Consider the following 47,555-nt stretch of genomic DNA (forward strand, 5'->3'; position numbering starts at 1 on the left):
AATCAATGAGAAAAAAAATTAAAAATAAACGTTAACTTCAGCACCAAAATGAGTCGATCTCGTGCACTTGATTTGCACTGCTCACTTTCATCCGCCGCAGGTGGTATACATTGACCGCCCTATCCAATATACGTAAAGCATATAAAAAATTACAGTACATTGTATTTGATGATAAGTCGATCCTTAAAAAAGAAATAGCAGGATGGGAGGCCATATATGGTTTGTTAGAAATTTTTGTTAAAGCCTCCAAAAGTGATTCTTTTATTGCGTCTGGAAACAATTTGGAATCTAGGTTGTATAAAATAATTTCTACCAGCCATAGAAAAGTATTCGAGGACATTGAAAAATATAAAAATGATGAGTATAAAACTTTGCAATTAATCGTCGACTTTATTAGCGGAATGACCGATAGATATGCAATTAGGTTGTTTCAAGAACTCAAAGGCATTAAAATTTAATTTTGGATTATAAGCACCTTAAATTACAATTTAAAAAGCATTTTGGTACGGAGTTAAATAATAACCCGAGACTGAAATTCCTTCTTTATGAAATTTTCGTTTATGGAAGCGCATATATTGTAGGGGGGTATTTGAGAGATTTTTTAAACTCTAAAAAGTCAAGAGATTTAGATATTATTATAGATTTAAATGATGAAAAATTAATTGAGATTATAGATAAATCTAATTGTCAGTATTCAATAAATAGGCACAAAGGGATTAAATTACAATTTGACAATATTGTAGTAGATATGTGGAGTATTGAAAATAATTGGGCTTTTAAGAATGAATTGGTCAAATTGAACGAAAAAGATAAATTAAACAGTATTGCCAAAGGCTGTTTCTACAATTACGATTCTTTGGTCATTAACCTTCATACCTTTAATCTAAACATACAGCATTATAGGTCATATGTGAAAAATAAAAGATTGGATATTTTACTGAAATCCCCTATATATAAAAATTTGAATCCGACCACTGAAGCCAATATCATTAGGGCGTTTTATCTAAAAAAGAAAGAACAAATACAATTTTCTAGTAACACAAAGAAATATTTGATTGATAAAATTGGTCAACTTAAGGACAATGGTTTTAATCCAATTGATATTCTGGAGGAAACAATAACGAAGTACCCCAAATATCAAAATCTACTAAACAAAAATGATTTGGATAAAATGATAAATGACTTGTATTCCGCTAACCAATTTGACAATCAAATTTATATTGATATTTAAGAGTTTGATTAGTTAACAATAACCGGAGAGGCACAGAATTTAATGTTAAAAATTTTAGAAAGCTTCTATTAATCGCCTTGTTGTCCTAGTCTTCTAACTTGTCACTTCATAGGATTGTGGTGTGGTTCCCATAAAACTTTCCTTTGGGTGATTCTATTTTCATCAAAATAAATGTACGAAATGTCAAGGTTTTTGGTTTCCATGGGTTCATGGCAAAGATATTGCTTGACTTGATCCAATAAAAAATGGCAATCCGGTAAAAGGATTAAAAATTTAGCGTGCATGCGTTGGCCATTCTTTTCCCTTTCCATGGAAATCCCCTGCTGTTGTTTCCTCCGTTTTTGGTTTTCCCCTTCTGAAAAGACCCTCCAATGATTTACCGTACATAAGGCCATGTACGGCAAAGCCCTTGTAATCAATCCATAGACTATAGGTTTGTGATATAGTTGATCGGAGGTCACGAAGCAAGTTGTGTTTTTGCTAACAAAAACCCTGCGCACCTTGTTTGCAGTTTGCCTTGTGATCCGTTAAATCATTTGAAATGGGAAGGCCAAAAAAAGAACTTGGGTTATTAAAAACAATACAGGTCAATGTCAGGATGACTGCTGCTGATCATTCCAAAGTTTCCGTTAATGCAGAAACCATCGGGCTGTCCGTTGCCGAATATATCCGAAGAAAATGTACGGGAAAATCCTTGCCGAATAAAAAGATAACCCCATTGGACAGGAAACTCTTTGTCGAGTTGAGCCGGGTGGGAAACAACCTGAACCAACTTGCCAGGGTCTCAAACTCAGGTATCCGTGACCCGTTCAATATCATTAAACAATTGGAGGAGGTAAAAATGCTGTTGCAACAGCTCAAATCAAATATAGCGAACAATGATAGGTAAGATAACAATAGGAAAGGATTTTTACGGTGTTCTTGCCTACAATGAGAAAAAGGTAGGCGAAGGTGTAGGGTATGTGATCGATTCCAATATAGAGTATTCCACAGCGGTAAACATGACACAGGAATTCAATTTGATCAGGCAATTGCGTCCGGGACTTGGGAATGCGGTCCTTCATGTTTCCTTGAACCTGCCGTACTCTGACCAATTGGACGATAATGAATTTGCTTCATTGGGATGCGACTATCTAATGAAGATGGGTTTCGATAACAACCAGTTCATTATGTACCGTCATACGGACACGGAACACGAACACATCCATATAGTGGGCAATAGGGTCAGGTATTCGGGTAGGATAACGAGTGACAGTAACATTAAAAGAAGAAGCCGGGAAGTGCTCAATGATTTGGAGAGGAAATATGGGTTGACTCAAATTTCAACAAAAATTGGTGGAAAAAAATCACTTGATCAAAAGGAAATAGAGAAAACCCTGAGAACAGGCGATGTACCTATCAAACTTGTCCTACAGGAGCGAATTGGTTCGGCAATCTCAAAAGCAATGGACACAACAGAATTTATCAAGTTGCTACAAGAGCAAAATATCTTGCCAAGATTCAACGTAAGCGAAACCACAGGCAGGGTTTCGGGGATATCTTTCAAATATCAAAATGTGGTATATAAAGGCAGTACCCTTGGTAAAATTTTTTCATGGAACAGTATTGTAAAACAAATCGATTATGAGCAAACAAGAGACCGTTCAATTATATTATCGGCTAATGGAAAAGAACGAGGAACTGATCAAGCTGACGAAGGAAACGTTGAAGGAACAGTCAAGGTTGAACCAAGAAATAATGGGACTGCAAAAGGCACTCGAAATTCTGCTCAACAATCAAAAAGTCATGTGGGAGAAATTAAGGAAAATGGAATAGTCGAGTCTTTAATGGATGAATCGGAATGGAATCCTTTTAAGCTGGAACTTACTGACCATGGTGCCAGAAAAAAGTCTAAAAGAAAGAAGAAAAGAAAGGGATTGAACAAATAAATCGAATCAGAGTGTCGTAAAATTCAATGGGCAATCAAGTAAACATACAACCCCTTAATCTGACCGGTAAGGCGTTTTGCGAAAAGCTTGGTGTATCGTACAATGGACAGATCATGCAGGCTTTACGGGATCTAGGATTAGTCAGTTTTTTCAAAGTTGGCAAAAAATACCTGTATGCTTATGAAGACATTTATTCGGTCAATCAAAAACTCAGAAAGGGGGAAATATCCATAAGAGTGGACAAAGGGTATTATATCACTATTAATGAAGTAGTTTAAGTATTGCATGAAAAGCACTTCAACCGAACAATCGATTCATTTCTTCTGCTTCTTCCTTATGGTAAAAATCTTTTAAATAATGCTGTGTGGTGGACAATTTGGTATGCCCCAATAGTTTGGAGATCATTAACAACCCAGTATCTTTTTTTACCGCAAAGTCGGCGAAGGAATGTTTTGCCATATGCATATTTACCCATTTTCCTATTTCTGCTTTTTCACAAGCATTACGCAATGACCGGTTTATAGCATTATTGGCAATATATAATTTGTGTTCTATTTCTTCTGCATTTTTATTGTCCATTCCATAAAGGGGAGGAAAGATAAAAGTATTGTTTCTACCTTTATAATTTTCTAGTATAGCCACAGCCTTAGGAGTCAAAGGCAAAGTTCTTTTTGCACCGGCTCTAGTTCTGGATTTGCCCATAGTATATACGATTTCATTTCCGGCAATATTTTCCCATTTAAGCTTGCATATATCAGAAAATCTCATACCAGCTGTATAGAAGGAAAATAGGAACATGTCCCTGGCTTTGATCATCCCTTTGAATCTTACAGGGATTTCCAATTCTGAAAGTTTGGTGATTTCTTCAAAAGTCAATGAGTCTTTTTCAACATTCTCAGTTACTATTGTATAGCCTCTTATGGGATTTTCCTTTATAACACCCATTTTCATTGCTTTATTTAGAACTGCATACATTGACTTGAAATTCGAGGCGACGGTATTAATTTTATTCCCTTTTTCAAGCATCCATTTTTCATAATCCTTGGCGAATTGTACGGAAAGATCGGAGAATGAAACGTAGCTCGAGAATTTTTTTAGTTTTTGGATGTACTTCTGTTGTGTGTTGGCAGTGCGGATTTTACCTTTTAACCTAGCTTCATCGACTATTTGTTGATAGAAGTCCAAAAAAGAACTAGTATCATACTTCTTGTTATTCTTATAAAGAAGGAGCAAGCGTTTGGCCGAAATCCCTTTATTATTGTAATAGATTTGTTGAACAGAGATCAATAAGGATTGGAGATTGGCGTTCAGTTTTTCTTCAAGTGGATGCCTTTTTATTTTTTTCTTTTTGTCGTCCCACTGGTTTTTTAGTACGGATATTCCAGAGTCAATATACTGGACATCCTTTTTAGAAGTCTCAATTTTAAGTCTGATTAATTGGGTTCCGTTCTTTTTTAAATAAGAGGAAAGATAATAGTTGAAATTCATTAGTTCGGTATTAGTTCGGAATATGCATAAATATAATGAAATATAAACGATTATAAACAATAAAAGCCTCTATTGATATAGAGGCTTTTACGTGTATTTAAAGGGTGTGAGCGTATTTATTCCTGCATGGTGTGGTACACGTTCTGCACGTCATCATCTTCTTCAATTTTTTCCAATAGTTTTTCTACGTCCGCCATCTCTTCTTCGGAGAGTGCCTTGGTCACTTGGGGGATGCGTTCAAACCCGGAAGAAATGATTTCTATCTCCCGCGATTCCAATTCTTTTTGTAAAGATCCAAAATTTTCAAAAGGGGCATAAATGTGGATGCCGTCCTCGTCCACAAAAACTTCTTCGGCACCAAAATCGATCAATTCCAATTCCAGTTCCTCGGGATCCAAACCTTCTCCCTTAATGGTAAAGTTACAGGTGTGGTCGAACATGAATTCCACGGATCCAGAAGTGCCTAAACTCCCATTACATTTGTTGAAATAGCTTCGGATATTGGCCACGGTACGGGTATTGTTGTCCGTGGCGGTCTCGATCAGAATGGCAATTCCATGGGGAGCATAGCCTTCAAAAAGGACTTCTTTATAGTCTCCTTGGTTTTTATCGGAAGCACGTTTAATGGCCCTTTCAATATTTTCTTTGGGCATGTTCACCGCTTTGGCATTTTGGATCACGGCACGCAACTTGGAGTTGGCATCGGGATCAGGTCCACCTTCTTTAACGGCAATTACGATATCCTTACCAATACGAGTGAAGGCTTTGGACATGGCCGCCCAACGCTTCATTTTCCGTGCTTTCCTAAATTCAAATGCTCTTCCCATGTAATATTGATGTTATGGATGGCAAATTTAGCAAAAAAAGCACCCTTGTCAAGCTAAAACATCACACTGGAATATGATGGTCTATCACTTCTTGGCAACTGACCAATAAATTTTTGGGGAGCTTGTTATCCTTTGGTAAAGCGGCGAGGTAGCGATCTTCGTTTGTAGTATAAACCCTTTTGAAAACGGGATGGTAATTTCCCATACGTTGGATTACTTCCTTGATGAATTCCTCATGTTGAATAAGGTCACTACTGCCCAAATGATAGATACCTGTCTTGTTCCGATTGATGAGATAATGGATCTGTTGCGTAAGCTTGTCATCGTTGGTCACGTTGATGATCAGATTGGGAAACACTTCAATAGGTTCGTTGATCTCCAAATTTGCCTTGATATCCCTGATGCGTGGCGATGCGTTTCCAAAAACCATGGGGATTCTTAAGATTCCGGTCTTTTCCGCAGGTATCCGCATCATCATGTTCTCTATTTTGATTTTCAAACGGCCATAGACACTTTCAGACAAGGTCTTGTCGTACTCATAGGATGGAAATTTGCTATACGCATCAAAAACATTGGCAGAGGAAATAAAGTAGAGTTTTGCCTTGGACCGCATCAAATATTCCATCATATGCTGATGGGCTTGTATTTGGGCCGCAAAATCTCCCCGGAGCGATGAAATAATTACATCGGGATGTACTTTTTCCAAAATATGGAAAACATCATCCTCTTCCAGGTCATACCTGAAAAATTGTTGGTTGGAAGAGAAGGAACGGTTGGTAAAATACGTGCCGTACGTGTCGAAATAGGAGCAGAGTTCTTTATAGATGGCATTACCCACAAATCCACTCGCGCCCAATATCAATATCTTCTTTTTGTTCAAACGCTATCAGCTGTTTTTATAAAAGGGCAATTTTACAACGGTTGCAGGTACTTTATTGATCCTGATCTTGATGTAGATAGTGGAACCCAGTTCGGAATGCTCAGTAGGTACATAACCCAGTCCGATCCCTTGTGATAGGGAAGGGGACATAGTTCCTGAAGTAACGATGCCTATTTCGTTGCCATCCTTGTCCAAAATAGGATAGTCGTGTCTTGGAATACCCCTTTCTTCCATTTGGAAAGCCACCAATTTTCTTTTGGGACCTGCTTCCTTTTCCTTGGCCAGGGCTTCGCTGTTCACAAAATCCTTGGAGAATTTGGTGATCCATCCCAAGCCGGCCTCAAAAGGAGAGGTGGTATCATCAATATCATTTCCGTAAAGGCAATAGCCCATTTCCAAACGAAGGGTGTCCCTGGCCGCTAATCCGATGGGTTTGATACCGTATGCTGCACCGGCTTCCATCACCTTGTCCCAAACTTGTTTTACTTCAGAATTCTTGCAATAGATCTCAAATCCGCCCGATCCCGTATACCCCGTGGCCGAAATGATGACATAATCGATTCCCGCAAAATCGCCTACCACAAAATTGTAGAAGTTGATAGCTGACAAATCCACAGAGGTCAAGGATTGCATGGCCTCCACAGCCTTTGGACCTTGGATGGCCAATAGGGAATAATCATCTGAAAGGTTCCTCATATCGGCTCCAATGCCTTCGTTGTATTTAGAGATATGGTTCCAGTCCTTATCAATATTGGAAGCGTTTACTACCAACAAATAGGTTTCTTCCTTAACGCGATATACGATTAGGTCATCCACAATACCGCCAGTTTCGTTAGGTAAACAACTGTATTGTGCCTTTCCGATGGTTAATTTGGATGCATCGTTGGTCGTCACTTTTTGAATAAGCTCCAAGGCCTTGGGTCCTTCGATCAAAAACTCGCCCATGTGCGAAACATCGAAGACCCCAACGCCCTTACGCACGGTTTCATGTTCAGCATTCACGCCCTCATAGGAAACTGGCATGTTGTAGCCTGCAAAAGGAACCATTTTGGCGCCAAGAGCCTTATGGGTTTCAAAAAGTGCTGTGTTTTTCATTTCTTACATTTTTAAGCTTGGCAAATTTATAGAAATAATTAAGGATACAGGCCTTCAAAGTTCTTATGATTTCCATAAAAATAGGTAGCCATTTTTAACAAATGGCTTCGCAGTAAAATTTGTATTTTGACCCAAATATCGTTTTTGATGAAAAATGTCATTTTCAGCACATTTGTAATGCTATCCATCGTATCCGTGGGTTTTTCCCAAGGTACCCCAACCGATTATCTATCTGCCGATTTTCATAAACAGAGAAGGGATGAAGTCAGAAAACTGCTACCTCCCAACACTGCCGTGGTGTTATTTGCCAATGCGGAACGAAACCGGGCCAACGATGTGGATTTCGTATACCATCAAGATCCTAACTTTTATTATTTGACAGGGTACAAGGAACCGAACGCAGTACTCGTACTTTTTTCGGAACCCCAAACGGATGCCTCGGGCAAAAAGTTTGATGAGATCATTTATGTACAAGAAAGAAATGCCAGGGCAGAGCAATGGACCGGTAAGCGATTGGGTGTGGAAGGGGTAAAGGAAAAACTGGGTTTTGATATGGTCTATAACGGAAAGGAATTTGAGCATTTTCCTATAGATTTTGCCTCGTTTGATATCGTTTCCTTTGTGGATTTTCAAAATGATTACCGTGATCAATCGGGCAATGCGGACCTTTTTGACCTGATCAAGACTTTTAAGGAAAAAGCAAACTATCCCTCGGATTACAATCCTATCAAAAATGATTTATACAGTATGATTTCCGCTGATGACGGGTCCAAAACCGATGAGTTGGTGGAGACTGTAGAGAAGTACATGAACCGTTATCCCAATCTACAGGATGATGAATTTCTCAATGATTTTGTGAATGCGTCAAACGATGACATCAGAAAGGAAATCAAGAACAAAGTGTTGGTCATTCAACAGTCTTCCAATCTCGATTCCAAGGTGTTGCCCATGGCCATGGCCAAATTGAGGGAAACCAAAACTGCTGAAGAAATCAAACTTTTAAAGAAAGCCGTAGAAATTTCCGCCGTAGGGCAAATAGAAGTGATGAAGGCCATGCATCCCAATATGTCGGAATCGGAAATACAGGGCGTTCACGAATACGTCTATAAAAAATATGGTGCCGAGTATGAAGGGTATCCATCCATTGTAGGCGGCGGTAATAATGGTTGCATCCTTCATTACATAGAGAACAGCAAGACTACCGTTGGCAATGATTTGGTGCTGATGGATCTTGGCGCAGAATATCATGGTTACACGGCCGATGTGACAAGAACCATTCCTGCCAATGGGAAATTTACATCTGAGCAGAAAGCCATTTATGACATCGTGTACAATGCCCAAGAAGCTGGAATAAAGGCCAGTATCGTAGGGGCACCCTTTCAGGCACCGGGCAAGGCAGCGTATCAGGTGGTTGCCGATGGCTTGTTGAAATTGGGTATCATAAAGGAAGAAAAGGAAACCCGCATTTATTTTCCACACGGCACTTCCCACTATTTGGGATTGGATGTGCATGATGATGGCACCTACGGACCCTTCAAGCCCAATACGGTGATTACGGTAGAACCGGGTATCTATATCCCGGAAGGGAGTAACTGCGATAAAAAATGGTGGGGCATTGCCGTCCGTATCGAAGATGATGTGCTGATCACCAACGATGGTCCGGTTGTGCTATCGGCGATGGCACCCAGGACTACCGAGGCCATTGAAGCTATGATGAAACAACCCAGCCCGTTGGATAATTTCAAATTGCCCAAATTGGATTAAGCTGTTGCCAGTAAGAAGGCTTTCAGGTCTTCGTATGTTTTGATCAGATGTGATTTCTTCTCCCTGCCCATCACTTTTTGGATTTGGGGTGGAATTTCGGGACTCAATCCCAAGGTATGTTCCACTACATCCAAAAACTTGACGGGATGGGCCGTTTCCAAGAAAATGCCATAGGTATCGGGATAATCTTTTTGATATTCCTTCAAACCCAGATAACCCACTGCCCCGTGGGGATCCATCACATAACCGGATTGGGCATGGATTTTCTTCATAGCCTCTCTTGTCTCTTCATCCGAAAAGGAATAGGAGGATAGATTTTCCCGAAGGGTTTCCAAGTTGCCTTGGTACAAATGCTGAATACGTATAAAGTTGCTAGGATCACCTACGTCCATGGCGTTGGAAATGGTGGCTTTGGATGGAACAGGTTCGTAAATTCCATTTTCCATAAACTTGGGAACCACATCGTTCACATTGGTAGAGGCCACAAAATGTTTTACGGGCATGCCCAACTTCTGGGCAACCATTCCCGCACAAATGTTTCCGAAATTGCCCGAAGGTACCGAAAACACGATCTCTTTTCCATTTGATTTTGCTTGTTTGTACGCGAACAAAAAGTAGAACAATTGGGGTAGCCATCTCGCCACATTGATGCTATTGGCAGAGGTGAGTTTTTTGTGATCGGTGATTTCCTTATCTAAAAAAGCAGACTTGACCATACGTTGGCAGTCATCAAAAGTGCCGTCCACTTCCATGGCCTCAATATTCTGGCCCAAAGTGGTCAATTGTTTTTCCTGGATATCGCTTACTTTCCCACTTGGATAGAGGATAACCACTTTTACGCCTTCCACACCCAAAAATCCATTCGCAACGGCTCCACCCGTATCTCCAGAAGTGGCCACCAGAACGGTAACATCCTGTTTTTCACCTTGGGAAAAGTAACCCAGGCAATTGGCCATAAACCGTGCTCCGACATCCTTAAAGGCCATGGTAGGGCCATGGAACAACTCCAAAGTGGCCACATTTTCTTCCATAGGAACCACAGGAAAATCAAAATCCAAGGTATTGGCGATGATTTCTTTCAAAACCGCATTGGGAATATCTTCGTTCACAAATTGATGTATGGCCTTGAAGGCTATCTCATGGTTGGACAACTGTTCTATATTTTTGAAAAAATCCGCTGGTAATGGAGTGATGCTATCAGGGAAATACAACCCTTTATCAGGAGCGATTCCTGCAATAACGGCCTCTTTGAAGGAAGCTTGTAAATCGGGATTGTTTAGACTGTAAAATTTCATGGGACTAGGCAATTTTTTTAACCCCTTGGGTATTGATTTTGGAAATGTGGATGTCAAAAGGAATCCCGAATTTCGAATAGGTTTCTTTCATGGATTCGGCCACCGATTGAGCGGTTTCCATACCTTTGCTCAATGCAAAAATGGAAGGCCCGGAGCCTGAAATTCCACATCCCAATGCTCCGGAAGCCAATGCGTTGGCCTTGATTTCGTCAAACCCGGGAATCAAAATGGAACGGATGGGCTCCACGATATGGTCCTGTAGTGAACGGCCAATCAGGTCGTAATCGTTTTGAAAAAGCCCTGCGATAAGTCCGCCCACATTGCCCCATTGTTTGATCCCTTTTTCCAGTGAAATGGTGGTCTTCAAAATTTTCCGGGAATCCGAAGTTTTAATCTCGATTTGTGGATGGATCACCGTTGCCACTAGCTCAGAAGGTGTGGGAATCGGGATGATATCCAGCGGGTCGTAGCTTCTCACTAAAGTGAAACCACCGTAAATGGCAGGGGCCACGTTATCGGCATGGGCCACATCACTGGCCAATTTTTCTCCTTGCATGGCAAATTTTACCAATTGCAAATGGGAGAAGGGCCTACCCAGTAATTCGTTCATGGCCCAAACGGCTCCTGCGGAACTTGCCGCGCTGCTACCGATACCACTCCCAGGTTTGATGCGTTTGTCGATTTCGATTTCAAAACCGCCGTCAAAATTACTTTCGTGTAAAAGGGCCAAACCGGCCACTCCAGAAACATTTTTTTCCGTTTCCAAAGGAAGATCCTGACCTAAAATCTTTGTAATACGGATTCCTTTTGCAGAGGTCTTTCTAACGATCATTTCATCCCCGACGGAATCCAAGGCGAGTCCGAGCACATCGAACCCACAGGAAACGTTGGCAATGGTGGCGGGGCAGAATACTTTGATTTCTTCCATGGTCAAAAGTTTCCGATTCGGATTATATCGGCAAAGATACCTGATGCGGTTACATCCGCACCGGCTCCTGCTCCTTTTATGATCAACGGCTGGTTGGGATAGCGTTCGGTAAAGAAAAGCACAATGTTGTCGCTTCCTTCAAGATTGTAAAAGTCGTGTCCTCTAGGAATTTTTTGCAATCCCACCTTCGCCTTACCGTCTTCAAATTGGGCCACATATTTCAATTTGCTGTCCGCATCGGCAGCGTCCTTGTACAGTTTCTGGAAATCACTTTCGTATTTTTTCAAGGACTCAAAAAAAGCGTCATTGGAGTTGGTCTCCAAGCTTTCCTTGGGCAAAAAGGATATGTTTTCAATGTCCTCGATGTTCAATTGGTGTCCACTTTCACGGGCCAAGATCAATATCTTCCGCATCACGTCCACACCGCTCAAGTCTATGGTCGGGTCGGGCTCGGTATAGCCTTGTTCCTGTGCTTGTTTCACCACATCGTGGAAGGTGACACTATCATTAAAGGTGTTGAATACAAAGTTGAGGCTCCCGGATAACACGGCTTGAATTTTCCTGACCTTGTCACCCGATGCAATGAGGTGTTTCAAGGTATCGATAATAGGTAAACCGGCTCCCACGTTCGTTTCGAAAAGGAACGGAGCATTGTACTGCTTCGCCAGTTGTTTCAATTCCTTGTAAAAATCATAATCCGAAGAGCAGGCAATTTTATTGCAGGTCACCACGGAAATGCTGTTTCGCAGGTAATCCGCATACGATTTGGCAACGTCGGAACTAGCGGTATTGTCCACAAAAACGCTGTTTCTAAAGTTGAGCGATTTTACCTGATTAAAAAATGCATTTCTGTCCGCGGGTTGACCTTCTGCCAAAACACTTTCCCAATCTTTTAAGGCAATACCGTTTTCATCGAAGGCCATAGTGCGTGAGTTACTGATCCCGACAACCCTCACATTGAGTTTCAACTCGTCCTTTAGATATTTTTTCTGTTGACGGATTTGATCCAAAAATTTGGCTCCCACATTACCAACCCCCATCACGAAGAGGTTCAACTGTTTGGTGTTTTCTTCGAAAAAGGTCTCGTGCAAGGAATTGAGGGCTTTTTTAACATCGTCTTTTTTGATGACGGCGGAAATGTTCCTTTCCGAAGCGCCTTGTGCAATGGCCCTGATGTTCACGTTGTTCTTACCCAATGTGCTGAACATTTTTCCACTCAACCCTTGATGGCTCTTCATGTTATCGCCCACAAGGGCGATAATGGTCAGGTCTTTTTCTACCAAAATCGGCTTGATCTTTTTGCTCGAAATCTCGTAGGCAAAAGTTTCGTTTACAGCATAGGCGGCAGCATCGGCATCATCATCGGCAATCCCCACACAAATGGAGTGCTCGGATGATGCTTGGGTAATGAGCACAATACTGATATTTTTTAACGAAAGGGTTTCAAAGAAGCGTTTCGAGATGCCGGGAATCCCGACCATACCTGGACCTTCCAAAGAAAGTAGGCTAATGTTCCCCACATGACTGATGCCCCGAACCGTTTTACCGTTCCCATTATGGTTTTTGGTTATTAATGTACCTGGATTTTCAGGGTCGAAAGTATTTTTGATGGCAATCGGGATCTCTTTGCTCAACACCGGTTGAATGGTAGGCGGGTACAAAACCTTCGCGCCAAAATGGGAGAGCTCCATCGCTTCCTCATAACTGATGTGGGATACGCATTTGGCCTGTTTCACCAATCGTGGATTGGCGGTGTACATCCCGCTGACATCGGTCCAGATTTCCAGTATTTCTGCCTGTTGGGCTGCCGCGATGATGGCGGCGGTATAATCCGATCCACCTCTGCCCAAAGTAGTGGAATTGCCCATTCTACTGGAGGAAACGAATCCAGGCAACACGGTAATCCGATGATTGATGGACGAAAAATAGGCTTGACATTTGGCGTTGGTCTTATCAAAATCAACGTTTGCCTTTCCGTATTGTTCATCAGTGATGATCAGTTCCCTGCTATCCTTGAATTGGGCATCCAAACCTTGGAATCTAAAGAACTCACTGATGATGAATGAGGAAAGTAATTCCCCGTAGCTAACAATTTTGTCGGATAGTTTTGGGGTCAATTCCCCGATCAGATAACAACCTTCCAAAAGAGTTTCCAAAACATTCAGGTCGCTTTTTACTTGGCTCAATACACTGCTCTGTGATTGTACCGGAAGCAATTCCTTGATAGCGGATAAATGTCTTGCCTCGATTTCTTCAAGACCTTTTTTATAGGATTGATCTTGTTTGGAAGCCAGTTGTGAAGTTTGCAATAGGAGGTCGGTTAACCCGCCAAAAGCGGATACAACAACAGCTACTTTTGGGTCATTGAGACTGGCAACAATGGACTTGACCTTGTTTATGTTTTCTGGATTGGCAACAGAAGTGCCGCCAAATTTTAAGACTTTCATGATGAAATATTATTGAAAATAAAATTGTAATAGGGACAAAAAAACGGACGGATGATATATAGCAGAATTACCCCAAAGGGGTTGTGGTGGTAATAGTGAAGATAGATGAAGAAGCATTCATCCAGCTTGTTTTGATATCCGTTTGTTTTACTTGCATTATTCAATAATGAGGTGATAAAAGTAGTACATTTGAATACTTCATCAAATCAATGATGAGATTTTTTGCGAAATCTTTACGAATCATCCATATTTTTTAATGAATGAAAATTTTTTCCGCTTCCCAAATCCAAGATGCTGATAAATCTACAATACAAAAACAACAAATTTCCAGTGAGGAGCTTATGGAAAGGGCTGCCACCAAGCTATTTGAGTGGATCCATGCTAGGTTGAGAGGCACTCGAGTAACCCTTAAGCTGTTTTGTGGAATCGGTAACAATGGCGGTGATGGCTTGGTATTGGCCCGGCTTTTACATGAACATGGGTATACCATTCAAGTATATGTGGTCAACTTTAGTGAAAAACGTTCCAAGGATTTCTTATTGAACCTTGAAAGATTGAAGAGCGCAAAACTTTGGCCTGACTTTCTGAACAATGAAAGCGAACTCCCGCCCATCTCACCGGATGATATTGTTATTGATGCCATATTTGGCATTGGATTGAACCGGGCCCCAAACACCTGGGTGGGCAATTTGATCATGCACATTAATAACTCCAGAGCTTTTGTACTTTCTGTGGATATCCCATCCGGTTTGCCTACGGATAAATGCCCATGGAATCCGGATTATGCCATTAGGGCCAGTTATGTGCTTACTTTTCAAGTACCCAAATTAGTCTTCTTTTTGCCAGAAACAGGGGTTTTTGTGAATCAATGGGAGCTATTGGACATTGGTTTGGACCCGGAATATCTACAAACAACCGAAACCGAATTTGAGCTGATTGGTAGGCCAGAAGTGTTACCCTTATATCGCCCACGGCTTAAATTTTCGCATAAGGGAAACTATGGACATGCCATTATCGTTGGTGGAAGTTATGGGAAAATTGGTGCTGTTCAATTGGCGAGTGACGCCTGTTTGAGTTCAGGTAGTGGTTTGGTCACCGCATTTGTGCCACTTTGTGGATATCAAGCTATACAAACCGCATTGCCAGAAGTTATGGTTTTGACCGATGGTGGAGAAAAAATTATTTCCAAGATTTCCTTTCCTTTTGAGCCAACTGTGGTTGGAATTGGAATGGGAATCGGGGTGGATAAAATTACCGCGAACGCTTTTGGTGCTTTGCTGAAATCAATGGAAAAGCCTATGGTCATTGATGCCGATGGATTGAACATTTTGGCCAAACATCCAAAGATGTTGAAAGATATACCCGAATTATCAGTGTTAACGCCTCATCCCAAAGAACTGGAACGATTGGTTGGAAATTGGAGCGACGACTTTGAAAAACTTTCTAAAGTGAAAGCTTTTTCAACCCATTATAATGTAGTTGTCGTGATCAAAGGCGCCCATACCATAACGGTTTATAAGGATAAGGGCTTTGTGAACACTACGGGTAATCCTGGGATGGCTACCGCCGGTAGTGGCGATGTGCTGACGGGTATGATAACGGGCTTAATGGCACAAGGATATACTAGCTTACATGCCGCCATTTTTGGTGTGTACCTGCATGGCTTGGCCGGAGACATAGGAGTTTCCGAAATGGGGTATGAGGCTTTAAAGGCCTCGACAATTATTTCAAATATTGGGAATGCGTTTATGGAGTTGCTCAGACAGCCCGAAGCGGAACCGCAAGAAGAGAACTAATCCTTGGATTTTCCTTTACTGTTCTTCAATCTTTTTTTTACCCAGGCCAAAGCGTTGTCAAACTCAATAAAAAATTCCATGCTCTTTTTGTAGAACAATTTTTCAATCTTGAAGTTATGCATGTCTATTTCCTTCTTGGAAACGATGGCGAAGGCCTTAAGGTTGTCCAATCCTCTTACATAGTTGTAAATGGTAGGATCTACGGCATAGGAATTTTTACGAAGGCTTATATAGCCAAAATCCTTGTCCCTAAAGTGAATTTCCGATATGCCGATGATTTGATAGGCTCTTTCCAGAGTTATGGTGCTGCCTTCATCAAAAGAGGAGACCATGTAGTCATCATAAACCTGTACAGTGCCAATATCCAAGCGGTACTCGCGTACAACAACGGTCTTCTTCGTAGAAGTAAATTTCATTCCCAAGTGTCATTATAGTGTCTCGCTAACGAAAGTAGATGTAAAGGGGAGTGAAGGGAAAAAATCTAGATTAAAAGCGTAAATATCGTTTAAATGGTAATTTAGGTCAAAAAAAAGCTGGCCCATGGGCCAGCTCTATTATGTTGAGGTCATTTTAATTTTCGGTTTCGGTGGATTTTTCGGCCTTTTTTATCCTGATGGTAAGCTCGTCTTTTTGCTCGTCCAGGTCCATAAAGATGCTGTCACCTTCCTCCAGTTTGGAGTTCACGATTTCCTCTGCCAATGTATCCTCTATATATTTCTGGATAGCTCTTTTTAGAGGGCGTGCCCCATACTGCTTGTCGAATCCTTTTTCAGCTATATAATCCTTGGCTTTATCGGAAAGTCTAAGGTCATAACCAATGTCTTTGATCCTTCCATAGAGTTTGTTCAACTCAATATCAATGATCTTGTGGATGTCTTCCCTTTCCAAGGGATTGAACACGACCACATCGTCTATCCTATTTAGGAATTCGGGAGCAAAGGCCTTTTTCAAGGCACTTTCGATCACACTTTTCTGATGGGTATCGGCTTGGGCCTGTTTGGCAGCTGTACCGAATCCGACACCTTGTCCAAAATCCTTCAATTGGCGTGCACCAATGTTGGAGGTCATGATGATAATGGTGTTCCTGAAATCGATCTTGCGACCAAGACTGTCGGTAAGGAAACCGTCATCAAGCACTTGTAGCAACATGTTGAATACGTCTGGGTGGGCTTTCTCGACTTCGTCCAAGAGTATCACAGAATACGGTTTGCGACGTACTTTTTCCGTCAATTGTCCGCCTTCTTCATACCCCACATATCCTGGAGGTGCTCCAACTAATCGGGAGATGGCGAATTTTTCCATGTATTCGCTCATGTCGATGCGGATAAGGGCATCCTCAGAATCAAAAAGTTCCTTGGCCAAAATTTTGGCCAACTGGGTTTTTCCAACCCCGGTCTGACCCAAAAAGATGAATGAACCAATGGGTTTGTTGGGGTCTTTTAAACCGGCCCTGTTTCTTTGGATGGCCTTGGCCACTTTGGCCACTGCTTCATCCTGACCAATCACGAAACCTTTGATCAAATCGGGCAACTTGGCCAATTTGTTGCTTTCGGTCTGGGCTATCCTGTTTACAGGGATGCCGCTCATCATGGAAACCACATCGGCCACGTTGTCCTCGGTTACGGTTTCCCTATGCAATTTGCTTTCTTCTTCCCAACGCTCCTGGGCCGTGGCCAAATCTTTTTCAAGGCGTTTTTCGTCGTCGCGCAACTTGGCGGCTTCTTCGTATTTCTGTTTTTTAACAACGCTGTTCTTCAGTTCACGAACATCTTCCAACTGGCTTTCCAGTTCCAAAATCTGTTTGGGAACGTCCATGTTCACAATGTGCACACGGGAACCCGCTTCGTCCAAGGCATCAATGGCCTTGTCCGGCAAGAATCTGTCCGTCATGTACCTGTTCGTCAATTTTACACATGCCATAATGGCTTCGTCTGTGTAGTAAACGTTGTGGTGATCTTCGTACTTGCCTTTGATGTTCATCAAAATTTCTATGGTTTCCTCAACAGAGGTCGGCTCTACCATAACCTTTTGAAAACGGCGTTCCAAGGCACCATCTTTTTCGATGTATTGTCTGTATTCATCAAGGGTAGTGGCACCTATGCATTGGATTTCTCCCCTTGCCAAGGCAGGTTTGAACATATTTGATGCATCCAGGCTTCCTGTAGCGCCACCGGCTCCCACAATAGTGTGGATCTCATCAATGAAAAGAATGATGTCATCGTTCTTCTCCAACTCGTTCATAACGGCTTTCATACGTTCCTCAAACTGACCGCGGTACTTAGTCCCTGCCACCAAAGAGGCAAGATCCAAGGTAACCACCCGTTTGTTGTAAAGGATTCGTGATACCTTTTTGTTGATGATGCGCAATGCCAAGCCTTCGGCAATGGCACTTTTACCAACACCAGGTTCCCCGATCAACAAAGGGTTGTTCTTTTTCCTTCGGCTCAAAATCTGGGAAACGCGTTCAATCTCTTTCTCGCGGCCCACAACAGGGTCCAATTTGTTTTCCTCGGCCAATTTGGTCAAATCCCTACCGAAGTTGTCCAAAACCGGGGTTTTGGATTTTTTGTTTCCTTTTTGGGCGGAACCGGAGCCAAAAGCACTGTCCTTGCCCTCACCCAAGTCGTCTGGATCCCCAGAAAAGGATTCAGCCTGCGGGGAATCTACATAATCGTCGTCGCTGGTGATCATCGATTTGAATTGTTCTTTTACGTTATCATAGTCCACTTTTAGCTTATGCAGCAATTTGGTAGTGGGATCGTTCTCGTTTCTGAGGATGCAGAGCAAAAGGTGCGCGGTATTGATGGAAGAGCTTTGGAAAAGCTTCGCCTCAAGGAAGGTTGTTTTTAGGGCACGTTCCGCTTGTCGGGTCAGGTGCAGGTTCTTTTTGTCTTTCTGCATTGTGCCCGAATTTGGATTGGCGGGACTCAGGATCTCCACCTTACGGCGAAGGTGTTCCAGGTCCACATCCAGTGCGTCCAATATACTAATGGCCTTGCCATTTCCATCTCTTAAAAGACCCAGCATCAGGTGTTCCGTTCCAATAAAATCGTGGCCCAATCTTAGGGCCTCCTCCTTGCTGTATGCTATAACGTCTTTTACTCTGGGGGAAAAATTGTCGTCCATACGTTTCTTTTTCAGCAATTAAAATTAATAAAAGTATTGTTACCGTGGTCAAATACCGTACCCATATTCGATAAACTAGTTGTAAATGTCGGAATAAAGGGTAATTTTTTACTTGTTTAACAAAGCTTTACCACACAATAGGGGACTTGCTTCAAATGTTGATAATTTTTTTAATAAAGTAAGCGCAAAGCGGTATAAAAGCTGCTATTTTCTGTATATTGCCATGATATTTTAACCACAAAAAACAATAAGATTTTAGCATGGCGGAAGGAGAAAAGTTAATTCCTATCAACATTGAGGATGAGATGAAATCTGCCTACATCGATTACTCGATGTCGGTCATTGTGTCACGTGCCCTGCCAGATGTTCGTGATGGCTTGAAACCAGTGCACCGTAGAGTACTCTTCGGAATGCACGAACTGGGAGTAAGGTCTACAAGTGCCCATAAGAAATCTGCCCGTATCGTTGGGGAGGTTTTGGGTAAATACCACCCACACGGAGATACCTCTGTTTATGATACCATGGTTCGTATGGCCCAGGAATGGAGCCTTAGGTACATGTTGGTTGATGGACAGGGTAATTTTGGTTCCGTGGATGGGGACAGTCCCGCGGCCATGCGTTATACCGAGGCCAGGATGCGGAAGATCGCCGACGAGATGTTGGCAGATATTGACAAGGAAACCGTAGACCATCAGTTCAACTTTGATGATACGTTACAGGAACCAACCGTGTTGCCTACCCGGATCCCGAACCTTTTGGTGAACGGTGCATCTGGGATTGCTGTAGGTATGGCAACCAACATGCCGCCCCACAACCTTTCCGAAGTGGTAGATGGTACCATTACCTATATCGACAATCCTGAGGTCGAGATTGATGAACTGATCAGGCACATCAAAGCCCCCGACTTTCCAACTGGGGGAATAATTTATGGATATGATGGTGTAAAGGAGGCATTCCACACTGGTCGAGGCAGGGTGGTCATGCGTGCCAAGGCTTCGTTTGAGGAAGTTCAAGGAAGGGAATGCATCATTGTGACCGAAATTCCCTATCAGGTAAACAAGGCCGATATGATCAAAAAGACGGCCGATCTGATCAACGAAAAGAAAATAGATGGCATAGCCTCCATCCGTGACGAATCGGATAGGAAAGGGATGCGGATCGTATACATCCTTAAGCGAGATGCCATACCGAATATTGTACTGAACACCCTTTACAAATACACGGCCCTTCAATCCTCTTTTAGTGTAAATAACATTGCCTTGGTCAATGGTAGGCCGCAGTTGTTGAACTTGAAAGAAATCATACACCATTTTGTGGAGCACAGACATGAGGTTGTGGTTCGCAGAACAACTTATGAACTAAGAAAGGCCGAGGAAAGGGAGCACATTCTTCAAGGTTTGATCATTGCCTCGGATAATATCGATGAGGTGATTGCGATCATCCGTGGTTCTTCCAATGTGGACGATGCCCGTAACAATTTAATGGAACGTTTCAAACTATCCGAAATCCAGGCCAAAGCCATTGTAGAGATGCGTTTGCGTCAACTTACTGGTCTTGAGCAAGATAAGCTTCGTGAGGAATATGAGGAATTGTTGAAGACCATTGAAGACTTGAAGGATATCCTTGAAAAGAAAGAGCGCAGGATGCAGATCATCAAGGATGAATTGGCCGAGGTGAAGGAAAAATACGGTGACGAAAGAAGATCTGAGATCAATTATGCCGGGGGCGACCTTAGTATTGAGGATATGATTCCAGATGAACAAGTGGTCATCACCATTTCCCATGCAGGATACATCAAAAGGACCCCATTGACCGAATACAAGACCCAGAATAGGGGAGGTGTAGGTCAGAAGGCATCCTCCACGCGTAACGAAGATTTCTTGGAGCACCTTTTCGTAGGTACCAACCACCAATACATGTTGTTCTTTACCCAAAACGGAAAATGTTTCTGGATGAGGGTCTATGAAATTCCTGAAGGAAGTCGAACTTCCAAAGGAAGAGCCATCCAAAACCTGATCAATATGGAAACGGATGACAAAGTAAAAGCCTTCATCTGTACCCAAGATCTCAAGGATGAGGATTATGTGAACAGTCATTACGTAATCATGGCCACCAAAAAAGGAGTGGTGAAGAAAACTTCTTTGGAGCAGTATTCCCGACCACGACAAAACGGTATCAATGCCATAACCGTAAGGGATGGGGACGAGTTACTTGAAGCTAAACTGACTACAGGTACCAGCCAAATTTTCCTTGGATTGAAATCAGGTAAAGCCATCCGTTTTGAAGAGAGCAAGACACGACCAATGGGTAGAAGTGCTTCCGGAGTTCGTGGTATTACTCTGGCGGATGACAACGATGAGGTAATCGGCATGGTATCTGTGCATAACTTGGAAGACGATATTTTGGTAGTTTCCGAGAATGGTTATGGTAAGCGTTCCAATATGGACGATTATAGGGTCACCAATAGAGGTGGAAAAGGAGTGAAGACCATTTCCATCACCGAAAAGACAGGTGGTCTAGTAGCCATCAAAAATGTAACCGATACCGATGACCTCATGATCATCAACAAATCCGGTATTGCCATTCGTATGAGTGTAGAAGACCTGAGGGTCATGGGGCGTGCCACCCAAGGTGTGCGACTCATCAACCTAAAAGGAGGGGATTCCATCGCAGCTGTTGCAAAGGTCATGAAAGAAGATGAGGCCATGGACGATGCCAGCATCTTGGATATTGAGGTGAAGGGAGAAGATGGCACGGCTATTGAAGGGGAAACCGAAAACAATGAATAATCGATAAACACTAAATAATTATTTTTTTGACATGAAGACTAAAGTTTTGATATTACTTGCCATAGGGATTTCAACGATGGGATTAGCCCAGAAGGACGAGATCAAGGCAGCTGAAAAGGCCATGAAGAGCGGAGATGCTGCAGGTGCGTTGGCTGCACTTCAAGGCGCGGCCTCAACCATAGGTTCCGCTGATGATAAAACTCAGGCACAATATTATGCCGATCTGGGTAATGCCAATTATGATTTGGCACAAAAGGGAGATGCTTCCAAATTTAAGGATGCTTTAGATGCCTACAACAAAGTAATTTCCATTGAAGAAGCCAGCGGAAAGCCTAAGTACACTTCAGTGGCCAAAGAAAAAATGGCCCAAATGACTGCTGATTTAGTGAACGCGGCTGTTGATGATAACAATAATCAGAGATATGCTCAAGCAGCAGATAAGCTGTATATGAGCTATAAGCTTAGCCCACAGGATACCGTTTACCTTTATTACGCAGCAAGTAGTGCGGTGAATGGACAGGAATATGAAAAAGCCCTGGATTATTACAATGAACTTAAGGCTGTAAATTATGATGGTAGTGATGTTACCTTTACGGCGGTGAACATTGAAACGGGCGAAACCGAAACTATGGACAAATCTACGCGTGACCTTTATGTGAAAGCAGGTACGCACAAAGACCCAAAAGAGGAAAAAAGTCCTTCTAAAAAGCCTGAAATCGTTAAAAATATTGCATTGATCTACCAACAGTTGGGAGAAAATGAAAAGGCTTTGGAAGCTTATACCGATGCAAGGGCCGAAAGTCCGGACGACGTGAATTTGGTTTTGGGTGAAGCAAACCTACACTACACGTTAGGAGATAAGGACAAGTTCAAGGAATTGATGGCCGAAGCCTCCAACATGGCTCCTGACAACCCGGATTTGTTGTATAATATTGGGGTGATCAACATGGAGCAAGGTAACTTGGAAGCCGCAAGGGATGCTTATAAAAAAGCACTTGCAGTGGATCCAGGTTATATCAATGCCCTTTTGAACCTTTCAACCACTTACATTAATGAAGGAAACGGCTTGATCGATGAAATGAATTCTTTAGGAACCTCTAAGGCCGATATCGCCAAATACGATCAACTGAAAGAGAAAAAAGATAGTCTTTTTAGGGAAGGCGCCACTGTTTTGGAAGATGCTCTAAAATCCAACCCCGATAACCAAAGTGTTCTTACCCAGTTGAAGAACATATATGGTGCTTTGGGAGATACCGAAAACTTTATGAGGATTAAAAAGTTATTGGGAGAATAATCAAATTTCTTCCAGTAAAAAAGGGACCGATTATCGGTCCCTTTTTTTATATGATCTTTTTAATGACCCTCAATTTGTGGGTGTACAATTTTTCTTCCGTATTGAAGATGCCGGTATGGTCAATACGATCGATCCTTACATGACCGTTCACATGGATGATGTAGTTGTCCTTTAAGATAATGCCCACATGGTCAATGATCCCATCGCTGTTGTCAAAAAAAGCTAGATCGCCAGGTTCACTTTCTTCAATGAAACTAAGGGGCTCCCCTTGTTTGGATTGTGCAGCGGCCGTTCGTTCCAAAGCATAACCATTGATTTTGTATACCATCTGTGTCAATCCAGAAGCATCTATTCCGAATGGAGTTTTACCTCCTGGAAGATAAGGGGCCTTTAAATAAAAAAAAGCGGTGTCTACCAAACTTTCCTTGCTTTTCCGACCTTCGCAGATATGCCCTTCAAATGTATGGTTTAAAATGGAGGATGTTTCGGTCATGGACCCGAGTAAAATGGGTAGCAACATGCCATCCGCAGTACAGATATGGGAAATGACGTCCGAAGAAATCTTTGGGGATGTATTTTGGTCTAAACCCTCGTAAATTTCTTCGGAAACCAAAATAATTTGGTTGTTGGCGACCCAACCTTCAAAACTATCAACCCCTCCTCGAATCCTGCTCCATTTTTTTCGACTCTCCAGAACCTTGAAATGCTCCCCGTAAAGTAACTGGGAAATCATTTCTGTACCATCATCCGGATTTGTTCTAATGGGAACAATGCTCAGCGGGCAAATTCCATATTGCATGTATACTTAATTGAATCTCTAATTCCTTTTCAGGACAATAGCCGAGGCACCTCCACCGCCATTGCAAATGGCCGCAGCTCCCAAAGTTGCATTGTTCTGTTCCAATATGTTCAGTAACGTAACGGTGATCCTGGCACCTGAGCACCCAAGGGGATGGCCCAAGGACACGGCCCCACCGTTCACATTGACTTTGGAATCGTCCAAACCAAGGATTTTCATGTTGGCCAAACCAACTACGGAGAAGGCCTCGTTGAACTCAAAATAATCAACATCTTGTAAAGAAACACCTGCGCGGTCCAAGGCTTTTGGTAACGCTTTGGCAGGGGCTGTGGTAAACCATTCCGGTTCTTGCGCGGCATCCGCATATCCGACAATGGTGGCCAGAGGCTTCAAGCCTAGTTCGGCCGCCTTTTCCTCACTCATTAAAACCACCGCGGCCGCACCATCGTTGATAGTGGATGCGTTCGCAGCCGTTACCGTTCCTTCCTTGGTAAAGGCAGGACGCAACGTTGGTATTTTGTCCAAATTTACATTGGTGTATTCTTCATCCTGGGTGACCAAAATTGGCTCGCCCCTACGCTGAGGCACCTCAACAGGAACCACCTCATTATCAAATTTTCCGTTTTTCCAGGCTTCGGCCGACCGTGTATAGGATTGAACAGCAAAGGCATCTTGATCTTCCCTACTAAAATTGTACTTAACGGCACAGGCATCGGCACAGACCCCCATTGCATTTTCATCATAGGCATCAACAAGTCCGTCTTTTTGCATGCCGTCCAACAAAGTTGACGGGCCAAACCTAGTGCTGTTTCGCAGATAAGCATAATGGGGAATTAGGCTCATATTTTCCATGCCTCCGGCCACCACGATAGAGTTTTCACCTAAACCGATGGATTGTGCACCTTGCATAATGGCCTTCATCCCTGAAGAGCAGACCTTGTTCACAGTGGTGCAGGGCACCGTATTGGGTATTCCCGCAAAAATGGCGGCTTGTCTTGCAGGGGCCTGCCCAGTACCGGCCTGGACCACATTTCCCATAAGGACTTCCTCAACCAATCCGGGTTTTAGGCCAATTTTGTCAAGGGCTCCTTTTATGGCCACTGCGCCCAATTTGGGGGCAGGAATGGTGGAAAGGGCACCCATAAAACTCCCTATTGGGGTTCTGGCGGCCGCTACGATCACAACTTTTTTCATATGTGCATTTTTCTCCTGCGAAAATACTAAATTTAAATGCAAAGCTCGAAAATAGCCATTACGCCAGTTCTTATTAATATTTTCTATTTTTGATGTCAACAGTAATACGGAATGGGAAAAACTTTGGATAACGTATACAGGCACCAATCTTTGGTGTACAAGTATTTTCTCTATGTGGTTTCCGTTGCCCTGATCGTTTTCTTTTTTCCGAAGGGAGGAAAGTTCAAATACGAGTTCCAAAAAGGAAAACCTTGGCAATATGAGAATTTATATGCCCCCATCGATTTTTCCATTAAAAAATCCCAGGAAGAAATAGCGGAGGAACAACAATCTATCCGTAATGGCAAAACCGATTATTATACATTTGATAGTGGAATGGTTTCAGAAGTGGGGCTAACCATTGAAAATGAATTGACTACGTTCTTTCAGTCAGAATCATATACCTCCCAACAAAAGCGGATTTTATCTCAAACAGCGCAGGATATTCTGGCTGAGGTTTATGAAACGGGTATTTTTTCAGATAGGCCCGAATCCAAATCCGTGATCATCGTCAAGAACAATGAGGCGTTGCCTGTTTCGCCCAACAAGTTTTTGCTTGTTGAAACCGCAAAGCAATTGGTTGGCGAGCGATTTTCTGCCTTAAGAATGGCAGGCATTGCCCCGGTCATTGGAATAGTTCGGAACAATCTTAAATCCAATCTTTTGTATGATGAGGATTTGACCCAAAGTGCCTTGAATGATGAACTGTCCAAAATATCATACACCCGTGGCGAGGTGGCCCAGGGCAAATTGATCATTGCCAAAGGTGAAATTGTAGAGGCAGAGGATTTTAAGGTGTTGAATTCCTTGAAGGATGAATATGAATCGGAACTTTGGCTGGGAAACAATTATTACTTTATCCTGTTGGGATATACCATTTTGGTGGCCCTTGTATTGATCATGCTTTTCCTATTTTTAAAAAGGTACCGAATCGATATTTACAGGAACAACAACAAGGTCACCTTTATATTTTTCAATATATTGTTGATGGTGCTGGCCACCACGTTGATGGTAAAGCATTATGAGGATTATATTTATGTGGTCCCCCTCTGTATTTTACCCTTGATCCTAAAAAACTTTTTTGATGCCAGATTGGGCCTGTTTGCCCATGTGCTTACGGTTTTGATCTTAGGGTTTGTTGTGCCAAACAGTTTTGAATATATCTTTTTACAGATCATTGCAGGAATTGTGACCATTTTAACGGCTTCTGAGCTATATAAAAGGGCCAATCTCTTCATTTCGGTAGGACAGATTACGTTGATCTATATTATTGGCTATTTTGCCTTCCATGCTATCCATGAAGGGAACCTTGAAAATATTGAATGGATCCTTTTTGGTGTTTTTGTATTGAATGGACTGTTGACCCTTTTTGCACAGCCTTTGATCTATATTTTCGAAAAGATGTTCGGCCTTGTTTCCGATGTTTCCCTGTTGGAATTGTCCGACACCAATTCCAAATTGTTGAAGGAGCTATCGGACAAGGCACCGGGTACCTTTCACCATTCCTTGCAAGTGGCCAACTTGGCCGAGGCGGCAGCCAACGAAATCGGGGCCAATGCCATGTTGGTCAGGGTGGGAGCCCTTTACCATGATGTAGGGAAGATGGAGCATCCCACATATTTCACGGAAAACCAGATAACCAGCGTAAACCCGCATGATGATCTACCGCCAAAGGAAAGTGCCAAGATTATTATTGAGCATGTGATCAATGGGGTCGAAACTGCTAGAAAGTACAATATTCCTGATCGCATCATCGATTTTATTAGAACGCACCACGGTACCACATTGGTCTATTATTTTTTCAAAAAGCAACAAGAATTGGATGCTGAAGCGGATGAGGAGGATTTCAGGTATCCGGGGCCTATACCATTTTCTAGGGAGACAGCGATTTTGATGATGTCGGACGCCGTTGAGGCAGCATCCAAGAGCTTGAAGAACCCGACATTTCCCATTATTGATGAGTTTGTGGAAAAGATCGTGAAAGGTCAAATGCAGGCCAATCAGTTTTTAAATGCCAATATTACCCTCAAAGAAATAGAAATGGTGAAGAAAGTATTGAAGCAAAAGTTGACCAACATCTATCATTTGCGGGTGGAATATCCTGAATAACGGATACTTAAAAACTATTGCTCCAAAAAAATGGAAAAATAGTTGCGATCTTACTTTTGAAAAGGTACATTTGCATCCGCATTTTCAGAATGCACGTTCATAAAAAGAAATTAGGAGAGGTGCCGGAGTGGTAACGGAGCAGATTGCTAATCTGTCATCGGGTAACCGATGCCTGGGTTCGAGTCCCAGTCTCTCCGCTTTTCTATAATATAGTTCGGGGTGTAGCGTAGCCCGGTTATCGCGCCTGCTTTGGGAGCAGGAGGCCGCAGGTTCGAATCCTGCCACCCCGACGAACCACTAAATAGGTGGTATTAAAGCACTGTTAATCGACTGATTGACAGTGCTTTTTGTTTTTTATGCATTCATCTGATATCAAATAAAACCATATAAAAGGTGTAGAGTTCGGTGAATGGTTCGGTACGTTTCTTGTGCATAATTTAGCTTCAGTTTGACGCTGTTTATGGGTGTTTTACAAACCAGTTTTGTCAAACCCAAAAATTATGTATTATGCGCAATTCCAACACTTTAAAGGTTCTAATCTTCACTAGGGACATTTCCAACAACCCTGAAAAATTGACCATTTATGCCCGTATCACCGTCAATGGAAAACGTGCCGAGATAAGTTTGAAACGTTATGTTTCGGTGAATGAATGGGATGAAAATAAGGGAAGACTCCATGGACTTACCCACAAGGCCCGTTTATTGAACAGCTATCTTGATGAGGTGTATGGAGAGATCATGGATACCCATAAACAGTTGTTGCGTGAGGACAAGATTATAACCTCACAGGCCATCAAGGCCCGTTATCTGGGACAGGATGAAGAGCACAAGACCCTTATGGAGCTTATCAAGTATCATTACGAATCACAAAAGAGTAAACTTCGCCCGGGAACCATGAAGAACTATTATGGTACAGAAAAATATCTCAAAAGGTTTTTGGAGCATACCCGTAGACTTCAAGACATCAACTTAAAGCGATTGAACTATAAGTTCATTACTGATTTTGAGAACTATTTGATAAATGGGCCTGATCTGCAAAAGGGAAAGAAGTGTACCAATAATGGGGCCATGAAACATTTGGAGCGGTTAAGGAAAATGGTAAACCTTGCCGTGAGGTTGGAATGGTTGGACAAAGACCCGTTTGTAAACTATAAAAAACATTATAAGAAGAGTGAACGCTCTTTTTTGACCGAAAGGGAACTCAGGCTCATTGAGGAAACAACATTTTCAGGAAGTGGGTATGAGAGGGTCAAGGACACTTTTCTTTTTTCATGTTATACAGGATTGGCCTATGGAGATGTAAAAGCACTGGATATTGATCATATGCGGTTCGGTATAGATGGGAACCTTTGGATCCATACGAAAAGGGAAAAAACTGATGAAGCGGTCAAGGTTCCCTTGCTTCCCAAAGCAAAACAAATCTTGGATAAATATAAAAACTGCAATGAAAGATTGGTGCACGGAAAGTTGTTACCTGTATTAAGCAATCAAAAGACCAACAGTTATTTAAAGGAGATTACAAAGGCTTGTGGAATCTATAAGAATATTTCTTTCCATACTGCCAGGCACACTTTTGCCACAACGGTAACACTCTCCAATGGTGTTCCAATTGAAACCGTTTCCAAAATGCTAGGTCATACCAAATTGACCACTACCCAAATTTATGCAAGGGTTTTGGAAAGAAAAGTTGGTGATGATATGCGAATGTTAATGGAAAGGATGGAAGGTAAATAAAGCATCTTTTTTTTGAACTTTATTCTGTTTCGTGTTGCTCAATGTTTCTCATTGAGATTAGGCCTTTAATTCCGAATGCCATAACAATATGTCCTAAAAGTATAACATATCTACTATCCAACACAAACGACCCTATTCCTATCATGATTACTCCTAAAATTGTTATTATAGACCATATTGTCCGTTCTCTAATGAACTTTCCAGCATGCATTGCCAATCCAAGGTAAAACAAAGCTGGTCCTATGGTCATAAATGGAATACTGATCGAAGGATTACTCATTATTTGATTTGTCAAATTTTTCATCCCTTCATAGTCAGTCCCGTAACTCCACCAAAGAAAATCTATAACTGCCTGCCCCATAAGGGCTATGATTCCTAATGTAGTAATCACTGCGGCTGTACTGTTGAAAATGCCTTTTGAAAAAATATAGTTTAGGGATAGACTTAAGAGGATACCCAGAAGCAATAACCAATGTGCATAGTCAATCGGTTTTTGGGTTTGGATAAATTGATTTCCCTGAAGAACCATTATTTGGTTTAGGATTAAAAATACTAATCCGGTTATGGCATAAATCTTCAGTTTCATTGAGTTTTACTTTGGAAGTTAAACCTATTTATTGGCTTATTGGAAATCGTTTATTTGAACTTATTCAATTATCATTCGTTAGTTGTTGATTCTTGCACATATCCATGTAGCTTCCAGAATAGATTTATTTTGAACATAAGCAATTCCAGATTGCTTAATCAGCCTGTTGCTTATCCTTATGTTTTTGATAACATATTTAACTACCTCATCATATTTTGCGCCATTAAAGAACCTAACATTTTCCATGCTAACAAGTCCAAAAAAACCGTCTGCCAAGCCTGCTTTCTTTATTCCCGCACCACCACATTGTGCCATTGACTCAATAATGATCATTCCAGGAACAAAATTGAATTCGGGAAAACTTCCAGTCAACATTTGATTATTTTTCTTATCGAATTTTTTTGTGCCCACAACTTCCTTATCATTGGAAACAAGAATATTGTCCACAAATAAAAAAGGGGAGCGATGGGGTATCAATTTATGAATGTCTGTTTCCATTTTTGAGTTTTAAAGAAGAATTGTACATGAGTTGTAGAAGTTGCTTCCCTAAAGATATGATTTTTATGAAATTAGGGTGCTCCGATAAGTTTTACAGAAACAAAAAGTTCAATTGAATAGAATCGGTTAATTACTTTAAGCTTATTTGGGACTTATTTTTCCGCATCATTTTAAAGTTAAGGCCTATTATCCAACCTAGAACTAAAGCAAAGGTCAGTTTCTGCAATAAGGGTAAAAACAGTATGAACTGTTGGCTGTAATAAATGTAATTGTTCAGTCCCAATAAAGCAATGCAGATAATACCCCCTATTTTATAATTGGTCATATTACTCTGGTATATTTCCCAGATTATCCCCAAAACAACAAGCACTCCGAAGATACTTGAAAGTGTTGTCATTAAATCATGGAATTCAGTAAACATTAGAAACGCTGATACCATGGATAAAATTCCAAATATCAGAATGATAATTTTCCAAATGGGGTTTTTTGTAAAATTTCCAGCAAACTGAATGAAGAATAGCATAAGACTTAAGCAAAGAACGAACATGGCTGCAATGGCAAAAGGTCTTGCTGGGTTTATCATATTATTCATTGCCCGTTCATTCATTAGGTTGCACCAATAATTGTTGACCCAATCAAACCCAACACTTTCCAAATTTACCTGTGAACCTCCTGGGTATAAAAAAGATGAATAAACAAATAGACCGATAAAGAGAATTATTCCAATCGTAGGAAGGAACCCAATCAACCTTATGTTTCTTTGTTCTTTCATCACTAAATAATAGTAGTCATTCTTCATTTTAACCAGTTATCCCTTCGATATAACAACCTTTTTTTTGATTAACATGTCATTTTCCATACTCTCCAGAATATATTCCGCAACACTTTGCCTACTTATCAAAAGATTTGGCTTAGGCACATTGTCAAAAGTCTCCAAGATGTTTTCTTCTCTATTTGAGTTGTATAGTCCGACTGGACGAACAATTGTCCACTCCAAGTTCGATTCCAATACTATTTTCTCTTGCCTTGCATGATCTTTATATGCAACACCTATATTGCTATTATCTATAAACCATTTGAACCATTTGGGAATTTCTTTTTTGGTTTCAGAAACTCCCCAAGCTGAACAAACTGTAATTCGATTGACATTCTGTTTTATAGCTATTGGGACTAAGGTAGTCATCACATCGGAAAGAAATGTGCTTGGTGTTCTCAAAGGCGACCAAGGAAAATCAGATTTTCTTGAAATATTTAAAACACTGATAACGCCTTCGCATCCAGATATTGCCTTCATCAAATCAGCTTTATTAGTTGGATTTCCTTCAAAGATTGACAATCCATCATTTCTTTCAATCCGTTTTGTTTTACGAGCAAGACAATTTACCTGATAACCTTTATCAAGAGCCCTTTTCAACACCAATTTACCAGTTCTCCCTGTTGCACCAAGTAATAGGATTTTCATCGTTTATTTGAACTTTAAGATATGTTATTTGATTTAATCCCGTAGATTTTCATCCCTGATTTCCATTAATTGATCAAAGTTGGGGTACTTCCTTTCTTTTGGCGTGTTCACCTCTTTTAAAAGTGATTCCCTAAAATCATTATTATCAAGCTTTTTCAATACTTCATCATTATCAATATATTCCATCTGGATTCTATATCGTCTAAAAAATTCTTTCTCATGTTCCTTTGGCACCAAACCTTTATAGTAATCCAACAGTCTGTGGTTTTCTAGGGGTTCATAAAAAACAAAACCATCAAAAACATCTTCATATTTTAAGTTGTCGGTGTTACCCTTCCACATATCAAAACCATCATTTCCAAAGACTGTTTCATGCAGATCAAACCCCATATTTCGGATGTTCTCTGATTTGAATGATGCATCCCATTTACCATCTTGGATGAGTCCATAGACAAACCCATTCCCATTGGATGTGAAAATTGGCCTGTTGGTCAAGATACTCGCCAATCGCTCCCCAAAATAATCTTGAAGATACTTACCTGCATTTTTGACGGTTTCTCCATTACTGGTCACCATATTGATTTTAAAAGCATGCCTGTAGTTAAGAATGATCAGGGCTTTATTGTTGCCCTTGGAACTGATCCTTTTATAGGTATTGATGATGTTCCGTGCAATCAAACTATCCCGTGGTTCTAATTCAAATTCTTGTTCCTTGTCATAGTCCTCAACATTGTTCACTTTTTGCCAATCAAATTCAACATCGGATGGGTAGTAGTGAATTTGATTGTCCGAGAGATTGTTGATGTCATAGATTGTTTTCAAAAGGAAGTGGTAATTGTAACGATCCCAAATGACCCAAAAGGAAGCATCCCGCTGAAACTGACTTAATCTCTTGTCTACAATCACACTATCCAATCCTTTAGTCTTAAGGAACTGGGTGATTTCAGGTTGTAGATTGATGAGCCCAATCTCTGTAAATAGGTTCTTTATATTTTTTTGAAAGCGTTCATCAGATAGGATTTCTTTGACCAATTCATATTGGGTGAATTCACTGTGGTCCCTTTCACATAGAATCACAATGTCATGGTCATCAAATTTCTGAAGTATGTAATCCTTTGCAGATGTCTTATCTATATGATTTAAAAAGTTAACATAAGGTTCTATTACTGGGTTTTGAGCAAACCCTTGAATTGATATTATAAATGAAACAAGACAAAAGAGGAATCTCATTATATCTAATCGTTTATTTAAACTTTTTGACTACTCGGTTTGATTATAGACTTTTTACCTACTATGCAGAGATAGTCGCCCTCATCATTTTCATAGGATTCCATGATTTTAAAAACTTCCCCATTATCAATGTCCGCTCTTAATTTTGACAATCCCATTTTCACTTCCATTTGATTTGCCAATGACGAAAATGAGGAAATTCCATTTCTTATTTGATCATCAAAATAATATTCAGGGTTATGCTTTCCACTGTACAGAAATTTATCTTGAAGATTGGGTTGGATAAAATACTTTTCTGTTTCGATGATTTCAATACCACATTTTTTAACGATATTTTCCATCTGCGAAAGACTTGGCATTTGTGCAATCGCATCATCCAACATTCTTGGAAAATAATGATTAAGCCAATATCCTTTCATTTGTTCTGGTGTTGATGTGAAAATCACGATTCTACCATTGACCTTGAGTACCCTACAAATTTCATGAAAGGCCTTATTTAAATCAGTCCAATGGTGAATGGTCAGACATCCAACGATTCCATCAATCGAACTGTTTGCGAGTTGAATGCTTTCAGCAGTAGCTTTTTTCCAATCAATGTTTTTATTTTTCAATCTTGCCTTTTCAAGCATTGCATGGGAGGGATCGATACCAATGAATTGATAGCCTTCTTTTTGGAATTCAATTGTATAATTTCCTGTTCCACACCCAATATCCAAATAATGGCCCTCCAATGTTGGCCGTAAATGTTTTAGAAAAGTTGCAACTAATAATGGGTCGGCCTTTCTTGTGACATTGTAGTTAACTCCTATTTTATCATATTTGGCCTCCACCCTATATTGAACTTTTAGTTTGCCATTATGATTTTGAACTTCTCAACAAGGGTCTCGACTTCTTGCCAACTTGAATTATTGGTCAAAATTATAAAACAAGAATCACGAGAAATATCTCTGTATATATAGGTTCCAAATCCGACCCAACCACCACCATGATAGACAATTTTAATCCTAGGATTTTTATTGTCCAAGAACCATCCAAAACCGTACTCAAACGCTTCCCCGTTGTTCAACTTGCCAGCTGTAAAAACCCTTTCAAGAGTAGCTGCCGTAACAAGTTCATCCGTATGAAGAATCCTATCCCACCTCAAAAGATCTTCTAATGTAGAGTACACTCCTCCGTCTCCTTTGGCAAAATTTAGAAAATGAGTATCATTTAATATTCGTTCTCCATTTTCATCTGAAAAACCAAAAACCCGTAACGGCATTTTGGGGTCTTGACCGTCAACGAATTTATAGACAGATGTATTGGTCATTCCGGCAGGCTCAAAAATTCTTTCTTTCAAAAATACTTCAAACGGCTTTCCAGAAACGCGCTCAACTATTGTCGCCAATAAAACATACCCTGTATTACTATATTCCCATTTTTGTCCAGGTTCAAAATGAATTTCAGGCGTTTTCTCAATCATCATTTGAACTATATCCTCATTACCGGAAATATACCTAGCGGGGTCATTCTCTTCAAGTTCAGGCTTCCAATGGTTTATCATAAGATCTAAGTAGTCCGGTAAACCCGAAGTATGCTGCAAAAGGTGTTCTACTGTAATTCCAATATATGGAAGTTCCGGTATAACATCCTGAATGTTTTGGTCATATGAAAGTACTCCATCTTCTTCAAGTATGGCAACCGCCATCGCGGTAAATTGTTTGCTGACCGACCCGAGTCTAAAAATAGAACCAATTTTTAAGGAATCGCCATTATTGATATTTGCCAATCCAAAAGCTTTTTTTAAGTTGATCTCTCCTTTTTCGAATACGAGTACATTGCCATTAAAGCCACCATTCTCGATTTGGTTAAACAATGCTTCATCGTAGCTCAGGTTATTGGTTTTACAAGCCATTAGGCCCATAAAAATAAAGCCTATGGTAATGTGGCATTTCTTCATCATATCTTTTGTTTTATACTTTGTGAGCAATCGTTTATTTGAACTTTAAAGTCAAGTATCAAAATACAGAGCTTTCAAAAAGTTTAATTTTTAAAATATATTTTACCAATTTCCTTTTTCATACAAGTCTAAAAATGAGGCTGCGGACAAGTTGAAAAAGTCGACCAAAAAGTGCGCTAGTACAATCCATCGTAAACTCGACGTTTTTTTAAAAACCAATGCCCAAACAATCCCCATAATGAAAGTTGATACTATAATGGTCATGCCCTTGTTTAGCTCCGAATTTACCCCAAAAACGGCATGGTTAAGGGCAAATACCAGACTTGTAAAAAGAATCGCTGCCCAGTTCGACCATTTTTTGGAATGCTCAAGCAGCAGTCCACGCCAATAATATTCTTCCAACCAAGGATTGATCAAAGCCAATAAAATCCAAGGAACCCAAACATTCCAATTCCCCAATGCTTGATAATGCATTAAAAACAAAGGCAGTGGCAAAAAACCAATCAGCAATGCCAAAAGGTTCCAAAGAAATGGCCCTTTTGGCCTTTGCAGCCATTTTGTTCTTATTTCTCTATCGGAATACCTATAAATGAAGAACAGAAATAAACACCATTCAATCAATATTATTGGTATAAAGGCCCATTTACCAATAATTCCCCCAAATATAAATGCATTACCAAAATTGATTGCAATTATCAAAATAGGGGATGCGAGTACTATTTGTTTTTTGGTCAGATTCATTTGAGGTTGGCTATATCTGAATGTTTTCCGTTTAAGGCTTATCTTTTATTTGAACTTTATCAACTCAAATTAAGTTTTGAATATTATCTAAATAATAGCAATGTTCATATTGGGTCATCCCTATTTTAGGATAGTAAGGAATAGCTTCAGGCGCGGCCAGTAAAATTAATTTGGCTTCTGGTGCTTCCATTTTCGTTCTTCTAATCAATTCTTTTCCTATCCCTTTTTTCTGATATTTTATATCAACTGCTAAATCTGACAGGTAGATACAAAATGAAAAATCAGTTAGCGATCTGGAAATGCCAATAAGTTTGCCTTTATGTCTAGCTGTAATAATAAGATTCCCCATCTCAACCATTTTCTTCAAGGTGTCAAGGTTATCTATTGGCCGACGGTTACCTAAAGTGGAATTTACCAAAACCTCTTTGAACTCTTCAACTTTCAAATTGTGTTCTACATTGTATTCTATCATAGTTTATATGAGCTTTGGATTCTTTTATCTTATTACTCCCTTATTATTTTCATTAGGCTCCAAAAGGTCCCATAAATTACCATAAAGATCTTGAAACACGGCCACAATTCCATAAGGCTCCTTTTTAGGAGTTCTTACAAATGTTACCCCCCGATTGACCAGTTTGTCGTAATCTCTATTGAAATCATCTGTAAAAAGAAAAAATCCAACACGGCCTCCTGTTTGGTTCCCAACGCTGGCCAATTGTTTCTCATTGGCAGCTTTGGCGAGCAATAAAGAACATTCTTTTGCTCCGGATGATGCAACAACCACCCACCTTTTAAATTCATCAATCTTTGTGTCTTCAAGAAGTACGAAATCCAGTTTATGCGTATAAAAATGAATTGCCTCATCATAGTCCTTTACAACCAAAGCGATATGGGCAATTCTATTGTACATTAAAATACTTTATTTAAACCTATATAAATTTAGGGATTTACGATTAACAATATAAACCCTGATAGAGGACTTTTATGAGGTCATTTTTTTAGTTAATAAAATTGTATCTTTATATTATTGAATACTACTATTTAATAGTACGGGCGGGTTTTCCTTTTTGATTTGACTTTCCAAAAATCCGCACAAACAAAGAACATTTATAGGCTAGCTGATTTTCAATCATGCTGTATTTATTCGGTCCCGCTTGCGGGACGAAGGAATAGCAAGAGGGTGATGCGCAAATTGCGCCATCACGGTTGTTTTCGGGTATTCAACAAGTTGAAAACCAGTTAATTGAATTGATTTTGGAATATTGTGCAAAATCAGGGGCTACAGTAGACTTTTCCAAAATCTACAGTAAACCCTTTGGGAAGCCCTATAAACACTGGAAATTTTTGACGAAAAAATTGACGCAATTTCACTAAAAAACAAAATCGCATCTATGGAAAAGCAATTTACAAATGGCAGAACGAAGAAAGGAATCGGTGGTTATTCCAACATCACGGTAAATAAGGAGACGGCCACACGTTTTCGCAGTTATTCCAAAAAGTTCAACAAATCAAATAGCGAAGTGTTGGATGGAATGGTGCAATACTTCAAGGAGAACAACCTTGACCCTTTTGGAGAGGGAGCGAAGGTCATCCTTGAAAGTATCAAAAAATTGGAGCGTCAGATGATGAAGAAATTTGATAGGCTCATCGCCATTATCAAGAACATGGAAAAGACCAGTATCCGCCCTACCTATGAAATGATGCTCATTCTTTACGAGGCCTATGTAAAGGATGGAAGGAAACCGAGACCTGAACCTGTTAAGATACAGGAAGAACGAATGGATTTTTTGAAGCCTAGAAACACCGTTCCCAAAGTGGAGCACGATAGAATATTGCATGAATTCAAAGAATATAAAAAACACTGCAATGAAATCCTCCATAATGTTGAGAAGGTGGAGCCAATGATGGGGAAGCCATATCTCAAGATCAATATGGGCATCGAGGATTTTGAAAATTTAAAGTACCAATTAAAATAACGTCCATGTACCTTACCATCTCAGCACAGAAAATGGGCAGTACCTATAACTCCAGTGTAGGAAACTATGTGGACTATCTGGAAAAGGAAAACGAGGATAGGTTGCCTGAACAAAGGGAGGAGTTCTTTGACCAAGAAAATGACAGTGTAAGCCCTCAAACGGTCATTGATGAAATAGATGCCAATACGGCTAAACTAAGGCAGAAGGATCCGAAATTCTATTCCATAGTGGTCAGTCCCAACCAAAGGGAATTGAAGGCCATAGAGAATGACCCCAATATGCTAAGGGAATATACAAGGAAGCTCATGGAGGAATATGCCAAGAGTTTCCATCGTAACCAAGAGGTAAAGGCCGAGAACCTGAAATACTATGCCAAGATAGAGCATGAGCGCACCTATAGGGGATTTGACAAGCAGGTTCAGGAGAATGCGCCGTACCGAGGGGAAATAGCAAGGCTCAGGAACGAGATACGAAAAGTGGAGCGTGGTGAATCCATTGGGAATGTCAATGAGCTTGAAAAAAGAATCAAAGAGCAAGAAAGATTGGCCCCGCACAAACAGAACGGGCGATTAGTGGCCGCAGGGATGCAAAAAGAAGGGCCACAGACCCATATCCACATCATAGTAAGCAGAAGGGACGTGACGAACACCTATACACTTTCCCCAATGGCAAAGCACAAGGCCTCCGAAGTGGAACTTAATGGAAAGATGGTCAAAAGGGGATTTGATAGGGACAGTTTTTACCAAGCAGCGGAGAAGACGTTTGATAGGACAACAGGGTTTAAAAGGAATTACGTGGAATCCTATGCTGGTAGAAAGGCCCATGCCAAGGAACCAGGGAAGTTCTTTGCCAAGGTGATGGGACTGCCCACAAAGGAAAAGGACATGGCCTTTAAACTTCTTAAAACGATGGGTGTCAAAACACCAAGTATACCGACCAATAAAGTACAAATAGCGGCCAAGATCATCAAAGCACTTGGAAGGGGCATTGATAAGGCAAGGGGTGCGGGTGAGGATATGGGCTACTGAGATCAAAGAAGTAGGTTGCGCCCTTTCGGGTTTTTGCTTTACGCTTATCTACCGGAACACTACAAAAACCCGATAGGATCCATGCGCAAAAGTTGAGGGTAAGTATTTGGGACAATTGAAGTGTAAAACATGATTTTCCCTACTAAATTAGCAACAACATAATTGTTGTATTTACTCTGGAAACCCGTCCGAATAGATGGTAAAACCACCACTTTAAATGGGCTATTTAACTATTTCTAGGATTCTTACGTACTTATCTAAACTTCCAATCCTGACTGTGTCACCAACAGATCTACCTTTGAGTGCGACGCCTAATGGAGACTTGATATTAATCTTTTGAATTCCATTTATTTTATCGGTTTTGCCATTGACTTGTTCGACCAACTGAACTTTCAAGTCTTTATCAATATTTAGGTACTTAACTTTAACTTTGCTATTGAGTTCTACGGTTTCCTTGAATAATTCTGTTTGAACTTTCTCGTTCTTACTTAATACTTCAATCCGTTCTTTCAAGTCTTTCTTTAAATCTGGAGAATTTTTGGCAATTTCGTTTTCAATAACTGTTATGTTATCAGTAAACGCTAATCCTGTCTTGGACTTGTCTTCAAATATTGATGGACTGCTGTTTTCAATACTCTTGATAAATTCAACTAGTTTCTGTGTTTCTTTCTTAGGATTTCGCCACCAATTTGTACTCCATATTCTATGAAAAACAAAACCATGCCTCTCTAAAATCTTCTGTCGATGTCTATCATGTAAATAGGCTTCTTGACTTGAATGATATTCGGCACCGTCGCATTCAATTGCAATTTTTGGTATTCCCGGTTTTTTTGTGTCATAAGCCAAATCAATCCTAAAACCTGCAAATTGGAGCTGTGGAATTATTTGAGACTCTTCAAAATGTTCCCTTAGGGCTTCGTAAACTTCTTCTTCAAAAGGTGATTCAAGTTCATCATTGAAATTGTCAATTGAAGTTTTTTTCGAAGAGTTTTCGGATAAAGCATTTAAAACTGCCAATCTTGAATCACTGTCTTGTTCACTAACAGCTTTTGCATATGCCAGATATGCATAAAATGCACCTCTTCTATTATTTGATCCTTCTACTATTAAGTGCTCCTTGTAGTTTAAGAATACTTCTTGCGGGATAGATGAACATACATAAACCTTATATTTTGCTCTGGTGACGATGACATTAAGTAGTTTGTAGCCTTTTTGATGGTTAATTGAGCCGAAACGTTGAGCAAATTTCCCTTCTTTATTAATACCATAGGTTGTTGATAGGATAATGACATCTCTTTCATCACCTTGGATATTTTCTAAGTTCTTGACGAAGAAACCATTTTCTTCAAGTTCTACTATTTTGTCATTGAACTCTCTAAATCGATCAAATTTTCTTCTTTCGTTAATCTTACTAAGGATTAAGTTTCTTTGGTTAATATTAAATGTCGCAACCCCAACAGATGGATATTCACCATTCGGCAGTCGTGATATATTATTTTCGATTATTGATAAAACTGTTTCTGCTTCTGTATCATTTGAGTTATCTGAATAAGTCCCATTAACATTTATGTATTTGATAGGAATGTAGTCAAAGTCATTTGGTAGAGGTTTTAATCTCTGATTATAAAATGCAAAATTTGAGTAGTCGATTAAGTAGGGGTGACGAGATCGATAGTGGAAATCCAAATGTCTTTTGTCAAACCCTAACTCAGATGCGAAGTCTAATAGTGATTCACAATCTAAAAGTGAATTACTTGCATCACTTTTGATACGTTCAATTTCATCTTCAAATTCATCTTCATCTTCAATTGTGCCGTCAAATATTTTGCTAAAATAGTTGGAGGGAGGCATTTGGTGTTCATCTCCAGCTATGACTATTTGTTTACCCTTCAATAAGGCAGGTAGATTGTCTTCTAACTTTAATTGACTTGCCTCATCAAACATTACAATGTCAAAGTATTTGTTTTGGCCTTTAAAGAGATTGCTAGCCACATCGGGTGTTGTCAAAATTATAGGGAAGAAAGTAGTGAACAAATCAATATCCAATTTTACAATTTCTCGCAGGGATAGTCTTTTATGGTTTTTACTTGCTCGTTTATTGTAGAGGTTTTCTACGGCGATGTTCGGATTGTTGACATCAAAACTTCTAGTGGAATCAATTTGTTTTGAAAACCAATATTCCCTAATATATTTTATTTGTTCTTTTTCAAGTTCTGATAAAGATTGGCCTAATTCAATGTGGTCAAGATCATTTGTTGGTAAATCAATGTTAGCTGAATTGACGAGCAAGGAATTTAGATAGTAAATCAAAAACGTCTTACGCCAGTTTTCTTTATTTCTCAGCTGGTCGATTATTTGTTTTTCTACTTGTGAAAGGGAATTGTAATATTGGAACCACTTGAATTCTAGTGAGTAGACATCATTTTCATTGTTGAAAAAAGTATTCTTGGAAATGATTATGTTTTCTATACTCGATATAAGTGAACTGTGATTATCAGATTTTATAGATTGATTGACCCATTTATCTTCATTTATTGATAATCTTAAATTATTGAGGGTGGACTTTATTGAGACTAATGTTTCTGTTTCAAATTTTTTGTCGACTGATTGTAAGAGATTAAGATTTGAATACTCTTTCTCGATCTTATCCTGAAAATTGTCTTTCGTCGCAGTAATTTCTTGGAGATAGGTTTTAATGCTAAATTCTTTGTCAGAAATAGTTAATGCTGTTGGGATGGCAGGAAAATCTTTACAATTCGATATTTTATTTGTTAAGTCTGCATAAAGTGTATTAACAAGTAATTGGTCATTAAGAGTGTCTTTTTTCGATTTGGAGAAAATGGATGAAGCTTTATAAAGAAAACTTCTGGTCTTCTCCTGATTGAAAAAGACATCGTTTTTATGGTACTTGGAAAGGACTTTTAAAAGTGAATCGGTAATTGATTTAATTTCAACTTCCTGTTGATTCAATTGTTCCTTTCTTACTTTGTAGAACTCTTGTTCATATTTTAGAATCTGTCGGTTGACTAGTTCTAATTTCGTTTTGTATGAATTGAAATCTTCATTGATTTTTTGCTCAATGATAAATGGATTTTCACCAACTAATTTTGAGGAATTGAGAAACGATAATTCACTGTAAGGTTTATAATCATTATACAAGTTTTGCCCTCTTCTAATTAGTTCTAGCAAAGTGTTTAATTCAACAGATTCATAAGTGAACATGTCTTTACTCAGATCAAGGTCATAATCTTCAGAATTATCCTTAAGTTCAGCCAACAGGGACCCAACAACATTTGTCCAATTTTTATTACCGATAAGTTTTTCTCCTAACTTTTGATGTCGTTTGTTGATAGTGTCGATCAAAGATTTTGATTTCTCAATGATGTTGTCCAAAGTTTCCTTTGAATGAGTGTATCTATATCTGCGATATGCTGAATTATCAACTCTGTCACGAACAGAGTCAACTGCATTTCTTCTATCTTTTACAATATCTTTGATTAAGATTGTTTGATAATTCAATCCTTTTTCGTTTAGTGCATTGTATAAAACTTCTAATGCTGTGCGCTTTTCACAAACAACAATGGTTTTCTTGTGGTTTTCAAGGGCATTTACCAATATGGCAGTAAGTGATTGACTTTTTCCTGTACCTGGCGGCCCTTGAATCAATATATTTCTTGAAGAGTTAAGTGAATGTAAAATACCTTGTTGTGATGGATCGGTTTCAATAGAAGATATTGGTTGGAAAAAGTGCTCATCCATTTCTTCAAGGTCTATTTCTGCACCTTTAAGATCTAATAAATTGGAATAGTCATTTATGATGTTTTGTTTTTGAACCTCAAAAATTGAAAACAAACCACTGAAATCAATAAATGAATTGTTCGATGTTAAAGGCAGCTTTTCATAATATTTCTTGTCAGAAATTGGTTTTATGTCATCCAACTTTTGTTCAAATGTTTCTCGAAGGTTATTTGGGGTTGAACTATTTATGGATACAATAATGTTTACACAGATATCCAGTAGTTCATTTCTGTCGATTAATCCATCGTCTAGATGTTCGCTTGAGATTTGGTCAATCTCAATTTTAGAATCATTTTGAAGATGATTTATTAAAACCTCATTTATATAAATTGGGTCTTCATCATTTCTTAAGATTTCCCAAGTATTGAATTCTTTGGTTCTTCTAATTCTTAAGGACCAAATCAAAATTGGCGCAACAGTCAGTTTATTGTCCGATTGATCCCTGCGCACAAGAATCGGGAAGCCAAATCCAAAAGTATTTATTCCCTTTTCCGATTCAATTGCTTCGGTTTGGTTTATAAGGTTTTCAAATGATTTTGTAATTCGGACCAGTTGTGTTTGATCTTCCTCAAAGAGAGAATTTAAATCGGGCACATTGTCTTTCCAACTTATCCTAAATTTCAAAGGCAATTCTGAAAGTAAAGAATCAATAAAATTTTGCGGTAGATTCTCATCAATATGGGAAAGTCTAGTCAGATCAAATTTATACCGTGAACGTCCTGTTATCGCATTTAAATGAACACCCCTTCGGCTACCAACTTTAAGTCGGTTTTGTAATTCTATTAGTAGCTTATCGGTTATTTCCATATTCTCAATTTGTTGAAATGCTTAAAATAGTATCATAATTATTATTTTGATTACGGATTTACACATTTAGTGGCCATTACAAGTATCCGTGGATTCCAACTTTATTTGGTTTCCTGCTATATTTATTCAGAATTTTAATGGTAAGGGGGAGATGTACAAGATAAATATATTTTCCTACAAATCAATTTTCAGAATACTTTCTATTTTGATCTCATTGCAAAATAAAAGGTGAGATAAAGATTTAAAGGATGAAGTATTTGTGCTCATATATTTTTTCTACTAAAATCTCGAAACAATTTGACCAAAAAATTATTAGTGATAATTATATCTTTCGTGTTAAGAAAAGATAAGTGAGCAGTAAAATCAAGTTATGCTTCTGGGGAAATGAAAGATAGGGTATATTTTACCTTGCTAATAGTATAAGTTAAAGGGTAAGAATTTGGGACGCTTGAAGCAATTCAATACCTTCCGGTAGCTTTTTTGAAAGTTTATTATAAAAAAATCTGATTCTAAGACTGGATTATTTCTTGTCCAATAGTTTTTCCAAGTAAGTTACCTTATCTTTTTCAGCCTGAACTAGACGCTCATAAAGCTCAACTACTTTATCTAAGGGATTGAATGTGCAATTATTTGGATGAAATGTTCCTTGGCTATTGCTAAAACTATTGTCGTAAAAATTGTTGAAGTAATTAATAGCCAACTCTTCAGAAAAGTTCTGTATTGCTTCAGGTGTGACCCCCAAGGCATTGGCGACAGCTTCCAGACGTTCCGTGTCAAGGGTCTCGGACTGTTCGATTTTGGAAACACTTTGTTGGCTGATACCTAACAATTCTGCCAAGGTTTCCTGTTTCATGCCCCGTAGCTCACGGATGCGGCCAATCTTTCTTCCAATGTGGTTGTTTTTTTTTACTGTCTCCATATCCCAAAAATAAACATTCCAGATTTAAATATACGGGTAAATTACCAATGGCTGTGGTTGGTTACAACTTTGGATGGTTGGGTACACAGGAACAATGTCGTTGCTTTAGGTAAAACAATAAATTATGGATCAACGCACATTTAACTTGGAAGGGACGAACAACCCGGACGAAATTAGGGAAATTGTGTCCAGGGTGGTCGAAAAGGTGGATACCAACCATATCTATCTGACCATTGGTGGGGAACTACAACCCTATAAATATTGGTTCACAATCGTGACGGGAGATTATGCCAATAGGTTTCGGGAAGAGAAGGAACAGTTCCTGAAAGTATTTTTCGGTATGTATCCCGATTGTGTTGTGAGTTACTTTACGCCCACCCAGATTGGGGAGCAAGAGTCAGCAGGCACTACCTTTTTTGTCAACAATTGTAATAGGGAAAACATGATATATACCTGTTTTGATGATAGGCGTCTAGCCCCGTTCGACGAAGAAGTTCTACCAAGGGTCCTTAATAGTTCGAAGGCATATTACGAGAAAGAGATTGAAAAGGTGAGGGCATTTAGAAAAGGGGCTATACCGTTCATGGATGAGGGAAACTTTGAGTTAGCGGGCTTTATGCTCCATCAAACCTTGGAAATGGGATATCGGTTGGCCGAGCATTTCTTTTTGGGCCACACCCACAAAGGGCATTCCATAAGGGAGCATCAAAACTTTATTGGTGATTTTAGCAGTGCTTTCGGGGAAATTTTCCCCCAAGACATTGAAGAAGATATCCGGTTACTGAACAAACTAGACAAATCCTATATAAAGAGCAGGTATTCCAAAGACTTTATAATAGAGGAGGAACAGGTCGATTTGATAAAAGGAGCTGTGGATATGTTCATCCTAAAATTAGAGGAATACATCCCTGCTGAATTGGAAAAATGCCAAGGGAGGATTGAAGGACGAAGTCAGTCAACCCTGAAAGAATCCCTGCCATCAAAGAGCGATATCAATCTAAAACAACACTCTTTATTGCAGAGGCTTAGGGAATTGGAATGGAAATATTGTGGAACGTTGGATCCTTCCAAAGAAAGAGAGGAGAACTACAGTCTTAAGTTGATTAACGGCGGATACCAAGAAACCATGTTGTTGATCACCAATCTGATTAAGGTATGCATGATGTCCATTGAATATCCCCATGGTGCCTCAAAATGGTTACAAGAACCTGATATTGTCATAGCTGACACAATGGGTCATATTCTTGACCTCATGCCCTATGATGAAATGGAATTTCTAGATGAGGTGAGGCAATTGCTTTCAGAAACTCCATCCAATGATTAACACCAAAAACTCAGTATGAAATCAAAAAATGAATCTATTAACCTAAACGAAGAAAAACTCATAAAGAAATTAAGATTCCATGGGAACGACCATGACCCGACCCTGGTTCCCCATCCATGGTTCAAGGACAAGTTCCAACCCACGTTCTTTTATCTTGACGGCCACGCCGATTTATTATTGACCGTTCGTGCATTGATATACCTTTCCATGAGGGCAATAAACCCCGAATTGGGTTCGGACGATATAATGGAAAGGAACGAGGAGGAATTCATCCATCAGGCGATGACCATTGCCAACCGTTTGATGCCAGTCGGTGAAGAAGCTTTGATGGATCATTTGAACGAGTTCTATAGGGGAGAAAAGAAACCTAAATAGGAGGACTGAATGCTAAAACAACAAATAATGGGATAGCTATGAAAAAGAGTAAAAAGGAATTGAAGAAACTAATGAAATCCGCAAGATATAAGTTGGAGGTACTGGAGCCTACCAATCTACAAAAAGGTAAGTTCAGACCATCCTTTGTTTTATTGGATGGATACTTGGATCTTTTCGATACTATAGAGGCTTTAATCAATGTATGCATCTTGGCAACCCAAGGGGAGCCATATTCCCCACCGCATGTAAAACAGCCGGGAGAGGATATCCGTAAAACCTTGGAATTGGTCACACAACTTTTGCCTTTTGAAGAAGGGGAGTTCTTGGATGAAGTGAACCAACTATTAAAGAAAGAGGTTTGATTTATAAAGGTTTATGTCCAATTCCATTTCTTCTAAACTTGCACCTTTTAGAAAGGAAAGGTTGATATTGGAATAAATATAAAGTGGAATTTATGACCATCACAAGTCTAGTCCCAGAAGATTTATGTTAAAACGCTTGTTAATATATTTTTTGGGTCAATTTGGCCCAACGAAGGAGTTATAATATTTCCAGCTTTTCAAACCAAGAACATGGAAACTAGAAGGAAAAGGGGGTAACCTCTTTTTTTGTCCGTTGTTTTATATTTTATTTACCAATATCGTAAATAGACGATATGGCAAATGACTAAACTGTATTTCACATTGGAATTAATGAGATTTTGTTGAACTCTTTGGGCTCCATCATTTTGAACAAATGGGTTTCCGGGTAGTTTGCTTTTACAATTTCTTTAACTTTATTGATAAATTCAGGTTGGCATCTGTACCCTAAAATGACCTTTTCCAAAGCTTTTTTATGGAAATAATGCCTGCCCGTAAAAACCTTTACCAAACGGATTTCCCTTTCATAATTCCAGTCTAATGTCTTTTGAAAAAATAGTTTCGTCAAAGTATCCCAATTGGGATGCGGGTTGAAAGTAAATCGATTTGGCTCGGAAACATACTCAATGGGGCGAAGATCACCACCTCGGAACAATCTGATGTCCTTTTCAATATTGAATTGAAGACACAATCCTGAGTGGTTATCTGCGTAATTGGCCCATAAAGGGTAATTGGCCAATTGCATAGAAAAACAGACAATGCCATAATGTAGAATATAAAATTCTAGTTTTTCAACCATGAAATCCCGAAGGGTGACTGGGGAATAATTTTTAAGAAAATCTGTTTTGGTAAACTCGTTTGGAAATGTGCCTGCCATGAAGTTGTAGAACTGCTCCAATTCACAGGTATCCTTTGTTACGCTTACCATTCCAGGATTAGAATCAAAAGGGTCATTGAGTTCATTTCTATTGGCAAAATAGACGTAACCCTCCTCTAGTTCAGATAGGGTCCTTACAGCATTACCCCTGAATCTATATATATAAGGGTGGCCTCCAAAATCTTTTAAAAAATCAATGTTATTTTCCAATGAAAAGGATACTATTTAATCTTTACCGGACATTGACATTTATGTGTGATATTCCACATTCCAGTCGGCATTAATTTCAACCTTGATTTTTCATTTTCACCAATTCTACAGTACCATCATCCTTATTTACAAAAATGAAATCAGCATAGGCTCCGGTTAGACCATATAAATCGCGGTCCCCATAAATTGTGGTTTTATCGGTCACAAATTCAATATCTTCATTGATGGAGAAGGAATATCGTTCGACTGTGGAATTGAACAATGAATTCATATAATTAGGATAGTTCTTGAATTTAACCTCATTATAATCGGTGTCCAATATTCGGACGAATGCTCTTTCTGCATCTTTGAAAATCCTTAATCTATTCTCCAATTCATTCTTGCCGATCTCATTAAAATCAGTTGGATATTGATATTGTTTGATTTCTAATGATTTGATATCAAAGAAAAACAAGACTATCTCATCGGTAATTCGAGAACCAAAGTTTTGAGGAAATTCATTGGACAATATCCTTAATCTTTTATCATGTGGTTTGACTGGATAGGGCGGTCAATGTATACCACCTGCGGCGGATGAAAGTGAGCAGTGCAAATCAAGTGCACGAGATCGACTCATTTTGGTGCTGAAGTTAACGTTTATTTTTAATTTTTTTTCTCATTGAT

42 protein-coding genes and 2 tRNA genes are annotated in these 47,555 nt (G+C 39.8%); 18 read left to right on the plus strand and 26 right to left on the minus strand.

Annotated features, from left to right (window positions below):
* The first annotated feature begins 293 nt into the window (after window positions 1-293).
* From GTK07_RS19500 to GTK07_RS18085, 5 genes are all read left to right on the plus strand, one after another.
* Window positions 294-458, plus strand: a complete 165-nt coding sequence (locus GTK07_RS19500; RefSeq protein WP_417939677.1) for a hypothetical protein — start codon at window positions 294-296, stop codon at window positions 456-458.
* Between the two features lie 2 nt (window positions 459-460).
* Entirely contained in the window at window positions 461-1,231 is a 771-nt protein-coding gene (locus GTK07_RS18070) for a nucleotidyltransferase family protein (RefSeq protein ID WP_036383571.1), read from the plus strand.
* A 541-nt stretch (window positions 1,232-1,772) separates the two neighbouring features.
* A complete protein-coding gene (locus GTK07_RS18075; RefSeq protein ID WP_036383575.1) occupies window positions 1,773-2,120 on the plus strand; it encodes a plasmid mobilization protein in 348 nt (115 codons plus the stop codon).
* Window positions 2,110-3,159: a relaxase/mobilization nuclease domain-containing protein gene (locus tag GTK07_RS18080; protein ID WP_036383577.1), complete on the plus strand. Its 1,050-nt coding sequence runs from the start codon at window positions 2,110-2,112 to the stop codon at window positions 3,157-3,159. The genes GTK07_RS18075 and GTK07_RS18080 overlap by 11 nt, the downstream gene beginning before the upstream one ends.
* A gap of 26 nt (window positions 3,160-3,185) precedes the next feature.
* Window positions 3,186-3,437: a hypothetical protein gene (locus GTK07_RS18085; protein ID WP_036383578.1), complete on the plus strand. Its 252-nt coding sequence runs from the start codon at window positions 3,186-3,188 to the stop codon at window positions 3,435-3,437.
* Window positions 3,438-3,456: 19 nt separating this feature from the next.
* Here GTK07_RS18085 and GTK07_RS18090 read toward each other — a convergent pair whose 3' ends face one another.
* From GTK07_RS18090 to gcvT, 4 genes are all read right to left on the minus strand, one after another.
* A complete protein-coding gene (locus tag GTK07_RS18090) occupies window positions 3,457-4,647 on the minus strand; it encodes a site-specific integrase (RefSeq protein WP_036383580.1) in 1,191 nt (396 codons plus the stop codon).
* A 116-nt stretch (window positions 4,648-4,763) separates the two neighbouring features.
* Window positions 4,764-5,474 carry a YebC/PmpR family DNA-binding transcriptional regulator gene (locus tag GTK07_RS18095; RefSeq protein ID WP_163636534.1) on the minus strand — a complete coding sequence of 237 codons (711 nt, stop codon included), beginning with the start codon at window positions 5,472-5,474 and terminating at the stop codon, window positions 4,764-4,766.
* Between the two features lie 61 nt (window positions 5,475-5,535).
* On the minus strand, window positions 5,536-6,354 hold the full coding sequence (locus tag GTK07_RS18100; RefSeq protein ID WP_163636535.1) for a sugar nucleotide-binding protein: 819 nt from the start codon (window positions 6,352-6,354) through the stop codon (window positions 5,536-5,538).
* A gap of 6 nt (window positions 6,355-6,360) precedes the next feature.
* Complete coding sequence (gene gcvT / locus GTK07_RS18105; RefSeq protein WP_163636536.1) at window positions 6,361-7,449, minus strand: glycine cleavage system aminomethyltransferase GcvT; 1,089 nt, start codon at window positions 7,447-7,449, stop codon at window positions 6,361-6,363.
* 147 nt (window positions 7,450-7,596) lie between these two features.
* Between gcvT and GTK07_RS18110 the strand changes: the two genes are divergently transcribed.
* On the plus strand, window positions 7,597-9,213 hold the full coding sequence (locus GTK07_RS18110) for an aminopeptidase P family protein (protein WP_163636537.1): 1,617 nt from the start codon (window positions 7,597-7,599) through the stop codon (window positions 9,211-9,213).
* Here GTK07_RS18110 and thrC read toward each other — a convergent pair.
* From thrC to thrA, 3 genes are read right to left on the minus strand one after another with little or no spacing between them, the layout of a single operon-like run.
* Window positions 9,210-10,508 carry a threonine synthase gene (gene thrC / locus GTK07_RS18115; protein ID WP_163636538.1) on the minus strand — a complete coding sequence of 433 codons (1,299 nt, stop codon included), beginning with the start codon at window positions 10,506-10,508 and terminating at the stop codon, window positions 9,210-9,212. The genes GTK07_RS18110 and thrC overlap by 4 nt on opposite strands.
* Window positions 10,509-10,512: 4 nt before the next feature.
* Window positions 10,513-11,436, minus strand: a complete 924-nt coding sequence (locus GTK07_RS18120; RefSeq protein WP_163636539.1) for a homoserine kinase — start codon at window positions 11,434-11,436, stop codon at window positions 10,513-10,515.
* A gap of 2 nt (window positions 11,437-11,438) precedes the next feature.
* Window positions 11,439-13,883 carry a bifunctional aspartate kinase/homoserine dehydrogenase I gene (gene thrA, locus GTK07_RS18125; protein WP_163636540.1) on the minus strand — a complete coding sequence of 815 codons (2,445 nt, stop codon included), beginning with the start codon at window positions 13,881-13,883 and terminating at the stop codon, window positions 11,439-11,441.
* A 260-nt stretch (window positions 13,884-14,143) separates the two neighbouring features.
* Here thrA and GTK07_RS18130 point away from each other — a divergent pair, with 260 nt between their 5' ends.
* Window positions 14,144-15,679 carry an NAD(P)H-hydrate dehydratase gene (locus tag GTK07_RS18130; protein ID WP_163636541.1) on the plus strand — a complete coding sequence of 512 codons (1,536 nt, stop codon included), beginning with the start codon at window positions 14,144-14,146 and terminating at the stop codon, window positions 15,677-15,679.
* Here GTK07_RS18130 and GTK07_RS18135 read toward each other — a convergent pair.
* Complete coding sequence (locus GTK07_RS18135; RefSeq protein ID WP_163636542.1) at window positions 15,676-16,095, minus strand: STAS/SEC14 domain-containing protein; 420 nt, start codon at window positions 16,093-16,095, stop codon at window positions 15,676-15,678. The two genes, GTK07_RS18130 and GTK07_RS18135, sit on opposite strands and share 4 nt — an antisense overlap.
* Before the next feature lie 154 nt (window positions 16,096-16,249).
* Window positions 16,250-18,805 (minus strand): ATP-dependent Clp protease ATP-binding subunit, encoded by a 2,556-nt coding sequence (locus GTK07_RS18140; protein ID WP_163636543.1) that lies wholly within the window; start codon window positions 18,803-18,805, stop codon window positions 16,250-16,252.
* 260 nt (window positions 18,806-19,065) lie between these two features.
* Here GTK07_RS18140 and gyrA point away from each other — a divergent pair, with 260 nt between their 5' ends.
* Together gyrA and GTK07_RS18150 are read left to right on the plus strand one after the other, a co-directional pair.
* Window positions 19,066-21,594 carry a DNA gyrase subunit A gene (gene gyrA / locus GTK07_RS18145; RefSeq protein WP_163636544.1) on the plus strand — a complete coding sequence of 843 codons (2,529 nt, stop codon included), beginning with the start codon at window positions 19,066-19,068 and terminating at the stop codon, window positions 21,592-21,594.
* Between the two features lie 31 nt (window positions 21,595-21,625).
* On the plus strand, window positions 21,626-22,888 hold the full coding sequence (locus GTK07_RS18150) for a tetratricopeptide repeat protein (protein ID WP_163636545.1): 1,263 nt from the start codon (window positions 21,626-21,628) through the stop codon (window positions 22,886-22,888).
* A gap of 46 nt (window positions 22,889-22,934) precedes the next feature.
* Here GTK07_RS18150 and GTK07_RS18155 read toward each other — a convergent pair whose 3' ends face one another.
* Both GTK07_RS18155 and GTK07_RS18160 read right to left on the minus strand, forming a co-directional pair.
* A complete protein-coding gene (locus tag GTK07_RS18155) occupies window positions 22,935-23,687 on the minus strand; it encodes a C40 family peptidase (RefSeq protein ID WP_163636546.1) in 753 nt (250 codons plus the stop codon).
* An 18-nt stretch (window positions 23,688-23,705) separates the two neighbouring features.
* Window positions 23,706-24,881 (minus strand): acetyl-CoA C-acyltransferase, encoded by a 1,176-nt coding sequence (locus tag GTK07_RS18160; RefSeq protein WP_163636547.1) that lies wholly within the window; start codon window positions 24,879-24,881, stop codon window positions 23,706-23,708.
* A 111-nt stretch (window positions 24,882-24,992) separates the two neighbouring features.
* Here GTK07_RS18160 and GTK07_RS18165 point away from each other — a divergent pair, with 111 nt between their 5' ends.
* The 4 genes from GTK07_RS18165 (at window position 24,993) to GTK07_RS18180 (ending at window position 28,763) form a co-directional block, all read left to right on the plus strand.
* Window positions 24,993-27,029: an HD family phosphohydrolase gene (locus GTK07_RS18165; RefSeq protein WP_163636548.1), complete on the plus strand. Its 2,037-nt coding sequence runs from the start codon at window positions 24,993-24,995 to the stop codon at window positions 27,027-27,029.
* Between the two features lie 113 nt (window positions 27,030-27,142).
* Window positions 27,143-27,226: transfer RNA gene (locus GTK07_RS18170), tRNA-Ser, on the plus strand.
* An 18-nt stretch (window positions 27,227-27,244) separates the two neighbouring features.
* Window positions 27,245-27,319, plus strand: a tRNA-Pro gene (locus tag GTK07_RS18175).
* Window positions 27,320-27,536: 217 nt separating this feature from the next.
* Window positions 27,537-28,763 carry a site-specific integrase gene (locus GTK07_RS18180; protein WP_119647179.1) on the plus strand — a complete coding sequence of 409 codons (1,227 nt, stop codon included), beginning with the start codon at window positions 27,537-27,539 and terminating at the stop codon, window positions 28,761-28,763.
* A gap of 19 nt (window positions 28,764-28,782) precedes the next feature.
* Here GTK07_RS18180 and GTK07_RS18185 read toward each other — a convergent pair whose 3' ends face one another.
* The 11 genes from GTK07_RS18185 to GTK07_RS18230 all read right to left on the minus strand — a co-directional run bounded on the left by GTK07_RS18185 (window position 28,783) and on the right by GTK07_RS18230 (window position 36,129).
* Window positions 28,783-29,349 (minus strand): hypothetical protein, encoded by a 567-nt coding sequence (locus tag GTK07_RS18185; RefSeq protein ID WP_127137551.1) that lies wholly within the window; start codon window positions 29,347-29,349, stop codon window positions 28,783-28,785.
* A gap of 78 nt (window positions 29,350-29,427) precedes the next feature.
* Window positions 29,428-29,847, minus strand: coding sequence for a 3-hydroxyacyl-ACP dehydratase FabZ family protein (locus GTK07_RS18190; protein ID WP_163636549.1), 420 nt, complete (start codon window positions 29,845-29,847; stop codon window positions 29,428-29,430).
* Window positions 29,848-29,977: 130 nt separating this feature from the next.
* Window positions 29,978-30,646: a hypothetical protein gene (locus GTK07_RS18195; protein WP_147378238.1), complete on the minus strand. Its 669-nt coding sequence runs from the start codon at window positions 30,644-30,646 to the stop codon at window positions 29,978-29,980.
* A gap of 9 nt (window positions 30,647-30,655) precedes the next feature.
* Window positions 30,656-31,309 carry an NAD(P)-dependent oxidoreductase gene (locus tag GTK07_RS18200; protein WP_119646748.1) on the minus strand — a complete coding sequence of 218 codons (654 nt, stop codon included), beginning with the start codon at window positions 31,307-31,309 and terminating at the stop codon, window positions 30,656-30,658.
* Window positions 31,310-31,342: 33 nt separating this feature from the next.
* A complete protein-coding gene (locus tag GTK07_RS18205) occupies window positions 31,343-32,386 on the minus strand; it encodes a hypothetical protein (protein ID WP_119646746.1) in 1,044 nt (347 codons plus the stop codon).
* Window positions 32,387-32,556: 170 nt separating this feature from the next.
* Window positions 32,557-33,369, minus strand: a complete 813-nt coding sequence (locus GTK07_RS18210; RefSeq protein ID WP_119646744.1) for a class I SAM-dependent methyltransferase — start codon at window positions 33,367-33,369, stop codon at window positions 32,557-32,559.
* A gap of 14 nt (window positions 33,370-33,383) precedes the next feature.
* On the minus strand, window positions 33,384-34,481 hold the full coding sequence (locus tag GTK07_RS18215) for a serine hydrolase domain-containing protein (RefSeq protein ID WP_127137554.1): 1,098 nt from the start codon (window positions 34,479-34,481) through the stop codon (window positions 33,384-33,386).
* 99 nt (window positions 34,482-34,580) lie between these two features.
* Entirely contained in the window at window positions 34,581-34,937 is a 357-nt protein-coding gene (locus GTK07_RS19505; protein ID WP_417935847.1) for a CPBP family intramembrane glutamic endopeptidase, read from the minus strand.
* Complete coding sequence (locus tag GTK07_RS19300; RefSeq protein WP_235855404.1) at window positions 34,846-35,034, minus strand: hypothetical protein; 189 nt, start codon at window positions 35,032-35,034, stop codon at window positions 34,846-34,848. The genes GTK07_RS19505 and GTK07_RS19300 overlap by 92 nt, the downstream gene beginning before the upstream one ends.
* A 249-nt stretch (window positions 35,035-35,283) precedes the next feature.
* Window positions 35,284-35,691 (minus strand): GNAT family N-acetyltransferase, encoded by a 408-nt coding sequence (locus tag GTK07_RS18225; RefSeq protein ID WP_119646737.1) that lies wholly within the window; start codon window positions 35,689-35,691, stop codon window positions 35,284-35,286.
* A 24-nt stretch (window positions 35,692-35,715) separates the two neighbouring features.
* On the minus strand, window positions 35,716-36,129 hold the full coding sequence (locus tag GTK07_RS18230; protein WP_119646735.1) for a VOC family protein: 414 nt from the start codon (window positions 36,127-36,129) through the stop codon (window positions 35,716-35,718).
* Window positions 36,130-36,610: 481 nt separating this feature from the next.
* Here GTK07_RS18230 and GTK07_RS18235 point away from each other — a divergent pair, with 481 nt between their 5' ends.
* Window positions 36,611-37,195: a BfmA/BtgA family mobilization protein gene (locus GTK07_RS18235; protein WP_119646733.1), complete on the plus strand. Its 585-nt coding sequence runs from the start codon at window positions 36,611-36,613 to the stop codon at window positions 37,193-37,195.
* Between the two features lie 5 nt (window positions 37,196-37,200).
* Complete coding sequence (gene mobB, locus GTK07_RS18240; protein WP_119646730.1) at window positions 37,201-38,223, plus strand: MobB family relaxase; 1,023 nt, start codon at window positions 37,201-37,203, stop codon at window positions 38,221-38,223.
* A 222-nt stretch (window positions 38,224-38,445) separates the two neighbouring features.
* Here the strand turns inward: mobB and GTK07_RS18245 are convergent, their stop codons facing one another.
* Both GTK07_RS18245 and GTK07_RS18250 read right to left on the minus strand, forming a co-directional pair.
* Complete coding sequence (locus tag GTK07_RS18245; protein ID WP_119646728.1) at window positions 38,446-42,828, minus strand: AAA domain-containing protein; 4,383 nt, start codon at window positions 42,826-42,828, stop codon at window positions 38,446-38,448.
* Window positions 42,829-43,348: 520 nt separating this feature from the next.
* Window positions 43,349-43,747 (minus strand): helix-turn-helix domain-containing protein, encoded by a 399-nt coding sequence (locus GTK07_RS18250; RefSeq protein WP_119646726.1) that lies wholly within the window; start codon window positions 43,745-43,747, stop codon window positions 43,349-43,351.
* A 124-nt stretch (window positions 43,748-43,871) separates the two neighbouring features.
* Here GTK07_RS18250 and GTK07_RS18255 point away from each other — a divergent pair, with 124 nt between their 5' ends.
* The 3 genes from GTK07_RS18255 to GTK07_RS18265 are packed head-to-tail and all read left to right on the plus strand — an operon-like array spanning window position 43,872 to window position 45,808.
* Window positions 43,872-45,071 (plus strand): HEPN domain-containing protein, encoded by a 1,200-nt coding sequence (locus GTK07_RS18255; protein WP_119646724.1) that lies wholly within the window; start codon window positions 43,872-43,874, stop codon window positions 45,069-45,071.
* 15 nt (window positions 45,072-45,086) lie between these two features.
* Entirely contained in the window at window positions 45,087-45,446 is a 360-nt protein-coding gene (locus GTK07_RS18260; protein ID WP_119646722.1) for a hypothetical protein, read from the plus strand.
* Window positions 45,447-45,484: 38 nt separating this feature from the next.
* Window positions 45,485-45,808 carry a hypothetical protein gene (locus GTK07_RS18265; RefSeq protein ID WP_235855403.1) on the plus strand — a complete coding sequence of 108 codons (324 nt, stop codon included), beginning with the start codon at window positions 45,485-45,487 and terminating at the stop codon, window positions 45,806-45,808.
* 316 nt (window positions 45,809-46,124) lie between these two features.
* Here the strand turns inward: GTK07_RS18265 and GTK07_RS18270 are convergent, their stop codons facing one another.
* Window positions 46,125-46,892, minus strand: coding sequence for a DUF2971 domain-containing protein (locus GTK07_RS18270; RefSeq protein WP_119646721.1), 768 nt, complete (start codon window positions 46,890-46,892; stop codon window positions 46,125-46,127).
* 76 nt (window positions 46,893-46,968) lie between these two features.
* A complete protein-coding gene (locus tag GTK07_RS18275) occupies window positions 46,969-47,400 on the minus strand; it encodes a hypothetical protein (protein ID WP_163636551.1) in 432 nt (143 codons plus the stop codon).
* Window positions 47,401-47,555: the final 155 nt, after the last annotated feature.

Origin of the sequence: Flagellimonas sediminis, assembly GCF_010500845.1 — a bacterium.
GTDB lineage: Bacteria > Bacteroidota > Bacteroidia > Flavobacteriales > Flavobacteriaceae > Flagellimonas > Flagellimonas sediminis.

What these genes read in the sequence shown, in the direction of transcription:
- GTK07_RS18075 (WP_036383575.1), top strand. Translation starts at nt 1,773, where the DNA reads ATGGGAAGGCCAAAAAAAGAACTTGGGTTATTAAAAACAATACAGGTC.
- GTK07_RS18080 (WP_036383577.1), top strand. Translation starts at nt 2,110, where the DNA reads ATGATAGGTAAGATAACAATAGGAAAGGATTTTTACGGTGTTCTTGCC.
- GTK07_RS18085 (WP_036383578.1), top strand. Translation starts at nt 3,186, where the DNA reads ATGGGCAATCAAGTAAACATACAACCCCTTAATCTGACCGGTAAGGCG.
- GTK07_RS18090 (WP_036383580.1), bottom strand. Translation starts at nt 4,647, where the DNA reads ATGAATTTCAACTATTATCTTTCCTCTTATTTAAAAAAGAACGGAACC.
- GTK07_RS18095 (WP_163636534.1), bottom strand. Translation starts at nt 5,474, where the DNA reads ATGGGAAGAGCATTTGAATTTAGGAAAGCACGGAAAATGAAGCGTTGG.
- gcvT (WP_163636536.1), bottom strand. Translation starts at nt 7,449, where the DNA reads ATGAAAAACACAGCACTTTTTGAAACCCATAAGGCTCTTGGCGCCAAA.
- GTK07_RS18110 (WP_163636537.1), top strand. Translation starts at nt 7,597, where the DNA reads ATGAAAAATGTCATTTTCAGCACATTTGTAATGCTATCCATCGTATCC.
- thrC (WP_163636538.1), bottom strand. Translation starts at nt 10,508, where the DNA reads ATGAAATTTTACAGTCTAAACAATCCCGATTTACAAGCTTCCTTCAAA.
- GTK07_RS18120 (WP_163636539.1), bottom strand. Translation starts at nt 11,436, where the DNA reads ATGGAAGAAATCAAAGTATTCTGCCCCGCCACCATTGCCAACGTTTCC.
- thrA (WP_163636540.1), bottom strand. Translation starts at nt 13,883, where the DNA reads ATGAAAGTCTTAAAATTTGGCGGCACTTCTGTTGCCAATCCAGAAAAC.
- GTK07_RS18130 (WP_163636541.1), top strand. Translation starts at nt 14,144, where the DNA reads ATGAAAATTTTTTCCGCTTCCCAAATCCAAGATGCTGATAAATCTACA.
- GTK07_RS18135 (WP_163636542.1), bottom strand. Translation starts at nt 16,095, where the DNA reads ATGAAATTTACTTCTACGAAGAAGACCGTTGTTGTACGCGAGTACCGC.
- GTK07_RS18140 (WP_163636543.1), bottom strand. Translation starts at nt 18,805, where the DNA reads ATGGACGACAATTTTTCCCCCAGAGTAAAAGACGTTATAGCATACAGC.
- gyrA (WP_163636544.1), top strand. Translation starts at nt 19,066, where the DNA reads ATGGCGGAAGGAGAAAAGTTAATTCCTATCAACATTGAGGATGAGATG.
- GTK07_RS18150 (WP_163636545.1), top strand. Translation starts at nt 21,626, where the DNA reads ATGAAGACTAAAGTTTTGATATTACTTGCCATAGGGATTTCAACGATG.
- GTK07_RS18155 (WP_163636546.1), bottom strand. Translation starts at nt 23,687, where the DNA reads ATGCAATATGGAATTTGCCCGCTGAGCATTGTTCCCATTAGAACAAAT.
- GTK07_RS18160 (WP_163636547.1), bottom strand. Translation starts at nt 24,881, where the DNA reads ATGAAAAAAGTTGTGATCGTAGCGGCCGCCAGAACCCCAATAGGGAGT.
- GTK07_RS18165 (WP_163636548.1), top strand. Translation starts at nt 24,993, where the DNA reads ATGGGAAAAACTTTGGATAACGTATACAGGCACCAATCTTTGGTGTAC.
- GTK07_RS18180 (WP_119647179.1), top strand. Translation starts at nt 27,537, where the DNA reads ATGCGCAATTCCAACACTTTAAAGGTTCTAATCTTCACTAGGGACATT.
- GTK07_RS18185 (WP_127137551.1), bottom strand. Translation starts at nt 29,349, where the DNA reads ATGAAACTGAAGATTTATGCCATAACCGGATTAGTATTTTTAATCCTA.
- GTK07_RS18190 (WP_163636549.1), bottom strand. Translation starts at nt 29,847, where the DNA reads ATGGAAACAGACATTCATAAATTGATACCCCATCGCTCCCCTTTTTTA.
- GTK07_RS18195 (WP_147378238.1), bottom strand. Translation starts at nt 30,646, where the DNA reads ATGAAGAATGACTACTATTATTTAGTGATGAAAGAACAAAGAAACATA.
- GTK07_RS18200 (WP_119646748.1), bottom strand. Translation starts at nt 31,309, where the DNA reads ATGAAAATCCTATTACTTGGTGCAACAGGGAGAACTGGTAAATTGGTG.
- GTK07_RS18215 (WP_127137554.1), bottom strand. Translation starts at nt 34,481, where the DNA reads ATGATGAAGAAATGCCACATTACCATAGGCTTTATTTTTATGGGCCTA.
- GTK07_RS19300 (WP_235855404.1), bottom strand. Translation starts at nt 35,034, where the DNA reads ATGGCTGCAAAGGCCAAAAGGGCCATTTCTTTGGAACCTTTTGGCATT.
- GTK07_RS18225 (WP_119646737.1), bottom strand. Translation starts at nt 35,691, where the DNA reads ATGATAGAATACAATGTAGAACACAATTTGAAAGTTGAAGAGTTCAAA.
- GTK07_RS18230 (WP_119646735.1), bottom strand. Translation starts at nt 36,129, where the DNA reads ATGTACAATAGAATTGCCCATATCGCTTTGGTTGTAAAGGACTATGAT.
- GTK07_RS18235 (WP_119646733.1), top strand. Translation starts at nt 36,611, where the DNA reads ATGGAAAAGCAATTTACAAATGGCAGAACGAAGAAAGGAATCGGTGGT.
- mobB (WP_119646730.1), top strand. Translation starts at nt 37,201, where the DNA reads ATGTACCTTACCATCTCAGCACAGAAAATGGGCAGTACCTATAACTCC.
- GTK07_RS18245 (WP_119646728.1), bottom strand. Translation starts at nt 42,828, where the DNA reads ATGGAAATAACCGATAAGCTACTAATAGAATTACAAAACCGACTTAAA.
- GTK07_RS18250 (WP_119646726.1), bottom strand. Translation starts at nt 43,747, where the DNA reads ATGGAGACAGTAAAAAAAAACAACCACATTGGAAGAAAGATTGGCCGC.
- GTK07_RS18255 (WP_119646724.1), top strand. Translation starts at nt 43,872, where the DNA reads ATGGATCAACGCACATTTAACTTGGAAGGGACGAACAACCCGGACGAA.
- GTK07_RS18260 (WP_119646722.1), top strand. Translation starts at nt 45,087, where the DNA reads ATGAAATCAAAAAATGAATCTATTAACCTAAACGAAGAAAAACTCATA.
- GTK07_RS18265 (WP_235855403.1), top strand. Translation starts at nt 45,485, where the DNA reads ATGAAAAAGAGTAAAAAGGAATTGAAGAAACTAATGAAATCCGCAAGA.